Genomic DNA, 43391 nt, shown 5'->3' with positions numbered 1-43391 from the left:
CCCCCCCCCCCGCCGACGCAGCGTCAGAGCCCTGCCGACGCCTCCGCGCAGGTCCCCGCGTCCGCCAAGCCCGGCTCCGCCAAGCCCGGCTCCGCCAAGCCCGGCTCCGCCGCGCCGGCGCCCGCCAAACCCCGAGGCGGCGGCCGGCGGGCGCGCGGCGGACGTGCCGCGCGGCAGCCCTCCGAGGTGCGGGACCGTCAGGCCGCCCGGGTGGTCGCCGGCGAGGGGATCGTCGCCGGCGGACAGCTGACGGCCGCCCGCGCGGGCGGTGACGGCGGACGGCGGACGGTACGGCAGCGCATGGCCGCAGCCGCGGGCGGCGCCCCGGACGGCGGCGTGTCCTGGAACGGCTCCGCGAGCCGCGACCGTCGGGCGGCCACCGCCATGGCCGCCCCCGTGGAACCCGGCCGCCGGTCCACCGCGGACGGCGGGACCCCGGGCCTGCCGGGCGTCCCCGGCCCCGCGCCACAGGGCGGGGAGCCGCGGGCCCGGCAGCGCACCCCCGACACGGCGCTGCCCTCCTCCAGGCCGGCGGGCCGGCAGAGCGGCCGCGGAGGCCAGGTCGGCGGCCACCCCGTCGACGAGGACACCGCCGGGGGTCCGCCGCCGAAGAAGATCGGCCCGCAGAGCCGCGGGCGGGCGGGAGCGGCGGACACCGAGCGGCTGCGCTACGTCGGCGCCGCCACCCGCCGCATCGCCCGCGGCCTCGACCTGGACGAGATCGTGCTGGGCCTGTGCCGGTCCGCGGTGCCCGTCTTCGCCGACGCGATCCTGGTCTACCTGCGCGATCCGCTGCCGGTGGGCGACGAGATCCCCTCCGGTCCGCTCGTGCTGCGGCTGCGGCGCGCCGACCGGGTGCCGGACGAGGACGCCCCGGAGCCGGTGGGGGGCCTGCTCATGCCGGTCGTCCCCGCCACGGAGGGCGCCTACGGCTCGGCCGCCGAGGTCGTGCGCGTCCCCATGGACGGGCGGCTGGCCGAGGTGCTGCGCGGAGTGCGTCCGGTGTTCTCCGACACCGCGCAGTCCACGGCGGCCCTCCGTGAGCTCGTCGGAGGCCTCGGCGACGGCGAGTCCGGCGAGACGCTGGAGCTTCCCACCGGGCGGCGGGCGATCCTGGCGCCGCTGCGCGGCCGCCGCCGGGTGATCGGCGCGACGGTGCTGCTGCGCCGTCCCGAGCGCGCCCCGTTCGAACCGGACGACCTGCTGATCGCGGCGCAGCTGGCCACCCACACCGCGCTCGGCGTGGACAAGGCCCTGCTCTACGACCGCGAGGCGTCCATCGCCGACTCCCTGCAGCGCGAGATGCTGCCGGACTCCCTGCCCGAGCCCACCGGGGTGCGGCTGGCCAGCCGCTACCTTCCGGCCGCCCAGTCGGCCCGGGTCGGCGGCGACTGGTACGACGCGATCCCGCTGCCGGGCAGCCGGGTGGCGCTGGTGGTCGGCGACGTCATGGGCCACTCCATGACCTCGGCGGCGATCATGGGGCAGCTGCGGACCACCGTGCAGACCCTGGCGGGCCTGGACCTGTCCCCGCAGGAGGTGCTGTACCACCTGGACGAGCAGGCCCAGCGGCTCGGCCAGGACCGCATGGCCACCTGCATCTACGCGGTCTACGACCCCATAGCGCACCGGGTCACCATCGCCAACGCGGGCCATCCCCCGCCGGTGCTGCTGCACGCCGACGGCGTGGCCGAGGTGCTGCGCGTGCCGCCGGGCGCGCCGATCGGCGTGGGCGGCGTGCCCTTCGAGGCCGTGGAGCTGCCCGCCCCGGCCGGGGCGACGCTGCTGCTCTACACCGACGGGCTGGTGGAGTCCCGCACCCGTGACGTGTGGGGCGGCATCGAGATGCTGCGTGAGCGGCTGCACTCGGCGGCGGCGGCCATCTGCCCGCCGCCGCTCGATCCGCTGTGCGACGAGGTACTGGAGATCGTCGGGCCGGGCGACCGGGACGACGACATCGCGCTTCTGGCCGCCCGCTTCGACGGCATCGCGCCGCGCGACGTCGCCTACTGGTTCCTGGAGCCGCGGGCGCAGACGGCCGGCCGGGCCCGGCGGCTGGTGCGCCAGGCGCTCGGCCGCTGGAAGCTGCAGCCGCTGGCCGAGGCGGCGGAGCTGCTGGTCAGCGAGGTGGTCACCAATGCGGTGCGGTACGCCGAGCGCCCCATCACGCTGCGGCTGCTGCGCACCGACGTGCTGCGCTGCGAGGTGGGCGACGACGCCCCGACGCTGCCGCGGATGCGCCACGCCCAGCCGCAGGACGAGGACGGGCGCGGGCTCTACCTCGTCAACCGGATGGCGCAGCGCTGGGGGGCGACCCGGCTGAGCGCCGGAAAGGTCGTCTGGTTCGAGATGGGCATTCCGGAGGGTCACGACCGGTGAGCTCACCGTCTCCATACACGTTTCATTTCTGGACATTGTCCAGATACATGGCGTGATGCCGTTTTCCGGCGTGCCGAGCCGGTGATTCAGTGTTTGTGTGGTCGTTAGCGACCAGGAGCCCCCGACGGACTCTTCCGAAGATCGACGGGAGGACACCACGACATGAGCACTCCCTACACCACCAACAACGCCGGTATCCCGGTGGAGAGCGACGCTCACTCGCTCACGGTGGGCTCGGACGGCCCCATCCTCCTCCAGGACCACTACCTGATCGAGAAGATGGCGCAGTTCAACCGCGAGCGGGTCCCGGAACGCGTGGTGCACGCCAAGGGATCGGGCGCCTACGGCTTCTTCGAGGTGACCAACGACGTCAGCCAGTTCACCAAGGCCGACCTCTTCCAGCCGGGACGCCGCACGCAGATGCTGGCCCGCTTCTCGACGGTCGCCGGAGAGCTGGGCAGCCCCGACACCTGGCGCGACCCGCGCGGGTTCGCGCTGAAGTTCTACACCGAGTACGGCAACTACGACATGGTCGGCAACAACACGCCGATCTTCTTCGTACGCGACCCGATGAAGTTCCAGGACTTCATCCGCAGCCAGAAGCGCCGCCGTGACAGCTCGCTGCGCGACAACAACATGCAGTGGGACTTCTGGACGCTGTCCCCGGAGTCGGCCCACATGGTCACCTGGCTGATGGGCGACCGCGGCGTACCCAAGTCGTACCGCCACATGAACGGCTACAGCTCGCACACGTACATGTGGGTCAACGGCGGCGGCGAGCGGTTCTGGGTCAAGTACCACTTCAAGACCGACCAGGGGATCGACTTCCTCACCCAGGAGGAGGCCGACCATTACGCGGGCGCCGACGGCGATCTGCACCGCCGTGACCTGTACCAGGCCATCGAGCGCGGGGACCACCCCTCGTGGACGCTGTACATGCAGATCATGCCGTTCGACGACGCGGCCGACTACCGGTTCAACCCCTTCGACCTCACCAAGGTGTGGCCGCACGGCGACTACCCGCTGATCGAGGTCGGCCGGATGACCTTGGACAAGAACCCCGAGGACTACTTCATCCACATCGAGCAGGCCGCCTTCGAGCCCAGCAACATGGTGCCCGGCATCGGCCCCTCCCCGGACAAGATGCTCCTCGGCCGGCTCTTCTCGTACGCCGACACCCACCGCTACCGGATCGGTCCCAACTACGCGCAGCTGCCGCCGAACCGGGCCCACACCGAGGTGCGCTCGTACGCCAAGGACGGGCCGATGCGCTACGAGCCGTCGCGCACGGCCGCGCCGTACGCGCCGAACTCCTTCGGCGGGCCCGAGGCCGACATCCGGCGCTTCGGCGACCCGGCCGGCTGGGAGGTGGCGGGGAACATGGTGCACGAGCCGTACAAGCTGCACCGCGAGGACGACGACTTCGGCCAGGCCGGGACGATGGTCCGCCAGGTCCTGGACGACGCCGCCCGCGACCGGCTGGTCTCCAATGTGTCGGGCCACCTCAGGAACGGGGTCAGCGCCCCCGTCCTGGCCCGCGCGGTGGAGTACTGGCGCGCCATCGACAAGGAGGTCGGCGACCGCATCGCCGCCAACGTCAACGGCCGGTAGGCCGCGCCTCCCCACAGCCGCAGCCCCGGTGCACGTGATGTCCGTCCGTGCCCCGGGGCTGCATCGCGCCCGGATGAGAAAGATCCCAGCTCAGGCCGGGGTTCTGTCACGGTCCCGTCACCACTTCCATGATCTATACGCTGCATGTATACGTGCCGTGTAGAGTTCCCTGCCATGAGCATCGGCCACACCTTGCTGGGACTGCTGGAGTCAGGCCCGCGCCACGGATACGACTTGAAGCGGGCCTTCGACGACAGATTCGGCCACGACCGCCCGCTGCACTACGGCCAGGTCTACTCGACGATGGCCCGGCTGCTGAAGCACGGCCTGGTCGAGATCGACGGCATCGAGGCCGGCGGCGGCCCCGATCGCAAGCGGTACGCGATCACCGAAGCCGGGATCACCGACGTCGAGAAATGGCTCGGGCAGCCGGAGAAGCCCGAGCCCTACCTGCAGAACACCCTCTACACCAAGGTCGTCCTCGCCCTGCTCACCGGGCGCAGCGCCGCCGACCTGCTCGACACCCAGCGGTCCGAGCACCTGCGGCTGATGCGGGACCTGACCGAACGCAAACGGCACGGCGACTTCGCGGACCAGCTCATCTGCGACCACGCCCTGTTCCACCTCGAAGCGGACCTGCGGTGGCTGGAACTCACCGCCGCCCGCCTCGACCGACTCGCGGCGGAGGTAGCCGAATGAGCACCCCGGAGAACCTGATGGAAGCCGTCGGCCTGCACAAGGCGTACGGCCCCACCCCCGCCCTCGACGGCGCCGACTTCGCCATACGCGCCGGGGAGGTCGTCGCCATCATGGGACCCTCCGGCTCCGGCAAGTCCACCCTGCTGCACTGCCTGGCCGGCATCGTCCGCCCCGACTCCGGCCAGGTGCTCTACCGCGGCCGCGACCTGACCGCCATGAGCGACGCCGAACGCAGCGAACTGCGCCGCGGCGACTTCGGCTTCGTCTTCCAGTTCGGCCAGCTCGTCCCCGAGCTCACCTGCGTCGAGAACGTCGCCCTGCCGCTGCGGCTGAACGGCACCCGCCGCAAGGATGCCGAAAACCGCGCAGCCGAATGGCTGGCCCGCCTCCAGGTCGAGGACCTCGCCGCCAAACGCCCCGGCGAGATCTCCGGCGGCCAGGGCCAACGCGTCGCCGTCGCCCGCGCACTGGTCACCGGCCCCCGCGTCGTCTTCGCCGACGAACCCACCGGCGCCCTCGACTCCCTCAACGGCGAACGCGTGATGCACATGCTCACCGACGCCGCCCGCGACACCGACGCCGCCGTCGTCCTCGTCACCCACGAAGCACGCGTCGCCGCCTACTCCGACCGCGAGATCGTCGTCCGCGACGGCAAGTCCCGCCACCTCGAGAGGACGGCATGAGTTCCGGAACCGCCACCCGGGGCGGCACGCTGTCCGGCTGGGTCCGCGACGTGAGCCTGGGCTTCCGCTTCGCCGCCACCGGCGGCCGCGAGGGCTGGACCCGCACCGCGCTGACCACCGTCGGCGTCGGCCTCGGCGTGGCACTGCTGCTGGTGGCCGCCTCCGTCCCGGCCATGCTGGGCGCCCGCACCGACCGCGGCTACGAGCGGGACTACTCCTGGTTCAACGCGCCGCCCAAGGTGAGCGCGAGCACCGTGCTGTTCGCGCCGGCCGACACCGCCTTCCGCGACGACGAGATCCGGGGCGTGCTCCTCAAGGCCGACGGCGACCGGCCCGCGCTGCCGCCCGGTGTCGCGAAGATGCCCGCCCCCGGCGAGATGGTCGTCTCCCCCGCCCTGAAGAAACTGCTCGACCAGCCCGGCAGCAAGCTGCTGCGCGAACGCCTGCACTACCGGATCATCGGCCTCATCGGCGACCAGGGCCTGGTCGGCCCCGCCGAGATGGCGTACTACGCGGGCAGCGACAAGCTCGTCGCGCGGTCCGCCGACGGCGCGACGGGCAACGCCACCCGCATCCCGTACTTCGGACGCGGCGCCGCCAAGCCGGAACCGCTCGGGGGCGTGCTCTCCCTGCTGGTGATCATCATCTTCGTGGTGCTGCTGCTCCCGGTGGGCGTCTTCATCGGCAGCGCCGTCCGCTTCGGCGGCGAACGCCGCGACCGGCGGCTGGCCGCACTGCGGCTGGTCGGCGCGGACAGCCGGATGACCCGGAGGGTCGCGGCCGGAGAGGCGCTGTTCGGCTCGCTGCTCGGACTCGCCGTCGGTGCCGCGCTGTTCCTGGGCGCCCGGCAGTTCGCAACCGACGTGACGCTGTACGACATCAGCGTCTACCCCTCCGACATCACCCCGAGCCTCGGTTTCGCCCTGCTCGTGGCCCTGGCGGTGCCGGCGGCGGCGGTCGCGGTCACCCTGCTGGCCATGCGCGGCATCGCCATCGAGCCACTCGGCGTCGTACGCAACGCCACGGCCCGACCGCGTCGCCTTTGGTGGCGGCTGCTGATCCCGCTGGCCGGCCTCGCGCTTCTCGCGCCGCTGTTCGGCGCGATCAGCACCGAGGCCGAGGTCAACGCGTACCAGGTGACCGCCGGCGTGGTCCTGCTGCTCGTGGGGCTCACCGCCCTGCTGCCCTGGGTGGTCGAGTCGGCCGTCGGCCGGCTCCGCGGCGGCCCTGTGGCGTGGCAGCTGGCCACCCGCCGGATCCAGCTCCACAGCAGTGCCTCAGCCCGCATGGTCAGCGGCGTGACGGCCGCGGTGGCCGGGGCGATCGCCCTGCAGACCCTTTTCTCCGGCGTGCAGAGCCAGTTCGTCACGGACTCCGGCAAGGATCCGGACCGGGCGCAGATGGTCGCCAGCGTGAGCATCGCGAGCGGAGCCGAGGGCCACCGGGTCGAGCAGGCGTTCGCCGCCACCCCGGGCGTGCGGGACGCGCTCACCATCCTCTCCTCGGACGCCGTGCCGGCGGACTCCTCCACCAGGAAGTCGACGGCCGACCTGCGCTTCGTGCCGGTCGTGGTGGCCGACTGCGCCACCCTGCGCGAGCTGGTGGACCTCCGTGACGGCTGCGCGGACGGCGACGTGTTCCTCGCCGACGACCCGCATGCCGTCGGCGACGCCGACACGTTCGTGCGGCCCGGTCGCCCGATCGACCTCAACGTGCCGCGGGGGGAGCACTACACCGGCACGCCTCGTCTGTGGACCGTGCCGGCCGGCGCCCGCAAGGTGACCTCGATCATCGCGCCGGACGGAGACTACGAGTCGGGGGTCCTGGCCACCCCCGCGGCCCTGGACGCGGCATCGCTGCACGCCCCGGGGGTGAAGGTCATGCTCCGGACGGACCCGCACACGCCGGACGCGTTCGAGCAGATCCGCAACACCACGGCGCGCCTCGATCCGTCGGCCAACGTCTTCCCGCTCGAGTCGACGACGGAGAACTCGAAGTTCGTCAACATCCGGCGCGGTCTGCTCGTCGGCGCTGCCGCCACCCTGGCCCTGATCGGCGCGAGCCTGCTGGTGTCGATGCTGGAGCAGCTGCGCGAGCGCAGGAAGCTGCTGGCGGTCCTGGTCGCCTTCGGCACGCGGCGCTCGGTGCTCGGACTGTCCGTGCTGTGGCAGACCGCGCTCCCGGTCGCGCTCGGTATGGCCCTGGCCGTCCTCGGCGGCGCCGGGCTGGGCGCCGCCCTGCTGAAAATGGTCGGCGAGCCGCTGCACCTCGCCTGGGGCAGCATCGCCACGATGAGCGGCATCGCCGCGGGGGTCGTCCTGCTGGTGACCCTGCTGGCCATGCCGCCGCTGTGGCGGATGATGCGCCCGGACGGCCTGCGGACGGAGTGACCGGGGACGGCCGCGGCCACCGGGCCGCGGCCGTCGGCGGGCGAACCGTACCGACGCAGCCTCGAGCGGCCTCGTACCCCGGCCCCCGAGGGCCGGGGTAACGGGCGGTCAGACGGGCTCCCCCGGGGTGGCGTCGGGAAGCCCGGCCGCGCCGACCGGCGCCACCTCGGCGACCGTCGAGCCGTGCGGGGCGGGCTCGTCGGCCATCGCCGACTCCCGGGCGTGGGCCCGCAGATAGCCGACGACGGTGTTGGTCACGGCCACCAGCGGTACGGAGACGACCGCGCCGCCGATCCCGGCGACGAGCGAACCGGCCGCCACCGCCAGGATCACCCCGAGCGGGTGCACCCGCACCGCGCGGCCCAGGATGAACGGCTGCAGGATGTGGCCCTCGATCTGCTGCACCAGCAGGACCACCGCCAGCACCATCAGCGCGGTGAACGGCCCCTCCGTCACCAGCGCCACCACCATGGCGATGGCGCCCGAGGCGACCGCGCCCACCAGCGGCACGAACGCCGCCAGGAAGATGATGACGGCCAGCGGAACGGCCATCGGCACCCCGAGGAAGAAGATGCCGATGCCGATGAAGATGGCGTCGATCAGGGCCACTATCACCGTGCCGCGCACGTAGAGGGTGAGCGTGCGCCACGCCCTCGGGCCCGCGCCGCCGAGCCCGTCGCGGGCTGCCACGGGGAAGAGCTTCAGGAACCAGTTCCAGATGTTCCGGCCGTCGTAGAGCAGGAACAGCGTGCTGAACATGGCCAGCAGGATGCCGGTGAGCATCTCCACGACGACGGTGACGCCCTGCAGCCCGGCGTCGGTCAGCGCCTTGGAGTTGGTGCCGATCGCCTCCTGGAGGTTCTTGGCGATCTGGTTGATCTGGTCGTCGGTCACATGGAACGGGCTGTTGAGCAGCCAGCGCTTCAGCTCGGCGATGCCGTCCTGCAGGCTGGTGGAGAGGTTGTCGATGTTCTCCATGACCTGCCAGACCACGAACCAGCCGACCAGGCCCATCATCACGAAGCCGCCGATGAAGACGATGGCCGTGGCGAGGCCGCGCGGCACCCCCATCCGCTTCAGCCGGCCCACGAAGGGCTGCAGCAGCGCGGTGATCAGGAGCGCGGCGACGAAGGCCAGGACGACCAGCTGTATGGTGCCGATCACCCGCATCAGCACCCAGACGGTGCCGGCCAGCACCAGCAGCCGCCAGCCGAGTTCGGCCGCGACCCGCATGCTCCACGGCACCTGGGCGACCGGGTCGCCCGGGCCCGACGGACGCGGCGCGTGCCGGCGCGCGCGTTGCTCCTCCTCCTGGCGGCGGGCCTCCTCGCGGGCGCTCTCGGCCGCGGCCCGGCGCTGTTCCTCCAGCCTTCCCGCGAGCTTGGCCAGCTCGGCCGCCAGCCCGCTGCCCCATGGGCGCTTCTCCGACATCACGTCCCCTGTCCCCCCGCCCCCCGGTCATCCGTCCTCACCACGGTACGCGCAACGAGCCCCCGTCCCTCAAGAGGGCGGGGGCTCGTCGGCGATTCGTGACGAATGGCCTAGTACCAGTGGTTGGCCTGCCAGAAGGACCAGGCGCCGCAGGGGCTGCCGTACCGGCTGTTCATGTAGTTGAGGCCCCATTTGATCTGGGTGCCGGGGTTGGTGCGCCAGTCGGCGCCCGCGGAGGCCATCTTGGAACCGGGCAGTGCCTGGACGAGGCCGTAGGCGCCGGAGGACGCGTTCGTCGCGGTGTAGTTCCAGCCGCTCTCACGGGTGACGATGTTCGAGAAGCACTGGTACTGCGTCGCGTTCCCTATGAGCCCCTGGGCCATGGCCTGGACTTCGGCGACCGTGTACGAGGCCTTCACGACCAGCGCGGCGCGCTTGGCTGCGCGCGACGCCTCCTCGGCCTTGCGGGCGGCCTCGGCCTTCTCCGCCGCCTTCTCCTCCGCCTTCTTGCGGGCGGCGGCGTCCTTGGCGGCCTGCTTGCGGGCGGCCTCCTGCGCGGCCTTCTTCGCGCTGGCGTCGGCGGCGTCGGACTGCGCCTGCACCTGCTGCGTCAGGGAAGCCTGCTGGACCTGCTGCCCAGCGGGAATGTCCGCGAGGACGGTGGTCGCATCGGCGGCGGCGACGGGCTGCACGGCCCCTTCGCTGCCGGAGGCGACACCGACGACGGCGCCCACAGTGGTGACCGCAGTGGCCGAAGCCACCGCGAATCCCCGGACCGAGATCCGGCTCACACGGTTTCCTTCCAGCGTCGCCCGCTGGGTGACCTCGCGGACGCGATCGTGCCCCTTCTCGCTGGCTCCTACTGCACCGGTCACAGAGCACTGGCCCGGTGGAGCTCCCCCGGAAAGGCGGGAGTCCGCTGTTGAAACTCGGGCGGCCCACGGCGACGCTGTTCAGTTCTGAGGTTCCGCACGTTGGGGGTACGGGGGGTGCCGGGGGCGGGGCCTGACAGAACCGACAGCCTGCCGTAGGCAGACGCGTGAACGCAATCTCCCGTTGCGTGTCAAAGCTCACACGCCGCACGCGCCGCACATTTTGCCGTTTCGTATCCGCGGCTCCCCCAGACAGCGCTAGGCTGCTGCGCCCTTGCGGCGCAGCAGCCCAACACACCGTGTGGTCTTCCGGGTTAGGCCCGGCCGTCCTCCAGCATCTCCGTCACGAGCGCGGCGATCGGCGAGCGCTCGGAACGGTTCAGGGTGATGTGCGCGAACAGCGGATGGCCCTTGAGCTTCTCGACGACGGCGACCACGCCGTCGTACCGACCCACCCTCAGGTTGTCGCGTTGGGCGACGTCATGCGTCAGAACAACTCGGGAATTCTGCCCGATACGGGACAACACGGTCAGCAGGACGTTGCGCTCCAGGGACTGCGCCTCGTCGACGATCACGAAGGCGTCGTGCAGGGAGCGGCCGCGGATGTGCGTGAGGGGCAGGACCTCCAGCATGCCGCGCGCCACCACCTCATCGATGACCTCCTTCGACGTCACCGCGCCCAGGGTGTCGAAGACCGCCTGGGCCCACGGGCTCATCTTCTCCGCCTCGGTGCCCGGCAGGTAGCCGAGGTCCTGACCTCCCACGGCGTACAGCGGCCGGAACACCATCACCTTCTGGTGCTGCTGACGTTCCAGCACCGCCTCCAGGCCGGCGCACAGCGCGAGCGCCGACTTGCCGGTGCCGGCCCGGCCGCCCATCGACACGATGCCGACGTCCGGGTCGAGCAGCAGGTCCAGCGCGATCCGCTGCTCGGCGCTGCGCCCGTGGATGCCGAAGGCCTCCCGGTCGCCGCGCACCAGCCGGACCCGGCCGTCGGCCGTCACGCGGCCGAGCGCCTTGCCGCGATCGGACTGCAGGACCAGGCCGGTGTGCACCGGAAGCCCGACGGCCTCGGCCAGCTCGACCGTCTCCGACTGGAAGAGCTCGTCCACCTCCTGGGCCGCGACCTGCAGCTCGTGCATGCCCGTCCAGCCGGAGGTGATCGCCAGTTCGGCCCGGTACTCCTCGGCCAGCAGCCCGACGGAGGAGGCCTTGACCCGCAGCGGCAGGTCCTTGGAGACGACGGTGACGTCGTAGCCCTCGGCCTGGAGGTTCCGGGCCACCGCGAGGATCCGCGAGTCGTTGTCGCCGAGCCGGAACCCCGCGGGCAGCACGCCCGGATCGGAATGGTTCAGCTCGACGCGCAGGGTGCCTCCCAGCTCGCCGATCGGGATCGGTGCGTCCAGCCGCCCGTACCGGATCCGGTACTCGTCGAGCAGCCGCAACGCCTGGCGGGCGAAGTAGCCGAGCTCGGGGTGGTGGCGTTTGGCTTCCAGCTCGGTCACCACGACGACGGGCAGGACCACCTCGTGCTCGTCGAAGCGGAGGAGGGCATGCGGGTCGGCAAGCAGCACGCTGGTGTCGAGTACATAGGTGCGCCGGTCGTGCTCACGGCGATTCTTGCTGGTCACCACGTGTGGACGAACCCCCTCGGAAGAGGCGCGGGTGCGACGGCGTCGCGCGGGACAGGGCCGGGACCGACCGAGAGGGCCGGACCGCGACCCTCCGAGTCGACGCGGTCGATGCCGTCCGGGTCGAAGGCTGACAACGGCACGTCCGTGAGCAAAGGGCCTCCCGGGCGGACGGACCAGGTGCCGTCCGCTTCTGTCCGGCATCCGTGGGCCGGATGCCGGTCTGACGGGTCTATTCCCTCGAAAGAGGAGGCCTATGCGACTGCATATGACAGGTGTTGGCCGGGACTTTGGCCCTGCCGCCCCGTCGCCGGGCGTTCTCCCGCTCTCCACCGGGCCGTCATCCGGCCCCGCGACTTCCGGCGTTCGCCGCGTCCCCGGTGTGGCGCGTCTCCTCCGATACCGCCATCCGGGTGAAGCAGGGCGACCCGGTTCTCAGGTCCCGTAGCGCCGGTGCCGCGCCGCGTAGTCACGCAACGCCCGCAGGAAGTCCACCCGGCGGAACGCCGGCCAGAACACCTCGCAGAAGTAGTACTCCGAATGCGCGCTCTGCCAGAGCATGAAACCCGACAGGCGCTGCTCGCCGGAGGTGCGGATGACGAGATCGGGGTCGGGCTGGCCCCTGGTGTAGAGGTGCTCCGCGATGTGGTCGATGTCGAGGATCTCCGCGAGGTCCTCGATGGAGGTGCCGCGCCCGGCGTGCTCGTGGAGCAGCGAGCGGACCGCGTCGGCGATCTCCTGGCGGCCGCCGTACCCCACGGCCACGTTGACGAGTATGCCCTCGACGCCCGCCGTTGCCTGCTCGGCCTCCTTGAGGACGGTCTGGGTGCGGGCGGGCAGCAGGTCCTTCGCCCCCACGTGGTGGACGCGCCACCGACCGGTCGCCGCGAGGCCGCTGACCGCGTCCTCGATGATGCCGAGCAGCGGGACGAGTTCCTCCGCCGGGCGGTCCAGGTTGTCGGTGGACAGCAGCCACAGGGTGACCACCTCGACGCCGGTCTCCTCGCACCAGCCCAGGACCTCGGTGATCTTGTCCGCACCGGCCCGGTGGCCCTGCTCGGTGGTGCGCGCGGCCGCCTTGGCCCACCGGCGGTTGCCGTCGAGGATGACGCCGATGTGCTTCGGGGCCTGAGACCGGTCCAGCCGGCGCTCCACACGGCGGGCGTACAGGTCGGTCAACCTGAGACGTACCAGGTCGCGCAGATTCATTGCCGAGCCCCTCCTGCGGTCGTCACCCCCTCGCCACCCTACTGCGCCCCCGTCAAGGCCGCCGAACCGGGTGCGAGGCCGTGGACCAGCGTCGTGATAGGACCGCTTCCGTGGATATTCGTTCTCTCTACCGCGCAGCCGACGAGCGCTACGACGCGATGGCGTACCGCCGCACCGGCCGCAGCGGCCTGAAGCTCCCCGAGATCTCCCTCGGCCTCTGGCACAACTTCGGTGACGACCGCACCCTCGACTCGCAGCGGGCCATCCTGCGCCGCGCCTTCGACCTCGGCGTCACCCACTTCGACCTGGCCAACAACTACGGCCCGCCCTACGGCTCCGCCGAGCGCAACTTCGGGACCATCCTGGCCGAGGACTTCCGGCCCTACCGCGACGAGCTGGTCATCTCCACCAAGGCGGGCTACGACATGTGGCCCGGCCCGTACGGCGAGTGGGGCAGCCGCAAGTACCTGCTCTCCTCGCTCGACCAGTCCCTGCAGCGGATGGGCCTGGACTACGTCGACATCTTCTACTCCCACCGCTTCGACCCCGACACCCCGCTGGAGGAGACGATGGGCGCCCTCGCGTCCGCCGTCCAGCAGGGCAAGGCGCTCTACGTCGGCATCTCCTCCTACAGCGCCCAGCGCACCCGGGAGGCCGCCGGCCTGCTGCGCCAGATGGGCGTGCCGGCGCTGATCCACCAGCCCTCGTACTCCATGATCAACCGCTGGGTCGAGGACGACGGGCTGCTGGACGTCCTCGACGAGGAGGGCATGGGCTGCATCCCGTTCGTCCCGCTGGCGCAGGGGCTGCTGACGGACAAGTACCTGAACGGCATCCCGGAGGGTTCGCGGGCCTCCCAGGGCAAGTCCCTCGACCCCACCCTGATCACCGACGAGGTCGTCCGGCGGTTGCGCGGCCTCAACGACATCGCCGCCCGGCGCGGCCAGTCGCTCGCGCAGCTCGCGCTGAGCTGGGTGCTGCGCGACAGGCGGGTCACCTCCGCGCTCATCGGGGCGTCGAGCGTCGCCCAGCTGGAGGCCAACGTCGCGGCGGTGGGCGCCGCCCCGCTGACGGCCGAGGAGCTCGCCGAGATCGACGAGTTCGCCCTCGAGTCCGGAGTCAACCTCTGGACCCGCAGCAGCGACGCGTGACACGGCGGGCGCCCTGGTCAGGACGGCAGCAGCGGTCCGGCCAGGGCGCCGGCCAGGATGAACGGCCCGAAGGGCAGCGGCGTACGGCGCCCGGCGCGGCCGGCCGCCATCAGCACCAGACCCGCGACCGCGCCCAGCGCGAAGGCCGCGAAGGCCCCGACGGCGAGCGTCCGCCACCCGTACCAGGCGAGCACCAGTCCCGCGGTGGGGGCGAGTTTGACGTCGCCGAAGGCCATGCCGTCCGGGTTCACCAGGTGCAGCGCGAGGAAGAACAGCCCCAGCGCGCCCGCCCCCAGCAACGACCTGGGCCAGGAGCCCTGGTGGCCCGGGAGCAGCGAAACCGCCCCCAGCAGCGCCGCCGTCCCCGCGGCGGCCGGCAGCGTCAGCACGTCCGGCAGCCGCAGCACCGTCAGGTCGACCCGGGCGAGCAGCACCGCGAGCGGGACGAGCAGCAGCCACACCGTCAGCTCGGGCCGCGGACCGGTGCCGGCGGCCACGGCGGCGCAGAGCCCGGCGGTGACCAGTGCGCAGCGCCACCCGGCGGCCGGGTGACCGGCGTTGCGCACCGGCCCCCACCAGCCGCGCCACCCCCGCGGGTAGGGAAGTCCCGCCGGACACCCGCTCCGCCAGGGCCGCTCGGGCGCGACGGACAGCCGGTACGCCGGACGGGGCAGGGCGAGCCCCGCGACGGTTCCCCACACGACGGCCGCGGCGATCGGATAGACATGCATCGGGCCGACCGTACACGGACGCTGCAGGCAAGGGGACGTGGCCGCATGAATGACCTCCGGCGTGACGGGACGGGACTGCTGCGCCTCACCGGGAGCGGCAGCGGGGACGGGAACGGCCGCGGCGGGGGGCGGCCGGGCGCCTCGGGGATACCGCTGGAGATCGCCGCCTCCTACCGGGCCCGCACCCGGGGGCTGCTGGGCCGTACCGGGATCACCGGGGCGCTGTTGCTCACCCCCGCCGCGAGCGTGCACACCCTGGGCATGCGCTTCGCCATCGACGTCGCCTATCTCGACCGCCGGCTGCGGGTGCTCGCCGTCCGCACCATGCCTCGGGGACGCCTCGGCCGCCCGCGGCTGCGGGCCCGTCATGTGCTGGAGGCGGAGGCGGGCGCGATGGCGGCCTGGGGCCTGCTGCCGGGCAGGGCGGTGACCGTGGAGAGGGATGCCTGAGGGCTGCGGCGTCCTGCGCGCGTCCTGCCCGTCCGGCAGGCTCCGGGGACCGTCCGGCACCGGGGCGGGGAGAAAAGACGGGCCGGTCCGCAGGGGGGGGAGCGGACCGGCCCGAGGGGGGGTTTCCAAGGTACCGCGCCGGAACCGCTCTCCCGGTCCAAGGTCATGAGGGAGATGTGAAGGTTCTCTCGAAGAAATTGCACGTTCGATGGGCGATTAGCCCGAATGGCAGGGAACAGTGCGGTTTACCCATAGGCGCCACTTGCGGACCGCATGCGCTCCGTCACGGAGCGCACTGGGCCCTCGGCTACGCCGACGGCCTCCGCGAAGCCGCCGGCCGACGGCGTCACTACGGCCGGAACGTGATCTCCACGCGGCGGTTCTGCTTGCGGCCCGCCTCGGTGGAGTTGTCCGCGATCGGGTAGTCCTCGCTGTAGCCGCGCACCTGGAACGAGTGGGCTGAACCGCCCAGCGAACCGAGCTCCTCCGCGAGGACCTTGTAGACGGCGTCGGCCCGCTTCTTGGACAGCACCTTGCCGTGCTCGTACGAACCGAGGTCGTCCGTGAAGCCGAAGACGCGGATCGGCTGCGTGACGCCCTTGGCGTCAATGTCAGCAGCGATCGCCTTGATCCGCGCGGTGGCCGCCGCGTTCAGCCTGGCGCTGTCCTTGCCGAACAGGACGTCGGCCTGGAGCGCGTAGGTGACGGAGGAGTTCGACTCCTCGTGCCGCTCCTCGCCGTCGTCGGCGGAGGCGTTCTCGGAGGACGACGCGTCCGTCACCGAGACGATGTCCAGCACCTTGGGGGGCGCCAGCGTCGCCCCCTCGGGCAGCCGCAGGTCCGGGTCGTCGGCGTCCACCTTCACGGGCGCGGACGGAGTGGGCTGCGCCGTCGGATCGTCGTCAGCCCGCGCGGTCGCGGCGTTGAGCGGCGTCAGCACGAGCGCGAGACCGAGCACGCACGCGGCGCCGGGACGGCCGTGCGGATGCGGACGAGAACGCGGACGGGGACGGGGGCGGGGACCCTGCATGGCTCACCCCTCCGCGATCGTGATCTTGGCGGGGGGCATCGTCGGCAGTTGGAACTCCACCTCGGTGGTGGATTCCGGCGGTGCCGGGAATTGGGCGAAGAGGGGGCGGGTCTCACCCGGCTTGATCAGCGTCAGGCCCATCGTGCACAGGCACTTGCCTTCGGTGTCCCGGAGCACGTAGTAGCGCTTCTTGCCGACCGAGTCGACAAGGACGGCACCGGCGACGGAGGGTCCGGAGCGCTGCACCGCGGTCTCCTGACCTGTCCAATAGGTGGCGTTGAACGGCGAGTCCCCGTTGTTGGTGAGCGATCCCTTGACAGTGACAAATCCACCCGAGTCACGCGTGGCTTCGTTCAGGGTGACCGTGATGCCCTTCTCACCCTTCATCTGTGCGAGGACTTGGCTCGGCTCGTCCGAAGGCGCGGCACTCGACCTGTCCGAACCGCCTGGCGCACTCGTCTTCGCGGACGGCGTGCCCGCGGCCTTGCCGTCACCGCCGCCGCACCCGGTAAGTGCCACGGCAAGGACCATGGCGGCGACGATCGCGGCCGGGCCCTGCTTCTGGATACGCATCGGTCCCCCGTTACTCACTCGCTGAGATAGACGGAGTAGAACTCCGCCAAGTTCAGGGCGAAGTCACCGGCCGTCGGGTCCACGGTGAGCCGGTCTCCATCGCAGATGAACGTGATCGCGTCGCCGTCTTTGTCATCCACGATGCAGCGACTCTCGACGATCGCGGTCGCAGCGGCACTCGCGTGCATGGATTCAGTACCAGGAACGACGGACTTGCCGACGGTGCCGGAGGTGTGAAGGGCCACCGTGGCGGCGCCCGGACCGCCCACGTCGCACACGTCGACGACTGCCTTGTTCTGCCCCGCGTAGTCGGCGGCCGCAGCGCAGGCACCGTCGGTTGTCATCTCGTTCAGGGCCAGCAAGTCCGCCAGCCGCTCCAGGTCTCCTGCCTCCAGTGCGTCAAGGAATGGCTCCCTGACGCTGTCGCGAACCTCTCGCGCGGCCGCGAGGGCTGTGGCGTCGGCCGCGGTCTGTGCCGTGTTCCTCACCGATGAGGCCTGTCCGACCGCGAAGAACGCGAAAGCCAGGAAGAACAGGGCACCCACCGCCACGATGTAAATGCCGAGAGTCTGTCCCGCGTCGCCACCGGTCTCCCCCCTCAGCCTGCGCCGACGATGTCCGCGATCTTGCCGAGAATCCCGTCCAGTACGGCCTGACCGATGCTCGTCGTCCCCGCCAACACCCCGATGATGACCGCGATCACCACCGCGATGCCCAGGTACTCGAACGACGTCTGCCCCGAGTCGCCGCGCGGCGTCCCGCGCAGACCCGCGCGGACGCGCACCCGCAGCGCGGTCAGACGCTTCACAACCCACCTGCTCATCTTCCGTGCCCCCAACCGTAGTCACGTGACGTGCGCCGGCCGCGCGCCTTGCGTCGGCCGGGGTCTGGCTATCGCCGCGGGTGGGCGCTGTGCCGGTGAGGTCCACGGCGCACCGCCTCCCATCGGGTCAACCCGCCGCGATACAAGCCTGATTGCAGGTGCAAATGCGGTTGCGACTGCAAATGTACAGCGCGCCCCAGGGCTCCGCACCCCCAATGGCGGCTCCGGTCCCTACCCATCGCCGGCACCGGGCATGCCTCCAGAGCCCTCCGCCTCTCCACCCCCGTCACCCCAGCAACTCGCCGAAGTTGATGCGCGAGCCGAGGATCGTGCCCGTCATCAGCAGGATCATCGTGGCCGGGACGAGGAGCGTGGTGACCACACCGGTCGCGCGCGGGACGGTGCGGGCCGCGCGGCGGCGCGCGTTCTGGGCCTCGGTGCGCCGCATGTCCGTGGCGATCTGGAGCAGCGTGCGGGCGATGGGCGCGCCCAGTTCCTCGCCCTGCTGCAGCGCGGTGACGAACTGCCCCACCTGCTCGCTGCCGTTGCGCCTGCGCAGCTCGTCGAAGGCGTCCCGGCGGCTGACGCCGACGTCCATCTGGCGCAGCGCGATGCGGACCTCGTCGCTCCAGGGGCCCTTGTAGACGGAGGCGACGCGCTCGAGGGCCTGGCGGAAGCCGAGGCCGGCGCTCACCACCACCGCGAGGACGTCGAGGAAGTCCGGGAGGGTGCGCTCGATCTCGTCGCGGCGCCTGCGGACTGCGAGCCAGATGCCGAGGTCGGTCCAGCCCAGGCCGTAGGCGACCATCAGGAGGGCGGCGAACCAGTGGCCCGCCTGCAGGAGCACCAGGGCCGCGAGGCCGCCGAGGGCGCCGTAGACGGCGCGCCGGGCGGCGTAGCGGTCGACGGTGAGGCCGTGGGGGTGGCCCGCGTGGTCGATGCGGGCGCGGACCCGGTTGACCCGGGCGGGGCCCATGAGGCGCAGCACCAGGGGCGCCCAGCGCATCCCGAGGCGGTCGACGGCGTTGCCGACCCGGGTGGTGCGGGTCCGCCCGACCTCCAGGGCGAGTTGGAGGTCGCTGGGCAGCTTGACCTCGCTGCGGTAGACGCCGATGCCGTAGCAGACGCCCACCACCCCGAGGGCGGCGACGGCGGCCAGCACGATGGTGATCAACGGTCCCCCCTCATACGTCGATCCGCGACATCCGGCGGATGAGCGCGAAGCCGAGGATGTACAGGCCCAGCGCCACGAGCACGGCGATCCGTCCGGCCGCGGAGCCGGTCATCGCGCCGAGTGAGCCCGGCATGATCCGGTCGAGCAGCAGCAGCGAGCCGACGCCGATGACGGGGACGGCGTACGCGGTGACCGTGACCTGGGACATCTGGGTGCGGATCTCGCGCCGGGTCTCCTTGCGCTCCTCCAGGGTCACCGTGAGGTTGCGCAGCGACTCCACCACCGAGCCGCCGGCCCGGGACGACAGGACGAGGGTGGAGACCAGCACCACCAGTTCCCGGCTGGGCAGGCGTTCCTGCAGTTCGGCCAGGGCGTCCTCGATGGAGTGCCCGATGGTCATGGCGTCGGCGACCTTGCGCAGTTCCTCTCCGGCCGGGGCCTCCAGTTCCTCGGCCGCCATGCCGACGGCGGTGCGCAGGGCGAGTCCGGCCTGGGTGGCGTTGGCCAGGACGCGGGCGAGTTCGGGCAGCTGGGCGATGAAGCGCTCGGTGCGCACCCGCCGCCGCCAGCCGAGGAAGGAGCTGACCGCCCAGGCCGCCAGGAGTGCGGCGATGGGTCCGAAGAAGGGGGCCAGCACGATGTCGGCGACCAGCCAGGCGCCGCCGACCACCCCGAGGGCGGCGGCCGTGAACTGGCCGGGCGTCAGGTCGGTGCCGGTGGCGGCGAGCCGGGCGGCCAGCCGGCGGCCCCAGGCGGTGCGCCGTACCCGGCGGTCCAGGGCGGCGAAGGGGACGGCGCGCCGTTCCGCCGCGGGGACGTCGGCCAGCCGGTCGACGAGGGCCGCGCGCTCGGCCCGTCCGCCGCTCCAGGCGTGCAGGCCCCAGACGGCCAGGACCAGGGCGAGGCCGGTGACGCCGAGCACGGCCAGGGCGATGGCCTGCGGGTTCACTTGGCCTCCCTGCTCGCCAGGTCCAGCTCGGTCTCGCCGATGCCGAACGCCGCGGGCACGGACTCCCCCGCCAGATGGACGCGCTCGGCCAGTTCCCGCGGCACGGGCTGGTGGTGGAACCAGCCCCGTACGATCCGGTCGGGGCCCATCGGCTCGGCGCGGAAGCGGGTCGCGGTCGTCAGCCGGAAGGTGTCGCGGCCGCGTGAGGACAGCACGGCGATCTCGGCGATCCTGCGGGTGCCGTCCGCGTCGCGGCGCAGTTGGACGATGACGTCGACGGCGCTGTTGATCTGGTCGCGCAGCGCCTCGAAGGGGATCTTCACCTCCGACATCGACGCCAGGGTCTGCAGCCTGAGCACCGCGTCCTCGGCGGAGTTGGCGTGCACGGTGGCCAGCGAGCCGTCGTGGCCGGTCGACATGGCCTGCAGCATGTCGAGGGTCTCGCCGCCGCGGACCTCGCCGACGATGATCCGGTCGGGGCGCATGCGCAGCGAGTTCCGCACGAGGTCGCGGATGGTGATCCGGCCCTGTCCCTCGACGTTGGGCGGCCGGCTCTCCAGGCGTACGACGTGCTCCTGCTGGAGCTGGAGTTCGGCGGCGTCCTCGACGGTGATGATGCGCTCCCCGTCCGGGATGAGCCCGGACAGCGCGTTGAGCAGGGTGGTCTTGCCGGAGCCGGTGCCGCCGCTGACGATGATGTTGAACTTGGCCCGTACGAAGGCGGAGAGCAGCATCAGCATGTGCTCGTCGAGGGTGCCGAGGCCGATGAGCTCGTGCAGGGCGTAGGCGCGGGGGAAGCGGCGGATGGTCAGGACGGGGCCGGTCAGCGACAGCGGCGGGATGATGACGTTGACGCGTTCGCCGGAGGGCAGGCGGGCGTCCACCATCGGGTTCGACTCGTCCACCCGGCGGTTGACGGTCGACACGATCCGCTCGATGGTCTGCAGCAGCTGCTCGGGGCTGCTGAAGCGGGCGGCGACCGGCTCCACCCGGCCGGCGCGCTCGACGTAGATGCGGTCCGGTCCGTTGACCATGATCTCGGTGATGGAGGCGTCCTCCAGCAGCGGTTCGAGGATGCCCAGGCCCAGGGCCTCGTCCACGACCCGGCGGATGATGCCGGTGCGCTCCTTGGTGGAGAGCACCGGGCCCTCGCGGCTGATGATGTGGCCGAGGACGCGTTCCAGGCGCACCCGGCGCTCGGCGGCGGCGAGCGCCGACATCTCGGCGAGGTCGATCTCCTGGAGGAGCTTGGCCCGGTAGACGGCGACGAGGTGGCCCTCCTGGGTCCGCGGGGCGGTGTCCTCGTTCGCGGTGATGCGGTCGCGCAGGCTCATCCGTCGGTCCCCTCGTCGTCCTCCCTGGGCATGGTGGCGGTCCGGGTGACGGAGCCCGGGCTCAGGCCCGGGAGCACCGACGGGATCTCCACGGTCGCTGTCGCGCGCACCGAGTCCCCCGTGTCGCCGGTGGTGGCGATCCGCGTGCCGTCCTGCAGCCAGGAGCTCACCGCCTCCGTGCCCGCCACGGAGCCGCTCACGGGAGGGTCGTGCAGCGCCGCCATGCGCGCGGCGGCGCGGGCGGCCGTGCCGGCCTGGGCCGCGGTGTAGGCGGCGAGGCCCAGCTGCACGCCGGCGAGGGCGACCAGCAGCAGGATCGGCAGCATCCCCAGGAACTCCAGGGAGGCGCTGCCGCGGTCGCGGGGGCGCCGGGGGCGGGTACGGGAACGGGTACGGGCCGTCACGGTGCGACCGCCTCTTCGTCGACGGCCGAGGCGTGGCCGTGGACGGTGAGCGGGAAGTCGATCGCACCCGGGAAGAGGACCGGGACCTTCAGGCCCACGGTGACCCCGGCCATGCCGTCGGCGCGCGTGGTGCCGAAGTCCTCGATCCGCCAGGCACCCGGCAGGTCGTCGGCCGCAGCCGCCTGGGCGTCCTCCCCCACCGCCGCCGCGCGGGCGGCCCGGTCGGCGGCGTGGCCGGCGAGCGTGAAGGTGTACCCGGTCAGCACCGCCTGCCACACCAGGACGAGCACCAGCAGGATCAGCGGTGTCATGCCGAGGGTCTCCAGCGTGACCTGGCCCTGGTCCCCGCGGCCGCGACGGCCCCGGCGGGGCGCCGCGGCGGGTCCGGGCGGCCCGGTGACGCCGATCTCGGCGGCGAGCGTCCACACGCCCTGCTTGACGGTGGAGCGGTTGTCGAGGTCCTGGAGCCGTCCGGCGTCGACCACCGCCTGCAGTTCCCGGAAGGCGGCGGGGACCACGGCGGACGCGACCCGGGTGCCGGTGATGCGGGCGATCAGCGAGGGCTGGATCTCGCTGCCGCGGGTGTGCCGGTTGACCGCGGCGACGACGTCCTGGGGTTTGCGGATCTGCAGCCGGTCCCACATGCGCACCATGCGCTTGGCGGCGCGCACGGCGACCACGTCGGGCGTGGTGACCAGCAGCGCGGTGTCCGCGGTCTCGACGGCGACCGCGTTGGCGCCGGTCATCTGGGTGCCGCAGTCGACGACCACGACCTCGTACCGCTGCCGCAGGGCGTGCAGCACGTGCCGGGCGGCGCGGTCGGTGACCTCCTCGCCGCGTTCGCCCTCGCCGGGCGCCAGCAGCAGCGCGGGCCCGGACTCGTGGACGTACATGGCGTCCTGCAGCACGCGGGTGGTCACGTCGGTGATGTCCGCGAGGTCGGCGACGGAGCGGCGAAACTGGACGTCGAGATAGGAGGCGACGTCGCCGCCCTGGAGGTCGAGGTCGACCAGGGCGGTGGACTTGCCGGCGGCCTGCGCGGCGAGGGCGAGCTGGACGGCGACGACGGTGGTGCCGACCCCGCCCTTCGCCCCGGCCACGGCGATCATCCTGCCGCCGGCCACGGCGGGCAGCGCGGGCTGCCGGGGGCTGAGGTGGCGCCGTACGCCGGCCGCCCAGGCGGCGGCCGCCTCGACGCGGGCGCCGAGTTCGTCGTACGACAGCGGCAGCCCGGCGACGCCGCGCGCCCCGGCGTCCATGGCGCCGGACAGCACGGCCGGGCTGGGGTCCGCGGTGAGCAGGATGACGCCGACCGCGGGAAAGCGCAGCGCGATCTCGCGGACGACCTCGAGCGCGGGGACCGGTGTGATGCGGTCGTGGACGACGACGACCTCGGGCAGTTCGTCGACCCCGGTCTCGGCGGCTCGCGCGAGGACGTCCAGCAGCGTGGTGGAGTCCGGCAGCGCGGGCCCGGGTTCGGCTCCCGGCAGCTGGTGCAGGACCCCGGTCAGGGCGCGGGCCGTGTCGGGGTCGGGGGTCCCCGACAGGATGCGTACGCCGGTCACGAGGCGGCTCCGTCGCGGCCGAGGGTGTAGGTGCGGTCCCGTTGCGAGGGGGCGGTGGTGTCGCCCGGGGCGACCAGGGCGAGGCGCACGTGCCGGGCGAAGGACTCGGCGAAGGCCACCCGCTGCGCGTCGGCCGCGCCGAGGGCGAAGGTGATGGGGACGCCCTGGCCGGTGCCGCGGCGGTTGTCACCGCCGCTGTCGAAGGCCTTGATCTCGCCGACGTCGATGACCCGGGCGCCCGCGACGATGATCTTGGAGACCTCGGGTTCGGTGTCCTTGCGGGGTGCGAAGGTGGCGAAGATGTTGACCCTCGCCCCGGGGGTGATCTTCCCGGCGACGCCGGTCTCCGCGTCGATCATGATCGCGATCTCCATCTCCCCGGCCCGCAGCGCGGGCCGCTCGGCGACCATGTCCGTCTGCAGCAGGGAACCGCGGCGCAGCGGGACGGCGGCTATCTTCCCGGCCAGCTGCCCGACGTCGCGGACGGCGGTGGCGGGCAGCCAGCGCTCGGGGATGCGGACCTGCTGCAGCTGGGCGCGGCCGACGGCCTCGTACGCGGGTACGTCCTCGGCCAGCCGGTAGGCGGTCACCTTCGGCCCGACCTGGGAGCGGGCGTCCCCGATGACGGTGACGACCCCGGCGAAGGCGGCGAGCGCGCACAGCGCGGAGACCATGAGGAGCACAACGCCGCGGCGCTGACGGGAGTTCATGAGGTGGGGCCCTATCGCTCAAGTTCCGGGGGCTGGTGGGGGGACACCTGCGGGGCGGGCGACGCCCCGGGCGGTGCGGGCGCGCGGGGACCGGAGTGCACCACCTGGCGCGGGCGCTCGGGGGGCGGGACGCGCTGCCGCCCGTCCAGGGCGGCCGAGCAGAACAGGCAGCGGTCGCCGATGACCGCCAGGCCGCACCAGCCGCAGGTGTCCCGGCGGACGGAGGTGACCAGTTGGTACAGCACGCCGACGTCGGCGATGTAGGCGGTGAACTCGACCAGCCGACCGGTGCCCCACCAGCGCGCGGAGTCCGCCGGCAGCGGCACCTCGCGCACCTGCTGGCTCCGCCACGCGCGGGCCAGCGGCCCGGTGACCCAGCCGGCGTCCACGCCCTGGCCGTGCGCCACGGCGAGCTGGGTGAGGAACGCCGGCCCGGGCGGCACTGCGTCCGGCCGCGCCTCGGACAGGCGCGGTTCGGGGTGCGCGAGGACGGCGAAGTGCCGCCCGGGCACGAGGGACTTCAGGTGGGCGCCGACGGGGACGTCCACCCGGTCGAGCCGGGAGACCGAGCCGAGCAGCGCGCCGGAGTGGAGGTAGTGCGACAGCAGCCGGGCGGCGCCGGCGAGCACTCCGGGCCCGAGGTCGGTGGCGGCGAGCTGGCGCAGCTGCTCCGCCAGCAGCTGGGCGGCCAGCGGCGGCAGGTCGATCGGCACGATCGCCACCCGGTCGGCCTCCAGGGCCGCGCGCACGGTGTGGACGCGGCGGCGCAACGGGTCGGTGGGCTCCGGCGGGACGAGGAGGACGAGGTGGCCGTGGGCCTCCAGGGCCGCGGCGGTCACCGTCACGTGCCGCTCCAGAGGGAGCGCGAGGTCGTCCGCTGTGACCGCTATGACGCTCGACACGCGCGACCTCCCGGAACTCCCGCCCAGTCCCTGCCCGGAGAGCCTATCCATGCGTAGCCGAAGCAGTGCGGAAAGTCGCCGAACAGATGGTGAAGTCGGTGGTACCCACGGGACGCCGGAGTACGCCCGGTGATGCGTCCCGGGATTCGCGGGGCCCGTGGGGCCGAGGGTTCAAAGGTCGCCCGCCGCCGGTCACCGCCGTAACCGGTCATACCCGTTTGTCGGCGTTGACCCGTTCCTGACCGGGTGTTAGACAGCGGACACACGGTACGGCGCCGGGACGGAGGCGGGATGGGTCAGCTCGAGGGAATCGACCGACTGCGCCAGGAGCGGGTGGATCACCGCTTCAAGGGCCTGCCGCCCGACGCCGACGGACTGACCGTCGGCGAACTCGCCGCCCAGCGCCGCACTCTCTTCGACGGCGGCTTCACGACCCCGCTGCTCACGCTCAGCGAGCCCGCCCTGGAGCACAACCTCGCCCAACTCGCCGACTGGGCCGGCCGGAACGGTTGCGCCTTCGCGCCGCACGGCAAGACCTCGATGGCCCCGCAGCTCTTCGCCCGCCAGCTCGAGCACGGCGCGTGGGGCATCACCGCCGCCACCCCGCACCAGGTGCGGGTCTGCCGGGCGTTCGGTGTGCGGCGCGTGTTCCTCGCCAACGAGCTGGTCGACGCGGCGGCCCTGCGCTGGGTGGCCCGCGAGCTCGCCGCCGACCCGGAGTTCCGCTTCGTCTGCTACGCCGACTCCGTGCGCGGGGTGGAGCTGATGGACGCGGCCCTCGCAGGAGGCGCGGACGCCGGGGTGGACACCGTCGTGGACGTCGTCGTCGAACTCGGCGCGCGGGCCGGCCGCGCGGGCGTGCGCGGCGCCGCGGAGGCGGCGCGCGTCGCCGACGCGGTCGCCTCGGCCCGGCGCCTGCGGCTCGTCGGCGTCGCCGGATACGAGGCCGTGGCACCGGACCCTCGCGGGTGGCTCGCCGAACTGGTGGCACTGGCCCGGGACTTCGACGCGGCCGGACGCTTCGCTGGGGCCGGGGAGATCGTGGTGAGCGCGGGCGGCAGCGAGTGGTTCGACGCGGTGGCTGACGCGTTCGGCACACTCGGGGACCTCTCGCTTCCGGTGCTGAGGCTCCTGCGGTCGGGGGCGTACGTCACCCATGACGACGTCCACTACCGCGAGCGCACGCCCTTCCGCGAGCGCATCCCCGCGCAGGGCTCGCTGGAGCCCGCGCTCCGCCTCTGGGCGCGGGTGCTCTCCCGTCCCGAACCGGGCCTCGCCCTCCTCGACGCGGGCAAGCGCGACACGTCGTACGACCTCGGCCTCCCCGTCCCGCAGGTCCTGCGCCGCGCCGACGGGACCGCCGACCCGGCGACCGGGCTCACCGTCACGCGCCTCGCCGACCAGCACGCGTTCGTGGACGTCTCCCCCGGCGCGGCGGACCTGGCGGTCGGCGACTGGGTGGGGCTGGGGGTGTCGCACCCGTGCACGGTGTTCGAGCGGTGGCAGTTGATCCCCGTGGTCGGGGAGGGCGGGGTGGTCACGGACTTCGTCCGCACCTTCTTCTGAGGCTTCTCAGACCTTTCTTGGGGCCCTCGAGGCGGCAGGGGCGGTGTGCGGGTCGTCCGTGGCCGAGGGTGCGGCAGCCCCGCACCCGGTCATACAACTCCACCTTTCGGCGCATAGGTGGCCAAGAACACGAGGCGTTTCGCGTTACGTGGCCGTAAGCTCGCGCACATGCAGGTGATCCAGTCCACGAAGCTCTCCAACGTCTGCTACGACATCCGCGGCCCGGTGCTGGAAGAGGCCATGCGGCTGGAGTCGGCAGGTCACCGCATCCTGAAGCTGAACACCGGCAACCCCGCCGCCTTCGGTTTCGAGTGCCCCCCGGAGATCCTGGAGGACATGCTGCGCAGCCTCGGCGGCGCGCACGGCTACGGCGACTCCAAGGGCATCCTCCCGGCCCGGCGCGCGGTCATGCAGCACTACCAGACCCGGGGCATCGAGCTGGACGTCGAGGACATCTACCTCGGCAACGGTGTCTCCGAGCTGATCCAGATGTCGATGCAGGCGCTGCTGGACGACGGCGACGAGGTGCTGATCCCGGCGCCCGACTACCCGCTGTGGACGGCCGCCGTCTCGCTGTCGGGCGGCACCCCGGTGCACTACCGCTGCGACGAGCAGGCGGACTGGTTCCCCGACCTCGCCGACATCGAACGCAAGATCACCGACCGCACCAAGGCACTGGTGATCATCAACCCGAACAACCCGACGGGCGCGGTCTACGACGACGAGCTCCTGCGGCAGCTGACCGACATCGCCCGCCGGCACAACCTGATCGTCTGCTCGGACGAGATCTACGACAAGATCCTCTACGACGGGGTGACCCACACCCCGACGGCGGTGATCGCCCCCGACCTGCTGACGCTGACCTTCAACGGGCTGTCGAAGGCGTACCGGGTGGCCGGCTACCGCAGCGGCTGGCTGGCGGTGTGCGGCCCGAAGGAGCACGCGAGCAGCTACCTCGAGGGCCTGACGATCCTGGCGAACATGCGCCTGTGCGCGAACGTCCCCGCACAGCACGCGGTCGCCACCGCCCTCGGAGGCCGGCAGTCGATCAAGGACCTGGTGCTGCCGGGCGGCCGGCTGGCCGAGCAGCGGGACGTGGCGTACGACCTGCTGACGCAGATCCCCGGCGTCACCTGCGTGCGCCCCAAGGGCGCGCTGTACGCGTTCCCGCGGCTGGACCCGAAGGTCTACAAGGTCAAGGACGACCAGCAGATGGTGCTGGACCTGCTGCGGGCCGAGCGGATCCTGGTCGTGCAGGGCACCGGCTTCAACTGGCCGGAACCGGATCACTTCCGCCTGGTCACCCTGCCCGTGAAGGAGGATCTGGCGGACGCCGTGGGCCGGATCGCCCGCTTCCTGGACGGCTACAGCCAGCCGTGACCCCGGGGGGCGGCCAGGCCCCGGCTGCGGAGGGGCTCCCTTTTTAGACTGAGTCCAAGGTAGGATGTACTCCTGTTTTCAGGAGGAGTGCATCCCATGTACGAGCCGATCCGCACCAAATCGGTCCATACGGCGGCGGCCCCCACCCTTCCGCGACGCAGCCGTGACGAGGAGCTGGACCTGCAGCTCGCCGGACATCTCGCGGCCCTGCTGACCGTCACCGACGAACTGCGGGCACTGGAGCCCAGCGGGGAGCTCGACCAGGCCGCCGAGCAGCTCGCGGAGACCGTGGCGGGTCTGCACCGCGGACGGCCGCCGCTGCGGCTCTCCCCGGCCCCGGCCGGACGAAGGCGCGCGGAGCCGGCCCGCGTGACGGCGCTGCACCGCAGGGCGCGCGCGCTGGCGGGCCGGGCCCTGGTGGTCGCCGAGGCGCGCCAGAACGCGGAGGCCGTGGCGCTCGCGGAGCGCCTCATCGCGGTCCACACCGCGGCCGCCTGAGGTCTCCGCGACCGTGCCGGTCGCGGCCACTCGCCGGTGGCGGCGACCAGCACGGCGGCTCCGCGGCGGACGACGTTCGTCGTACCCGGTCGGCGACGGCTCGGTGGCACTCGAGCCGGCCGATGCGCACTCGACACGTGCCGCCGCCCCGCAGTCGTCCGTGTCGGACGGGGGTGGTCGCCGCCGCGCGATCCAAAGGCGGTCCCGGACCCGCGGCGGCTCGCGGAGGACATGCCCCAGGGCCCCGACCCGCTCCACCTCGCCGAGGTCTCCGCACGCGGCCGAGGTCTCCGCACGCGCCGAGAAGACGGCCACGCGCTTCGCGGACTCGGCACGCGCGCTGCCGGCGCAACCAAGGATCGGGCTTCCGCGGAGCGCTACCGGCTCGAATCGGCGTCGTAGTCGTGTCGGGCCCGCTCGACCTCGCCCAGGTGGCCGGCAGCCCATTCGGCGAGGTGCGCGAAGAGCGGAGCGAGACTGCGGCCGAGTTCGCTGATCTCGTACTCGACCCGAGGGGGGACCTCCGGGTGGTACGTACGCACGATCAGGCCGTCGCGTTCCAGCTGCCTCAGCCGCTGGGTCAGCACCTTCGGCGTGATCCTGGCGATGCGTCGTTCCAGCTCGACGAACCGTTGCCGGCCATGGGCGTTGAGGGTCCACAGGATCGGCGTGGTCCACCGGCTGAACACGATGTCCACGACCGGACTGATCGGGCAGGCGAGCTCCGGGTCGGTCGCGGTGGGCGCCGTCCAGCTCACATCACCGGCCATGCTTCCCCGTTCGGGATAGTCACTTTCCTGTAGGTACCTACTATACCGACGGTGTTAGCGTCCCCTGCGTCGCCAGAAGAGCAGTTTTCCGAAGGGTTCTCGCCCGCTCGGGGCACCGACAACCACGTTGACACAGCAGGGGAGTTACTCATGATCGTAGTGACAGGAGCGACCGGCAACGTCGGCCGATCACTCGTGCAGGCCCTCGCGGCGGCCGGTGAACAGATCATCGCGACCTCCCGGGGAATCTCCGACGCGGACCTGCCGGACGGCGTCCGGCACCAGCGGGCGGATCTGACCGACCCGGAGAGCCTTCGACCCGTGTTCGACGGCGCCGACGCGCTGTTCCTGCAAAGTGCGGGCGCTGGCGCGCACCTCATGAACCCCCAGCACGTCCTCGATGTCGCCAAAGCCGGCGGGATGGAACGGGTCGTGCTGCTGTCCTCCCAGGGAGTCGCGACCCGGCCGCAGTCGGCCTCTCACGGGGCCGTGGGACGGTCGCTCGAGGACGCCGTCCGGCAGTCGGGCATGGACTGGACGATCCTGCGGCCCGGCGGCTTCGACTCCAACGCGTACATGTGGGCCGAGTCGGTCCGTTCCCAGCGGACGATCGCCGCGCCGTTCGGTGACGTCGGCCTGCCGGCGATCGACCCGGCTGACATCGCCGAGGTCGCCGCCGCGACGTTGCGCGAGGACGGCCACGTCGGGCACATCTACGAGTTGACCGGGCCCGCCCTCACCACGCCCCGGCAGCGAGCCGAGGCCATCGGCGACGCGCTTGGCGAACCCGTCCGGTTCGTCGAGCAGACCCGCGACGAGGCCCGCGCGCAGATGCTGCGGTTCATGCCCGAGCCCGTGGTCGAGACCACGTTGGCCATCCTCGGCGAGCCCACGCCCGCCGAGCAGCGCATCAGCCCCGATGTCGCGCAGGTCCTCGGCCGCGAACCCCGCACCTTCGCCGACTGGGCTCAGCGTCACATCGCCGCCTTCCGATAGGAGGCCGCCCGGCCTCAGGGCCCCGGTCCCGGCCGAGGCCCGGGACCGGGGCCCTCCCGCAGCCGCGCGGCTACCCCAGGCGGTCGACCAGGGCCTGGTACTCGTCCCACAGCTCCTTCGGCGCGTGGTCGCCGAAGGTCTCCAGGTGGGACGGGATGAGGGAGGCCTCGTGCCGCCAGGTCTCCACGTCGACCGAGAGCAGCAGGTCGAGGTCCTTCCGGGAGATGTCCAGACCCGCCGTGTCGAGGGAGCCTTCGGCCGGCAGCACGCCGATCGGTGTCCGGACGCCCTCGGCCTCGCCGCGCAGCCGCTCGACGATCCACTTGAGCACACGGCTGTTCTCACCGAAGCCCGGCCACACGAACCGGCCGTCCGCGTCCTTGCGGAACCAGTTCACGTAGTAGATCCTCGGCAGCTTGGCCGGGTCGTGCCGCCTGCCGAGCTCGAGCCAGTGGCCGAAGTAGTCGCCCATGTTGTAACCGCAGAAGGGCAGCATCGCGAAGGGGTCGCGGCGCAGCTCGCCGACCTTGCCCTCGGCGGCGGCGGTCTTCTCGGAGGCGACGTTCGCGCCGAGGAAGACGCCGTGCTGCCAGTCGAAGGACTCGGTCACCAGCGGCACCGCCGAGGCGCGGCGGCCGCCGAAGAGGATGGCCGAGACCGGCACGCCCTTGGGGTCCTCCCACTCCGGCGCGATCGTCGGGCACTGCGCGGCGGGCACGGTGAACCGGGCGTTGGGGTGGGCGGCGGGGGTCTGGGACTCCGGCGTCCAGGAGTCGCCCTTCCAGTCCGTGAGGTGGGCCGGGGGCTCTTCCGTCATGCCCTCCCACCAGACGTCGTTGTCGTCGGTGAGCGCGACGTTGGTGAAGACCGAGTTGCCCCACAGGGTCTTCATGGCGTTGGCGTTGGTGTGCTCGCCGGTGCCCGGCGCGACGCCGAAGAAACCCGCCTCGGGGTTGATCGCGTAGAGGCGGCCGTCCTCGCCGAAGCGCATCCATGCGATGTCGTCGCCGATGGTCTCCACCGTCCAGCCGGGGACGGTCGGCTCCAGCATGGCGAGGTTGGTCTTGCCGCAGGCGCTGGGGAAGGCGGCGGCGACGTACACGGCCTCGCCGCGCGGCGGGGTGAGCTTGAGCACCAGCATGTGCTCGGCCAGCCAGCCCCCGTCACGGGCCATGACCGAGGCTATGCGCAGCGCGTAGCACTTCTTGCCGAGCAGCGCGTTGCCGCCGTAGCCGGAGCCGTAGGACCAGATCTCACGGCTTTCGGGGAAGTGCGAGATGTACTTGGTGGAGTTGCACGGCCACGGAACGTCGTGCTGCCCGGGCTCCAGAGGGGCTCCGACGGAGTGCACGGCCCTGACGAAGAAGCCGTCCTCGCCGAGCGCGTCGAGCACGTCCTGGCCCATGCGCGTCATGGTCCGCATGGCGGTGGCGACGTACGCGGAGTCGGTGATCTCCACACCGATCGCGGACAGCTCGGAGCCGAGCGGGCCCATGCAGAACGGGACGACGTACATGGTGCGGCCGCGCATGGCGCCGCGGAAGAGTCCCCTCTCGCCGCTGAAGATCTCCCGCATCTCGGCGGGGTCCTTCCAGTGATTGGTCGGGCCGGCGTCCTGCTCCCGCTCGGAGCAGATGAAGGTGCGGTCCTCGACACGAGCGACGTCGGTCGGGTCGGAGGCGGCGTAGTACGAGTGGGGGCGCTTGATCGGATCGAGCTTCCGGAAAGTGCCCTTGGAGACGAGCTCGTCCGCGAGGCGCTGGTACTCCTCCTCGGAGCCGTCGCACCACACGATCTCGTCCGGCTGGGTCAGCTCGGCGATCTCGCCGACCCATGCGATGAGGTCCTGGTGGTTGGTGGGAGCCGCTTTGACGCGCGCCACGATCGCTCCGTTCCGCCCGGTGTGCACTCACCTGGCGTCAGATTGTGAGGGTGTTGTTCTCGGCCCCTTGGGGGCTGCGACCCGGATGCTGTCGTGGGGTGCTCATCCGGTGCCGTCCGCACTCATATGAGTATCGGGACAGGAAACGCGATCTGTCCAGGGCACGCGAGGCGAGCGCCACCACTCCCGGCGCCCGGCGACACCCCCCTACTACGGATCGGTAACCTACGCAACCGTAGCTAGCATTGATTTCATGAGCTCCGTGGACGAGACTCCCGTTGTGCCCGCCGCCCTTGAAGAACTCGCATCCGCCGCCGCCCCCTTGAAGCCCAAGCTGAGGGGGTGGCTCCACGCCGGGATGTTCCCGGCCGTCCTCGTCGCGGGGGTCGTGCTGACCGCCTTCGCGGAGAGCACCCGCGGGCGGATCGCCTGCGCGGTGTTCACGCTCACCGCCTGCGCCCTCTTCGGCGTGAGCGCGCTCTACCACCGCGGCGACTGGGGCCCCCGGGCCTCGGCGGTGCTGCGCCGGCTGGACCACGCGAACATCTTCCTGATCATCGCGGGGACCTACACGCCCTTCACGCTCCTGCTGCTGCCGGACGGCAAGCAGGAGATCCTGCTCTGGCTGGTCTGGGTCGGCGCGCTGGCGGGCATAGCCTTCCGCGTGCTCTGGGTCGGCGCGCCGCGCTGGCTCTACACGCCCTGCTACATCGCGCTCGGCTGGGCGGCGGTCTTCTTCCTGCCCGACTTCCTGCGGCACGGCGGCACCACCGTGCTCGTGCTGATAGTCGCCGGCGGCCTGCTGTACAGCATCGGAGCGGTGATCTACGGGACCAAGCGCCCCAACCCCTCACCGCGCTTCTTCGGCTTCCACGAGGTTTTCCACTCGTTCACGCTGGCCGCGTTCATCGCCCACTACGTCGGGATCTCCCTGGTGGCCTACAACCACTCCTGATCCTCGCCGTGCCGGCGGCCCGCGGAAGCGGCGCTCACCGGATTTGACGGTCGCTGTGGCCCGCGGGCACGCCGCCGGTAGCGGGCACCCCCGCCCCGGCGGCGTCGCGCGCACCCTGTGCCAGGCGCCGCCGGTCGTCAGCGGGCGCCCAGTTGCTCCGCCAGGACCTGCGGGTCGGCGGTCGGCGCCGCGCACACGAAATGGCGGCAGACGTAGGCCGCCGGCCGGCCGTCGAGCAGCGGTCGGCCGTCGAGCAGGGCGTACTCCTCGGCGCTCGGCTCCCCCACGGCGACGACCGCGCCCGGGGCGGTGCCCAGCAGCGCCGTGCGGTGCAGCGCCGCCCTGGCGGCGTCGCCCGCCGGGCCGACCACGGCGACCTCGCGGGGGCCGTCGAGCGCGGCCTCCGCGACGGCCAGCCCCCAGCCGATGAACCGCGGCACCCGGCCGCCGAGGGCGCCCACCACCCCCAGTGCCCGCTCGGCGGCCTCGCGGTGGCGCGACGAACCGGTGTAGGCGGCGTACGACAGCAGCGCACCGGCCGCGGCCGTCCAGCCCGAGGGGGCGGCGTTGTCGGTCGGGTCCTGCGGCCGGCGGATCAGCGTCTCGGCGTCGTCGGCCGTGTCGTAGAGCGCGCCGTCCTCGCCCGTGAAGTGCCGCAGCACGGAATCGAGCAAGAGCCCCGCGAGGTCCAGCCACACGCCCTCGCCGGTGACCGCGCCGAGCGCGAGGAAGCCCTCCGCGACGTCGGCGTAGTCCTCCAGGACACCGGAGTTGCCGCCCGCGACGCCGTCCCGCGAGGTCCGGGCGAGCCGGCCGTGCTCGTCCATGTGGACCCGCACCAGCAGATCCGCGGCCTCGACGGCGGCCGCGACGAGATCCGGGCGCTCGAAGTACGCCCCGGTCTCGGCCAGCGCGGCGACGGCCAGCCCGTTCCAGGCGGCGACGACCTTGTCGTCGCGGCCGGGGCGGGGCCGTCCCTCCCGGGCGGAGAACAGCCGCGCCCGCACCGAGGCGATCCGCTCGGCGTCCGCGAGGCCGCCGTCCGAGGGGAGCTGGAGCACCGACGCGCCCTCCTCGAAGGTGCCGTCCGCCGTCACCCCGAAGTACTCGGCGGCCAGCGCCGCGTCCTCCTTGCCGAGGACCTCCTCCAGCTCCGCCGGCGTCCAGACGTAGAAGGCGCCCTCGCCGTGGCCGCCGCCCGGGCGGTCGCTGTCGGCGTCGAGCGCGGAGGCGAAGCCCCCCTCGTGGGTGCGCAGTTCACGGACGATGAAGTCCGCGGTCTCCAGGGCGACCCGGCGGGCCAGGTCGGAGCCGGTGGCGCGCCACAGGTGGGCGTAGACCCGGCAGAGCAGGGCGTTGTCGTAGAGCATCTTCTCGAAGTGGGGCACGACCCACTCGCGGTCCACGGAGTAGCGCGCGAAGCCGCCGCCGAGCTGGTCGTAGATGCCGCCGCGGGCCATCGCCTCACAGGTGTCCCGCACCATCTCCAGCGCGCCCTCGGAACCGGTGCGGGCGTGGTGCCGCAGCAGGAACTCCAGGACCATCGACGGCGGGAACTTCGGCGCCCCGCCGAACCCGCCGTACGCGGGGTCGTAGTCCCGGGTGAGTCCCAGCAGCGCCGCCGCGAGCTGCTCCTTCCCGGGGGCGGCCGTCCCGCCGAGCGCCAGCGAACGTCCGGCCAGGTCCTTGACGATGCTCGCCGCGACGGCCCCGACCTCGTCGCGCCGCTCGCGCCAGGCCGCCTCGACGCCTTCCAGCACCTGCCGGAAGGAGGGCATGCCGTGCCGCGGGGCAGGCGGGAAGTAGGTGCCGAAGTAGAAGGGCTCCCCCTGCGGGGTCAGGAAGACCGTCATGGGCCAGCCGCCCTGCCCCGTCGCGGCCTGCACGGCCTCCATGTAGACGGCGTCGACGTCGGGGCGTTCCTCGCGGTCGACCTTCACCGCCACGAAGTGCTCGTTGAGGTACGCGGCGGTCGCCTCGTCCTCGAAGGACTCCCCGGCCATGACATGGCACCAGTGACAACTGGAATACCCCACGCTGAGCAGCACTGGCACCCCGCGCCGCCGCGCTTCGTCGAAGGCTTCGTCGCTCCAGGGCCACCAGTCGACCGGATTGTCGGCGTGCTGGAGCAGGTACGGCGAGGTCGCATCGGCGAGACGGTTCGGCATAAGCCCATCCTTGCCCATCCCGACGCCGGGTGCAGCAGCCTGCACACCTGTCGGCGGCTGAGCAGACACCGGCGCTGTACCCCGTTCACCGTCGGCTGCAGCCGATCTCGCCGGGAGCTCCCCTACCCGGGTGGAGTCGATGGGCGGCCCCGTGGTGGCCCTTCCTGTCTCCTCGTCGCCGTCGTGGCGCGGCGCGCCGAAGCCCGACTGCGCACTTCGGCCGCAGCTGTAATAGTCATCGTCGTACTCTGGCTGAATGAAGACGAACCGCGCCGGGACGACCGAGAACATCTCCGTGTCCATGCCTTCGGAACTGGTCGGCGCCCTGCGTGAGCGCGCCGGCCGACGCGGTGTGTCCGCCTATATCGCCGAGGCGGTCCGGCACCAGCTCGCGATGGACGGGCTGGCCGAGATCGTCGCCGCACACGAGGCTGAGCACGGCGCCCTGACCGAGCAGGAGATCGAGGCCGCACACCGTGAACTGTTCGGTGACGAACCGCAGTCCGGCGGAGCCGGACGGGACGCCGCATGAAGGAGCCGCCTGCTCGATCGCTGGTCCTCGGCTCTCAGGCGCTGTCCCTGCTACTGCGCAATGACCGGCAGATGGTGGCTCGTACCGAGGCTGCCCGCCGGGCCGGGGTTCGGGTGCTCCTCTCCGCCCTGACCGTGGTCGAGGCCGTCCACGGCAAGACAGACGTCACTCGGCTGAACTGGGTCCTCTCCCGCCTCCAGGTGGAGCCGGTCAGTCAGGCCGACTCCATGACGGCAGTGCGCCTGCTGCTGGACGCAGGTGGCCTCCACGGGCACAGATACGCGATCGATGCTCTTGTCGCCGCGATGGCCCTGCACCCGGCCCCGTCCTCGTTCTCACCTGCGACCGCGACGACTGGTCGAAGCTCTGCGGGAGCCGCGTCGGCATCGTGGACGTGTGAAGCAGGACAGGACTCATGCGTTCACGAGTTCACTGGCACCAATGACACGAGGAGTAGCCGACCGACAGCAGGACGGGTGCCGGCCCCGTCGGAACATTAGGCTGGGCGCAGCAGTTCCGGACCTGCCGAGGCTCCTCGAAGGAGGTACACCGTGACCGCCGGAATGGTGGCACCCGCGTGGATGCATACGCAGATCAGTGCGGAACAGTACGACTCCTGGTCCGAGGAGCAGTGCGAAGGCATCGAGATCGTGGACGGGATGGTCGTCGTGAGCCCGAGCGCCTCCAAGCGCCACAACCGGCTGGCCCGCATCCTGGCCAACGCCCTGGACGCCGCCGCGGGCCCGGACTGGAACGCAGACACGGACTTCGACGTCCGCCTGCAGGACGTTCCGCTCAGCAACCGCCGTCCGGACGTCATCGTCTACCGGGCGGAAACCATCGACCTCACGCCTACCCGTCCGGAGCACGTACTTCTGGTCGTCGAGGTGGTGTCGCCCGGCTCGGAGACCACGGACCGGATCGTGAAGGTGGACCAGTACGCCAAGGCGGGCATCCCCTTCTACTGGCGGGTTGAACAGGCCGCCACAGGGGTCCCGATCATCTACACGTACGTTCTCGACCCCGCCACCAAGGCATACAGGGACGGCGAAATGTTCACCGGCGCGGTGAAGGCCACCGCCCCATTCACCGTCACGGTCGACCTTGGGGCCCTGTGAGCAACGAGGAATCGCCCGCGCCCTCGGCACCTCCGACGTCCGTGGCCGAAACCAGTAGCCCTCGACGTCGCATTCCACAGGTCAGACTCCGACACGCCCCGCCCCGTGAGCCCGGTCGTTGCCCCAACAGACGGTTGCCGTCCGCCGCCAAGGCGGCGGCCGCAACGCGCCGGGCTCCGCCGCAGCGGCGCTGCGGCGGAGCCCGGCATGGCGACTACCTACTTCGTCTTACTTCTTCTCCCAGCCGATCAGCTCGGGCGGGCCCATGGAGCCGTAGTTGCCGTAGAACTGGGCCGCTCCGTAGTTGGCGAGACCCTTCTTGACGGCCAGGATGCTGGGGCCGTTGAGGAGCGGCATGATGCCGTAGGTCTCCATCATCTTCTGCTCGACCTTGTTGCCGGCAGCGATCTGCTCGTCCAGGGTCGGCAGCTTGGTGACGGCCTTGACCTCCTCGTCCAGGCTCTTCGGCGCCGAGCGGGAGACGTTGAGGGTGGAGTCGGAGCAGTACATCTGGCAGATGTAGAGCATGCCGTTCGGGTCGCTCGAGATGAAGCCCATCCCGAAGATGTCGAAGGCGCGGGTGGTGAACACCTTGTCGAAGTCGGCGGAGGGGTGCGCCTCGATGTTCAGCTTGACGCCGATGTTCTTCAGCATCTGGGCCATGGCAGTGGCACGGGCCTTGACGGTGGCACTGTCACCGATGGTGGGGAGGGTCAGCTCCAGCTTGTCGCCGCCCTTGGCACGCACACCGTCCGCGCCGACCTTCCAGCCCGCGTCGTCCAGCTGCTTCTTCGCTCCCTCGGCGTCGAACTTCACGGCCTTGCCGAAGTTGTCCTGGTACCCCTTCTGGAAGGGGAAGAGGAGGAAGGACCCGGGCAGGGGCTCGGTGTAGCCGAGTCCCTGGAACGTGATCTTCGCGAGCTGCGAACGGTCGATGGCCTCCATCACGGCCTTGCGCACCACCACGTCCTTCAGCTGCGGCGCGGTGGCGTTGAAGACCAGGAGGCTGTTGGAGGTGGTCGTGCCGCGGCGAAGCTCGGTGCCCGCCACCGACTTCACCTGGTTGAGCTCCTCGGCGTTACCAGCCGCCACCGCGTCGATCTGGCCGTTCTTGAAGGCGTTGAGGCTGGCGCTGACCTCCATCTGCACGAACGTGAACTCGTCCAGATGCGCCTTTTCACCCCACCACTTGGGGTTGGGCTTGTAGGTGACCGTGCCGCCCTTGGCGTCGAACTTGGAGATGGTGTAAGGGCCGGCGCCCCACTCCGGGTGGGGCTTGCCCACGTAGGCCTTGTTGAAGGCGTCGGCCTTGGCGATGTGCGGGTTGACCAGCGTGGAGAAGAGGGACTTCCAGTACACGAAGGGGCCGTCGTAGGTGACGATCGCCTCCTTGGCGTCCTTGCCCTTCGCGACCGAGGCGATGCTGGAGTAGCCGTCGGTGGAGCCGACGACGTAGTCCTTGTTCTTCCCGTTGAGCGCGTTCCAGGTGTCCCGGAACGCCGTCCAGTCGATGTCCTGGCCGTCGTTCCACTTGGCCTGCGGGTTGATGTCGTAGGTGACCTGGGTCTTGCCGTCCACCGTCGCCTGCTTGACGTCGGCGAGGTAGTCCTTGTTGAAGGTGACGTTGCCCTTCGGGTCGTTGAAGGACAGCTGCGGCTGGTAGAACCAGGCGATCTTCGACGTGTACAGCGACCCGTCGCCGTGCAGGGGGTTGAGCTGGTCGGGAATCGACACGATGGGCAGCGTCATCTTGCCGCCCTGCTGCAGGTTGCTCGCGGGCTGCGGGTTGTACGAGGTCAGCACCTCGCCCGCGGAGGTGGCGCCCTTGGTCTTCTCCTTCGGCTCGCTTTCGGTGCTCCCGCTCGTGCACCCGGAGAGGACGAGGGAAGCGGTGGCGGCAAGCGCCAATCCGCCTAGAACTATTCTTCTCATGACAGCCTTTCAGCTTAGTTGGAGGCAGGGATGGTCGTGTCCGCGAAATGGCATGCGTCGCGGTGGTCCTGGTCGCCCCTGTCGGTGAGCTGCGGAGTGACGCCGCGGCACTGCTCCTTCTGCGGCTCCGACAGCATCTGGTGGAGCGGGCACCTGGTGACGAACCGGCAACCAGGCTGATCGTCGGTCGGACTCGGAAGGTCGCCCTTGAGGAGGACTCGTTCCCGGGTCCGTTCCGCGACCGGATCGGGCAGGGGGATCGCGGAGAGGAGTGCCTTGGTGTAGGGGTGCTGCGGGTTGTCGAAGACGGCGTCGGTGGCGCCGATCTCGACGATCCGCCCCAGGTACATCACCGCGACGCGGTCGGAGATGTGGCTCACCACCGACAGGTCGTGGGCGACGAACAGGTAGGACAGTCCCAGCTCGGCCTTGAGGTCGTTGAGCAGGTTGATGACTCCGGCCTGCACCGAGACGTCGAGGGCCGAGACCGGCTCGTCGAGAACGAGCAGCTTCGGCTTCGTGGCGAGCGCCCGGGCGATGCCGATGCGCTGCCGCTGCCCGCCGGAGAAGGCCGCGGGAAAGCGGTCGCGGTGCTCGGGGTCGAGCCCCACGAGTTCCATGAGCTCCGCCACCTGGGTGGAGAGCGCCTTGCTGTCGCGGTCACCGACCGCGCGGAGGGGTTCCGCGAGAATGTCGAAGACCGTCATGCGGGGGTCCAGTGCCCCCATGGGGTCCTGGAACACCATCTGGATGTCGCGACGTACGGAGCTGACGTCCTGCTTTCGCTTCAGGTCCGCCGTGTTCTGGCCGCAGACGGAGATGCTGCCCTGCTCGGGCGGCTTCAGACCCATGATCTCCAGCAGCGTGGTGGTCTTGCCGCACCCCGACTCGCCGACGAGTCCGAGCGTCTCGCCCTGGCGGATGTCCAGGTCGATGCCGTTGACGGCGAAGACGGAGCCCACCCTGCGCTTGAGCATGGCGCCCTTGGTGAGCGGGAAGGTCTTGGTGACGTTCGAGAGTTCCAGGACCTTCGGCCGGTCCTCACGGGGGACGGCCGCGGCCCGGTTCTCCTTGAGGGCCGGGACGGGGTAGATCGGCTCGCCGCCGATGGCGCCGTCGGTGATCTCCGCGGCGCGCCGGCAGGCAGCCATGTGCTGCCCCTCGCCGCCGTCGCCCTGGGCGATCGCCAGCAGGGGGGGTTCGGCCTCACGGCAGGCGTCCTGCACGACCGGACAACGCGCCGCGAAGGGACAGGCGTCGGGAAGGTCCACCAGGAGCGGCGGAGTCCCCGGGACCGGGGTCAGGGCGCCCCTCTCGCGGTCGTCCAGGCGGGGAATCGCACCCATCAAACCGATGGTGTACGGCATGCGCGGTCGCGCGAAGAGTTCGTCCACCCCGGCGCGTTCGACCGGCCGGCCGGCGTACATCACCATGACGTCGTCGGCCGAGCCGGCCACCACCCCGAGGTCGTGGGTGATCATGATGACCGCGGCCCCGGTCTCGCGCTGGGCGGTCTTGAGGACATCGAGGATCTGCGCCTGCACGGTGACGTCGAGAGCGGTCGTCGGCTCGTCGGCGATGATCAGGTCAGGGTCGTTCGCGATCGCTATGGCGATGACGGCCCGCTGCCGCATCCCGCCCGAGAACTCGTGCGGGAACGCCTTGGCGCGGCGGTCGGGGTTGGGGATGCCGACCAGGTCCAGCAGTTCGACGGCCCGTTTCCAGGCGGCCGCGGACGAGATGTCCTGGTGGATCTGGAGGGCCTCGACGATCTGGGATCCGATGCTGAAGATCGGAGTGAGCGACGAGAGCGGGTCCTGGAAGATCATGCCGATCTGCTGACCGCGCACCTTCGACATCTGCCGGTCGTCGAGATCGAGGAGGTTCTGCCCGCCGAGCGTGATCTCGCCCGTGACCGCAGCGTATTCGGGCAGAAGCCCCATGACGGCCATGGACGTGACGGACTTGCCCGACCCCGATTCGCCCACGATGCCCAGGGTCTTGCCGCGGTGCAGGTCGAAGGAGACGCCGCGGACGGCCTCCACTCGGCCTGCCTCCGACGGGAAGGCCACCTTGAGGTCCCGCACCGACAGCAGAGGCTGCTGGGTGTCGGGCGTGGTCGTGACAGCGCGCTGCTCGATCATGCGCGGCCTCCAGACTGCGAGGTGGGGTCGAGGGCGTCGCGCAGGCCGTCGCCGATCAGCGCCATCGCCACGGTGAGCAGCACCACCATGCTTGCGGGCAGGTAGAACAGCCAGGGAGCGGTGGACAGTGTGTTCTGCCCGTCGGCGAGCATGGAACCCAGCGACACGTCGGGCTGCTTCACGCCGAAACCGATGAAGGAGAGCGCCGTCTCGGACTGCACGGTCGAGGCGACACCGAGAGTGAACGTCACGATGAGCAGGGACCCGATGTTCGGTACCAGGTGGCGGACGATGGTGCGCATCGGGCTGACGCCCATGAAGCGGGCCGCCAGCACGTACTCGCGCTCCCGCAGGGAGGTGGCCAGGGACCAGATCACCCGAGCGGTGAGCATCCAGCCGAAGAGCGTGAGGACCACGACCAGGACCTGCCACTCACCGCGGTAGTGCGTACCGACCAGGGCGATGATGAGGAACGAGGGCAGGATGAGCAGGAAGTGCACGAAGCCGAGCATCGCCCGCTCGACCTTGCCGCCGAAGTAGGCGGCGGTGGTGCCGAAGAGCCCGGCTATCGCGGTGGTCAGCAGGGACACCGTCACGGCGATGATCAGCGACCTGCCGAGGCCGTGCACGAGCTGGGCGTAGACGTCGTTGCCCGCGCCGTTGGTGCCCAGCAGGTGGCCGCCGACCCCGGGAGGGACGGAGAGTGCGGTGAAGTCCGCCTCCACGTGGTCCCAATGGGTCAGATACGGGCCGATCACGGAGAAGAACACAAGGAGGACGAAGAGGACCAGACCGCCGAGCGCCGGCTTGTTGCGCGTGAAGCGCCGCATGTAGAGCTTGGCCGGGGAGAGGCGCTTGCCGCCGGTCTTCCCCGCTTGCGGCGTCTCGGGTTCGCCGGAGGGCACCAGTTCGGCGTCGGGTCCGACACCGGGCATGTTGATAGCCACGTCAGCTCACCCTGATCCTGGGGTCAAGAGCCACGACGACGAGGTCGGCGAGAATCGCGCCGATGGCCGTCATGAGGGCACCGAAGGCTGCGACAGCGACAACGCCGTGCACGTCGTTCGTGCTGATGGTCTTGCTGAAGTACTCACCCATCCCGTGCCAGGCGAAGACCGTTTCCGTGATCACCGCGCCGGTGAACAGCGCCGGCATCGCGAACGCGACCTGGGTGGCGACGGGAATGATCGAGGTCCGCAGCCCGTGCCGGTAGATGGCTTGCTTCCGCGTCAACCCCTTGGCCCGCGCCGTGCGGATGTAGTCGGAGTTGATGTGGTCCAGCAGCAGCGATCGCTGCAGCAGGTGGTACCCGGCGTAGGAGATGAACGTGAGCGAGATCGTGGGCAGGATCGCGTGCATCGCCCGGGACCCGAGGATCGCCCAGAACCCGCTGACCTCGGGGCTCTGCGCTCCGGCGACGGGCAGCGAGGTGCCCAGGGACTGGTTCAGCGCGATGGTCGCGAGCACGACCCCGAGGGAGGCCACCGCGGAGGGCGTGTTGAAGGAGAGCACGGAGACTCCCTGCAGCACCCGGTCGGAGGCCTTGTACTGGCGCGACGCGGTGTAGACGCCCAGCCCGACGCCGATGACGATGGACAGGATCGTCGCACCCAGGACCAACTGGCCGCTGACGAAGATCCGATAGGCGACCTGCTCGTTGACGCTGCCCCCGGTCGGCGACTGGCCCCAGTCGAAGTGAGTCACGATCTGGGTGATCCAGTGCCACCACCGATCCATGATCGGCTTGTCCGGATTGAGATTGTAGAGCGACAACGCATGGTTGATCTGGGCTGGAGTTCGAGGCGGTCGCAACGCGGTGTAGTTCGACGCAGGTTTGAGGAATGCGTTAGCGAGGAAGTACGTGAGGTTGGTCGCGATGGCGATCATCAAAAACCAGCCGACTATTTTGCGGGCGATATAACGCAGCACCGTTAGCCGGCCTTTCGTGATGTGAGGCTTATCGGCCCGCAAGTCCGATGAGTGACTGGATATGTGGTCGTTTTCACCGGGCACCGTGTCGCGAGCGCTCGGGCAGGACGTGCGGAACCTGGGGGGTCAGAAAATGACTGGCGCAAAGCTGTTCCGTTGCATGAGCCTGAGGTGTGGCGACAGAGCCGCACGGGCGGGCGAGGCGCGCGGTGAGCAGTGCGCGGGACATAAAGCAACAACCTTGCGTGTGAGTAAACGGTTTAAGGCAGCCACATGATCAGCTGTGTCGCGACAACGATTCCAACTGCACGTATGGGACGTCAAGGCTGAGCAGGTCGCAATCCGATTAAGCAAAGCCTCACATCGGTCAATCTCGACGAAACGCATCACTGTGGCGGCAGGTGTGACGACCGGTGGAGCCCTGAAAACCCCAAAAGGCACGATGCGAACCTTCGCGCTGGTTCGCCTCTTCGTGCTCCCTTTTCGACACCTTTGGGGACCGGGCTTCGGCCCAGCCGCCGCCAGGTCACGGTAGGGACCGAGCGACGGCCTGCCCGACCGCCTTCGGCCTTCCGCCGTGTGCGAGTCCTGTCCGACCGTCACGCGTCGCGCCGTGTCCTTCACTTCCTCCCTGGCGCGTACTCCCGGGGTCGCGAAGATCCTGCGTCCGCCCTGCGACGAGGCCTCCCCTTCGGAGACGGCGACGAGCCGTGACGGCCGGCGGTCGAGCTCGCCGGGTGTCCGGCCCACCGCCGCCCATCCCACGCCGGTCGAAACGCTCCGTCTTCGATGCACCGGGCGTCCCGGACCGGCGCTCGGT

The 43391-nt window shown here is 71.3% G+C and carries 37 protein-coding genes and 1 pseudogene; 15 read left to right on the top strand and 23 right to left on the bottom strand.

What is annotated here, in order from left to right:
- The first annotated feature begins 384 nt into the window (after positions 1-384).
- From AC3ET4_RS22270 to AC3ET4_RS22250, 5 genes are all read left to right on the top strand, one after another.
- A complete protein-coding gene (locus AC3ET4_RS22270) occupies positions 385-2379 on the top strand; it encodes a SpoIIE family protein phosphatase (RefSeq protein ID WP_431952109.1) in 1995 nt (664 codons plus the stop codon).
- Positions 2380-2541: 162 nt separating this feature from the next.
- Entirely contained in the window at positions 2542-3990 is a 1449-nt protein-coding gene (locus AC3ET4_RS22265; protein ID WP_431952103.1) for a catalase, read from the top strand.
- Between the two features lie 174 nt (positions 3991-4164).
- On the top strand, positions 4165-4689 hold the full coding sequence (locus AC3ET4_RS22260) for a PadR family transcriptional regulator (RefSeq protein ID WP_431952101.1): 525 nt from the start codon (positions 4165-4167) through the stop codon (positions 4687-4689).
- The gene (locus AC3ET4_RS22255; RefSeq protein ID WP_431952099.1) at positions 4686-5372 is read left to right on the top strand and encodes an ABC transporter ATP-binding protein; all 687 of its coding nucleotides are present in this window, start codon (positions 4686-4688) and stop codon (positions 5370-5372) included. Before AC3ET4_RS22260 ends, AC3ET4_RS22255 begins: the two co-directional genes overlap by 4 nt.
- Entirely contained in the window at positions 5369-7762 is a 2394-nt protein-coding gene (locus tag AC3ET4_RS22250) for an FtsX-like permease family protein (protein ID WP_431952097.1), read from the top strand. Before AC3ET4_RS22255 ends, AC3ET4_RS22250 begins: the two co-directional genes overlap by 4 nt.
- 108 nt (positions 7763-7870) lie before the next feature.
- Here AC3ET4_RS22250 and AC3ET4_RS22245 read toward each other — a convergent pair whose 3' ends face one another.
- The 4 genes from AC3ET4_RS22245 to AC3ET4_RS22230 all read right to left on the bottom strand — a co-directional run bounded on the left by AC3ET4_RS22245 (position 7871) and on the right by AC3ET4_RS22230 (position 12905).
- Entirely contained in the window at positions 7871-9193 is a 1323-nt protein-coding gene (locus AC3ET4_RS22245; RefSeq protein WP_431952095.1) for an AI-2E family transporter, read from the bottom strand.
- Positions 9194-9303: 110 nt separating this feature from the next.
- Positions 9304-9984 carry an aggregation-promoting factor C-terminal-like domain-containing protein gene (locus AC3ET4_RS22240; RefSeq protein ID WP_431952093.1) on the bottom strand — a complete coding sequence of 227 codons (681 nt, stop codon included), beginning with the start codon at positions 9982-9984 and terminating at the stop codon, positions 9304-9306.
- Between the two features lie 395 nt (positions 9985-10379).
- Complete coding sequence (gene phoH2 / locus AC3ET4_RS22235; RefSeq protein WP_431952091.1) at positions 10380-11699, bottom strand: RNA 5'-3' helicase PhoH2; 1320 nt, start codon at positions 11697-11699, stop codon at positions 10380-10382.
- 432 nt (positions 11700-12131) lie between these two features.
- On the bottom strand, positions 12132-12905 hold the full coding sequence (locus tag AC3ET4_RS22230) for an isoprenyl transferase (protein WP_431952089.1): 774 nt from the start codon (positions 12903-12905) through the stop codon (positions 12132-12134).
- 110 nt (positions 12906-13015) lie between these two features.
- Between AC3ET4_RS22230 and mgrA the strand changes: the two genes are divergently transcribed.
- Positions 13016-14056: an L-glyceraldehyde 3-phosphate reductase gene (gene mgrA, locus AC3ET4_RS22225; protein ID WP_431952087.1), complete on the top strand. Its 1041-nt coding sequence runs from the start codon at positions 13016-13018 to the stop codon at positions 14054-14056.
- 17 nt (positions 14057-14073) lie between these two features.
- Here mgrA and AC3ET4_RS22220 read toward each other — a convergent pair whose 3' ends face one another.
- Entirely contained in the window at positions 14074-14787 is a 714-nt protein-coding gene (locus AC3ET4_RS22220) for a prepilin peptidase (RefSeq protein ID WP_431952085.1), read from the bottom strand.
- Positions 14788-14832: 45 nt separating this feature from the next.
- Here AC3ET4_RS22220 and AC3ET4_RS22215 point away from each other — a divergent pair, with 45 nt between their 5' ends.
- Positions 14833-15237: a DUF192 domain-containing protein gene (locus tag AC3ET4_RS22215; protein ID WP_431952083.1), complete on the top strand. Its 405-nt coding sequence runs from the start codon at positions 14833-14835 to the stop codon at positions 15235-15237.
- Between the two features lie 349 nt (positions 15238-15586).
- On the opposite strand, the gene AC3ET4_RS22210 is transcribed toward AC3ET4_RS22215, so the two are convergent.
- From AC3ET4_RS22210 to AC3ET4_RS22160, 11 genes are all read right to left on the bottom strand, one after another.
- Positions 15587-16267 carry an OmpA family protein gene (locus AC3ET4_RS22210; RefSeq protein ID WP_431952081.1) on the bottom strand — a complete coding sequence of 227 codons (681 nt, stop codon included), beginning with the start codon at positions 16265-16267 and terminating at the stop codon, positions 15587-15589.
- A 3-nt stretch (positions 16268-16270) separates the two neighbouring features.
- Positions 16271-16840 (bottom strand): hypothetical protein, encoded by a 570-nt coding sequence (locus AC3ET4_RS22205; protein WP_431952079.1) that lies wholly within the window; start codon positions 16838-16840, stop codon positions 16271-16273.
- Between the two features lie 14 nt (positions 16841-16854).
- Positions 16855-17442 (bottom strand): pilus assembly protein TadG-related protein, encoded by a 588-nt coding sequence (locus tag AC3ET4_RS22200; RefSeq protein ID WP_431952107.1) that lies wholly within the window; start codon positions 17440-17442, stop codon positions 16855-16857.
- A complete protein-coding gene (locus tag AC3ET4_RS22195) occupies positions 17439-17648 on the bottom strand; it encodes a hypothetical protein (protein WP_431952077.1) in 210 nt (69 codons plus the stop codon). Before AC3ET4_RS22195 ends, AC3ET4_RS22200 begins: the two co-directional genes overlap by 4 nt.
- Positions 17649-17949: 301 nt before the next feature.
- Entirely contained in the window at positions 17950-18834 is an 885-nt protein-coding gene (locus AC3ET4_RS22190; protein WP_431952105.1) for a DUF5936 domain-containing protein, read from the bottom strand.
- Between the two features lie 13 nt (positions 18835-18847).
- Complete coding sequence (locus AC3ET4_RS22185) at positions 18848-19786, bottom strand: type II secretion system F family protein (protein WP_431952075.1); 939 nt, start codon at positions 19784-19786, stop codon at positions 18848-18850.
- Positions 19783-21120, bottom strand: a complete 1338-nt coding sequence (locus AC3ET4_RS22180) for a TadA family conjugal transfer-associated ATPase (RefSeq protein WP_431952073.1) — start codon at positions 21118-21120, stop codon at positions 19783-19785. The genes AC3ET4_RS22185 and AC3ET4_RS22180 overlap by 4 nt, the downstream gene beginning before the upstream one ends.
- The gene (locus AC3ET4_RS22175) at positions 21117-21524 is read right to left on the bottom strand and encodes a TadE/TadG family type IV pilus assembly protein (RefSeq protein ID WP_431952071.1); all 408 of its coding nucleotides are present in this window, start codon (positions 21522-21524) and stop codon (positions 21117-21119) included. Before AC3ET4_RS22175 ends, AC3ET4_RS22180 begins: the two co-directional genes overlap by 4 nt.
- Positions 21521-23089: a CpaE/TadZ family protein gene (locus AC3ET4_RS22170; RefSeq protein WP_431952069.1), complete on the bottom strand. Its 1569-nt coding sequence runs from the start codon at positions 23087-23089 to the stop codon at positions 21521-21523. The genes AC3ET4_RS22175 and AC3ET4_RS22170 overlap by 4 nt, the downstream gene beginning before the upstream one ends.
- On the bottom strand, positions 23086-23799 hold the full coding sequence (gene cpaB / locus AC3ET4_RS22165) for a Flp pilus assembly protein CpaB (protein ID WP_431952067.1): 714 nt from the start codon (positions 23797-23799) through the stop codon (positions 23086-23088). Before cpaB ends, AC3ET4_RS22170 begins: the two co-directional genes overlap by 4 nt.
- An 11-nt stretch (positions 23800-23810) precedes the next feature.
- Positions 23811-24701 (bottom strand): hypothetical protein, encoded by an 891-nt coding sequence (locus AC3ET4_RS22160; RefSeq protein WP_431952065.1) that lies wholly within the window; start codon positions 24699-24701, stop codon positions 23811-23813.
- A gap of 291 nt (positions 24702-24992) precedes the next feature.
- On the opposite strand from AC3ET4_RS22160, the gene AC3ET4_RS22155 reads away from it, so the two are divergent.
- From AC3ET4_RS22155 to AC3ET4_RS22145, 3 genes are all read left to right on the top strand, one after another.
- On the top strand, positions 24993-26267 hold the full coding sequence (locus AC3ET4_RS22155; protein ID WP_431952063.1) for an alanine racemase: 1275 nt from the start codon (positions 24993-24995) through the stop codon (positions 26265-26267).
- Positions 26268-26435: 168 nt separating this feature from the next.
- Positions 26436-27647 (top strand): pyridoxal phosphate-dependent aminotransferase, encoded by a 1212-nt coding sequence (locus AC3ET4_RS22150; protein WP_431952061.1) that lies wholly within the window; start codon positions 26436-26438, stop codon positions 27645-27647.
- 96 nt (positions 27648-27743) lie between these two features.
- A complete protein-coding gene (locus AC3ET4_RS22145) occupies positions 27744-28145 on the top strand; it encodes an SCO4983 family protein (RefSeq protein WP_431952059.1) in 402 nt (133 codons plus the stop codon).
- Between the two features lie 377 nt (positions 28146-28522).
- Here AC3ET4_RS22145 and AC3ET4_RS22140 read toward each other — a convergent pair whose 3' ends face one another.
- A complete protein-coding gene (locus tag AC3ET4_RS22140) occupies positions 28523-28915 on the bottom strand; it encodes a winged helix-turn-helix transcriptional regulator (protein WP_431952057.1) in 393 nt (130 codons plus the stop codon).
- Positions 28916-29065: 150 nt separating this feature from the next.
- Between AC3ET4_RS22140 and AC3ET4_RS22135 the strand changes: the two genes are divergently transcribed.
- The gene (locus tag AC3ET4_RS22135; protein WP_431952055.1) at positions 29066-29911 is read left to right on the top strand and encodes an NAD(P)H-binding protein; all 846 of its coding nucleotides are present in this window, start codon (positions 29066-29068) and stop codon (positions 29909-29911) included.
- 70 nt (positions 29912-29981) lie between these two features.
- On the opposite strand, the gene AC3ET4_RS22130 is transcribed toward AC3ET4_RS22135, so the two are convergent.
- The gene (locus tag AC3ET4_RS22130; RefSeq protein ID WP_431952053.1) at positions 29982-31793 is read right to left on the bottom strand and encodes a phosphoenolpyruvate carboxykinase (GTP); all 1812 of its coding nucleotides are present in this window, start codon (positions 31791-31793) and stop codon (positions 29982-29984) included.
- Positions 31794-32046: 253 nt separating this feature from the next.
- On the opposite strand from AC3ET4_RS22130, the gene trhA reads away from it, so the two are divergent.
- A complete protein-coding gene (gene trhA, locus AC3ET4_RS22125) occupies positions 32047-32748 on the top strand; it encodes a PAQR family membrane homeostasis protein TrhA (RefSeq protein WP_431952051.1) in 702 nt (233 codons plus the stop codon).
- A 137-nt stretch (positions 32749-32885) separates the two neighbouring features.
- Here the strand turns inward: trhA and AC3ET4_RS22120 are convergent, their stop codons facing one another.
- Complete coding sequence (locus AC3ET4_RS22120) at positions 32886-34916, bottom strand: thioredoxin domain-containing protein (protein WP_431952049.1); 2031 nt, start codon at positions 34914-34916, stop codon at positions 32886-32888.
- Between the two features lie 256 nt (positions 34917-35172).
- On the opposite strand from AC3ET4_RS22120, the gene AC3ET4_RS22115 reads away from it, so the two are divergent.
- The 3 genes and pseudogenes from AC3ET4_RS22115 (at position 35173) to AC3ET4_RS22105 (ending at position 36566) form a co-directional block, all read left to right on the top strand.
- Positions 35173-35448 (top strand): ribbon-helix-helix domain-containing protein, encoded by a 276-nt coding sequence (locus AC3ET4_RS22115; RefSeq protein WP_431952047.1) that lies wholly within the window; start codon positions 35173-35175, stop codon positions 35446-35448.
- Positions 35445-35848: pseudogene (locus AC3ET4_RS22110) on the top strand (type II toxin-antitoxin system VapC family toxin). The gene AC3ET4_RS22115 and the pseudogene AC3ET4_RS22110 overlap by 4 nt, the downstream one beginning before the upstream one ends.
- A gap of 151 nt (positions 35849-35999) precedes the next feature.
- Positions 36000-36566, top strand: a complete 567-nt coding sequence (locus tag AC3ET4_RS22105; protein ID WP_431952045.1) for a Uma2 family endonuclease — start codon at positions 36000-36002, stop codon at positions 36564-36566.
- Between the two features lie 228 nt (positions 36567-36794).
- Here the strand turns inward: AC3ET4_RS22105 and AC3ET4_RS22100 are convergent, their stop codons facing one another.
- From AC3ET4_RS22100 to AC3ET4_RS22085, 4 genes are read right to left on the bottom strand one after another with little or no spacing between them, the layout of a single operon-like run.
- The gene (locus AC3ET4_RS22100; RefSeq protein WP_431952043.1) at positions 36795-38474 is read right to left on the bottom strand and encodes an ABC transporter family substrate-binding protein; all 1680 of its coding nucleotides are present in this window, start codon (positions 38472-38474) and stop codon (positions 36795-36797) included.
- 38 nt (positions 38475-38512) lie between these two features.
- On the bottom strand, positions 38513-40642 hold the full coding sequence (locus AC3ET4_RS22095; protein ID WP_431952041.1) for an ABC transporter ATP-binding protein: 2130 nt from the start codon (positions 40640-40642) through the stop codon (positions 38513-38515).
- On the bottom strand, positions 40639-41589 hold the full coding sequence (locus tag AC3ET4_RS22090) for an ABC transporter permease (RefSeq protein ID WP_431952039.1): 951 nt from the start codon (positions 41587-41589) through the stop codon (positions 40639-40641). The genes AC3ET4_RS22095 and AC3ET4_RS22090 overlap by 4 nt, the downstream gene beginning before the upstream one ends.
- A 1-nt stretch (position 41590) precedes the next feature.
- Entirely contained in the window at positions 41591-42571 is a 981-nt protein-coding gene (locus AC3ET4_RS22085; RefSeq protein ID WP_431952037.1) for an ABC transporter permease, read from the bottom strand.
- Positions 42572-43391 lie beyond the last annotated feature (820 nt).

This window comes from Actinacidiphila sp. bgisy167 (assembly GCF_057707665.1).
The sequence above is the reverse complement of the archived record's forward strand: the minus strand, read 5'-3'. Positions and strand labels throughout refer to the sequence as shown.

Bases quoted from the DNA above. Each gene is read 5' to 3' on its own strand.
- AC3ET4_RS22270 (WP_431952109.1), top strand. From the start codon at position 385: ATGGCCGCCCCCGTGGAACCCGGCCGCCGGTCCACCGCGGACGGCGGG.
- AC3ET4_RS22265 (WP_431952103.1), top strand. From the start codon at position 2,542: ATGAGCACTCCCTACACCACCAACAACGCCGGTATCCCGGTGGAGAGC.
- AC3ET4_RS22260 (WP_431952101.1), top strand. From the start codon at position 4,165: ATGAGCATCGGCCACACCTTGCTGGGACTGCTGGAGTCAGGCCCGCGC.
- AC3ET4_RS22255 (WP_431952099.1), top strand. From the start codon at position 4,686: ATGAGCACCCCGGAGAACCTGATGGAAGCCGTCGGCCTGCACAAGGCG.
- AC3ET4_RS22250 (WP_431952097.1), top strand. From the start codon at position 5,369: ATGAGTTCCGGAACCGCCACCCGGGGCGGCACGCTGTCCGGCTGGGTC.
- AC3ET4_RS22245 (WP_431952095.1), bottom strand. From the start codon at position 9,193: ATGTCGGAGAAGCGCCCATGGGGCAGCGGGCTGGCGGCCGAGCTGGCC.
- AC3ET4_RS22230 (WP_431952089.1), bottom strand. From the start codon at position 12,905: ATGAATCTGCGCGACCTGGTACGTCTCAGGTTGACCGACCTGTACGCC.
- AC3ET4_RS22220 (WP_431952085.1), bottom strand. From the start codon at position 14,787: ATGCATGTCTATCCGATCGCCGCGGCCGTCGTGTGGGGAACCGTCGCG.
- AC3ET4_RS22215 (WP_431952083.1), top strand. From the start codon at position 14,833: ATGAATGACCTCCGGCGTGACGGGACGGGACTGCTGCGCCTCACCGGG.
- AC3ET4_RS22210 (WP_431952081.1), bottom strand. From the start codon at position 16,267: ATGCAGGGTCCCCGCCCCCGTCCCCGTCCGCGTTCTCGTCCGCATCCG.
- AC3ET4_RS22205 (WP_431952079.1), bottom strand. From the start codon at position 16,840: ATGCGTATCCAGAAGCAGGGCCCGGCCGCGATCGTCGCCGCCATGGTC.
- AC3ET4_RS22180 (WP_431952073.1), bottom strand. From the start codon at position 21,120: ATGAGCCTGCGCGACCGCATCACCGCGAACGAGGACACCGCCCCGCGG.
- cpaB (WP_431952067.1), bottom strand. From the start codon at position 23,799: ATGAACTCCCGTCAGCGCCGCGGCGTTGTGCTCCTCATGGTCTCCGCG.
- AC3ET4_RS22155 (WP_431952063.1), top strand. From the start codon at position 24,993: ATGGGTCAGCTCGAGGGAATCGACCGACTGCGCCAGGAGCGGGTGGAT.
- AC3ET4_RS22150 (WP_431952061.1), top strand. From the start codon at position 26,436: ATGCAGGTGATCCAGTCCACGAAGCTCTCCAACGTCTGCTACGACATC.
- AC3ET4_RS22145 (WP_431952059.1), top strand. From the start codon at position 27,744: ATGTACGAGCCGATCCGCACCAAATCGGTCCATACGGCGGCGGCCCCC.
- AC3ET4_RS22140 (WP_431952057.1), bottom strand. From the start codon at position 28,915: ATGGCCGGTGATGTGAGCTGGACGGCGCCCACCGCGACCGACCCGGAG.
- AC3ET4_RS22135 (WP_431952055.1), top strand. From the start codon at position 29,066: ATGATCGTAGTGACAGGAGCGACCGGCAACGTCGGCCGATCACTCGTG.
- trhA (WP_431952051.1), top strand. From the start codon at position 32,047: ATGAGCTCCGTGGACGAGACTCCCGTTGTGCCCGCCGCCCTTGAAGAA.
- AC3ET4_RS22120 (WP_431952049.1), bottom strand. From the start codon at position 34,916: ATGCCGAACCGTCTCGCCGATGCGACCTCGCCGTACCTGCTCCAGCAC.
- AC3ET4_RS22115 (WP_431952047.1), top strand. From the start codon at position 35,173: ATGAAGACGAACCGCGCCGGGACGACCGAGAACATCTCCGTGTCCATG.
- AC3ET4_RS22095 (WP_431952041.1), bottom strand. From the start codon at position 40,642: ATGATCGAGCAGCGCGCTGTCACGACCACGCCCGACACCCAGCAGCCT.